This window comes from Acidovorax sp. NN32, assembly GCF_057597245.1.
The window spans coordinates 2,647,202-2,702,561 of record NZ_CP199679.1; the positions used below are offsets into that span (position 1 = coordinate 2,647,202).

55 protein-coding genes and 2 tRNA genes (2 of these 57 cut by a window edge) are annotated in these 55,360 nt (G+C 64.1%); 33 read left to right on the plus strand and 24 right to left on the minus strand.

Going from position 1 to position 55,360, the window contains the following annotated elements; all coding sequences use genetic code 11:
* Positions 1–241 carry the 3' end of a pirin family protein gene (locus ACT89O_RS12370; protein WP_487262800.1) on the plus strand. The gene continues 644 nt to the left of window position 1, outside the view, so only the last 241 of its 885 coding nucleotides appear in the window; its start codon lies off the left edge, out of view; the stop codon is at positions 239–241.
* An 81-nt stretch (positions 242–322) separates the two neighbouring features.
* Here the strand turns inward: ACT89O_RS12370 and ACT89O_RS12375 are convergent, their stop codons facing one another.
* The 4 genes from ACT89O_RS12375 to ACT89O_RS12390 all read right to left on the minus strand — a co-directional run bounded on the left by ACT89O_RS12375 (position 323) and on the right by ACT89O_RS12390 (position 4,657).
* Complete coding sequence (locus tag ACT89O_RS12375; RefSeq protein ID WP_487262855.1) at positions 323–1,090, minus strand: sulfurtransferase; 768 nt, start codon at positions 1,088–1,090, stop codon at positions 323–325.
* A gap of 119 nt (positions 1,091–1,209) precedes the next feature.
* Positions 1,210–2,064: a MinD/ParA family protein gene (locus tag ACT89O_RS12380; protein WP_121506525.1), complete on the minus strand. Its 855-nt coding sequence runs from the start codon at positions 2,062–2,064 to the stop codon at positions 1,210–1,212.
* A gap of 10 nt (positions 2,065–2,074) precedes the next feature.
* On the minus strand, positions 2,075–2,848 hold the full coding sequence (locus ACT89O_RS12385; RefSeq protein WP_055398112.1) for a GGDEF domain-containing protein: 774 nt from the start codon (positions 2,846–2,848) through the stop codon (positions 2,075–2,077).
* 117 nt (positions 2,849–2,965) lie between these two features.
* On the minus strand, positions 2,966–4,657 hold the full coding sequence (locus tag ACT89O_RS12390; protein ID WP_436130176.1) for a SulP family inorganic anion transporter: 1,692 nt from the start codon (positions 4,655–4,657) through the stop codon (positions 2,966–2,968).
* Positions 4,658–4,799: 142 nt separating this feature from the next.
* Here ACT89O_RS12390 and ACT89O_RS12395 point away from each other — a divergent pair, with 142 nt between their 5' ends.
* The 4 genes from ACT89O_RS12395 to ACT89O_RS12410 all read left to right on the plus strand — a co-directional run bounded on the left by ACT89O_RS12395 (position 4,800) and on the right by ACT89O_RS12410 (position 7,814).
* Positions 4,800–5,291, plus strand: coding sequence for a BON domain-containing protein (locus tag ACT89O_RS12395; protein ID WP_055398114.1), 492 nt, complete (start codon positions 4,800–4,802; stop codon positions 5,289–5,291).
* Between the two features lie 86 nt (positions 5,292–5,377).
* Positions 5,378–6,616, plus strand: a complete 1,239-nt coding sequence (locus tag ACT89O_RS12400; RefSeq protein ID WP_487262801.1) for a PLP-dependent transferase — start codon at positions 5,378–5,380, stop codon at positions 6,614–6,616.
* Between the two features lie 110 nt (positions 6,617–6,726).
* Complete coding sequence (locus tag ACT89O_RS12405; RefSeq protein WP_487262802.1) at positions 6,727–7,575, plus strand: DUF2189 domain-containing protein; 849 nt, start codon at positions 6,727–6,729, stop codon at positions 7,573–7,575.
* Between the two features lie 47 nt (positions 7,576–7,622).
* Positions 7,623–7,814 carry a hypothetical protein gene (locus ACT89O_RS12410; RefSeq protein ID WP_218301002.1) on the plus strand — a complete coding sequence of 64 codons (192 nt, stop codon included), beginning with the start codon at positions 7,623–7,625 and terminating at the stop codon, positions 7,812–7,814.
* A gap of 4 nt (positions 7,815–7,818) precedes the next feature.
* On the opposite strand, the gene ACT89O_RS12415 is transcribed toward ACT89O_RS12410, so the two are convergent.
* Positions 7,819–8,499 carry an arylesterase gene (locus ACT89O_RS12415; RefSeq protein WP_487262803.1) on the minus strand — a complete coding sequence of 227 codons (681 nt, stop codon included), beginning with the start codon at positions 8,497–8,499 and terminating at the stop codon, positions 7,819–7,821.
* 15 nt (positions 8,500–8,514) lie between these two features.
* Between ACT89O_RS12415 and ACT89O_RS12420 the strand changes: the two genes are divergently transcribed.
* From ACT89O_RS12420 to ACT89O_RS12435, 4 genes are all read left to right on the plus strand, one after another.
* Positions 8,515–9,228 (plus strand): ABC transporter ATP-binding protein, encoded by a 714-nt coding sequence (locus ACT89O_RS12420; RefSeq protein ID WP_055398119.1) that lies wholly within the window; start codon positions 8,515–8,517, stop codon positions 9,226–9,228.
* A gap of 142 nt (positions 9,229–9,370) precedes the next feature.
* Positions 9,371–10,117 carry a 23S rRNA (guanosine(2251)-2'-O)-methyltransferase RlmB gene (rlmB, locus tag ACT89O_RS12425; protein WP_487262804.1) on the plus strand — a complete coding sequence of 249 codons (747 nt, stop codon included), beginning with the start codon at positions 9,371–9,373 and terminating at the stop codon, positions 10,115–10,117.
* Positions 10,118–10,729: 612 nt separating this feature from the next.
* A complete protein-coding gene (locus ACT89O_RS12430) occupies positions 10,730–11,977 on the plus strand; it encodes an IPTL-CTERM sorting domain-containing protein (protein WP_487260158.1) in 1,248 nt (415 codons plus the stop codon).
* A 288-nt stretch (positions 11,978–12,265) separates the two neighbouring features.
* Positions 12,266–13,432 (plus strand): ABC transporter substrate-binding protein, encoded by a 1,167-nt coding sequence (locus tag ACT89O_RS12435; RefSeq protein WP_487260159.1) that lies wholly within the window; start codon positions 12,266–12,268, stop codon positions 13,430–13,432.
* Between the two features lie 50 nt (positions 13,433–13,482).
* Here ACT89O_RS12435 and ACT89O_RS12440 read toward each other — a convergent pair whose 3' ends face one another.
* Together ACT89O_RS12440 and ACT89O_RS12445 are read right to left on the minus strand one after the other, a co-directional pair.
* A complete protein-coding gene (locus ACT89O_RS12440; RefSeq protein ID WP_487260160.1) occupies positions 13,483–14,097 on the minus strand; it encodes a chromate transporter in 615 nt (204 codons plus the stop codon).
* Positions 14,094–14,693, minus strand: a complete 600-nt coding sequence (locus tag ACT89O_RS12445; RefSeq protein ID WP_487260161.1) for a chromate transporter — start codon at positions 14,691–14,693, stop codon at positions 14,094–14,096. The genes ACT89O_RS12440 and ACT89O_RS12445 overlap by 4 nt, the downstream gene beginning before the upstream one ends.
* 281 nt (positions 14,694–14,974) lie before the next feature.
* Here ACT89O_RS12445 and ACT89O_RS12450 point away from each other — a divergent pair, with 281 nt between their 5' ends.
* Entirely contained in the window at positions 14,975–15,820 is an 846-nt protein-coding gene (locus tag ACT89O_RS12450) for a fumarylacetoacetate hydrolase family protein (RefSeq protein ID WP_487260162.1), read from the plus strand.
* A gap of 54 nt (positions 15,821–15,874) precedes the next feature.
* Here ACT89O_RS12450 and ACT89O_RS12455 read toward each other — a convergent pair whose 3' ends face one another.
* Positions 15,875–16,162 carry a 7(1) septoil knot domain-containing protein gene (locus ACT89O_RS12455; protein ID WP_055401176.1) on the minus strand — a complete coding sequence of 96 codons (288 nt, stop codon included), beginning with the start codon at positions 16,160–16,162 and terminating at the stop codon, positions 15,875–15,877.
* Positions 16,163–16,355: 193 nt separating this feature from the next.
* Complete coding sequence (locus ACT89O_RS12460) at positions 16,356–16,982, minus strand: hypothetical protein (protein WP_487260163.1); 627 nt, start codon at positions 16,980–16,982, stop codon at positions 16,356–16,358.
* 185 nt (positions 16,983–17,167) lie between these two features.
* Between ACT89O_RS12460 and ACT89O_RS12465 the strand changes: the two genes are divergently transcribed.
* Positions 17,168–18,484, plus strand: a complete 1,317-nt coding sequence (locus ACT89O_RS12465; protein WP_055401164.1) for a cation:proton antiporter — start codon at positions 17,168–17,170, stop codon at positions 18,482–18,484.
* A gap of 272 nt (positions 18,485–18,756) precedes the next feature.
* On the opposite strand, the gene ACT89O_RS12470 is transcribed toward ACT89O_RS12465, so the two are convergent.
* The 4 genes from ACT89O_RS12470 to ACT89O_RS12485 all read right to left on the minus strand — a co-directional run bounded on the left by ACT89O_RS12470 (position 18,757) and on the right by ACT89O_RS12485 (position 22,424).
* Positions 18,757–19,818, minus strand: coding sequence for a phytanoyl-CoA dioxygenase family protein (locus tag ACT89O_RS12470; protein ID WP_487260164.1), 1,062 nt, complete (start codon positions 19,816–19,818; stop codon positions 18,757–18,759).
* Between the two features lie 94 nt (positions 19,819–19,912).
* Positions 19,913–21,244, minus strand: coding sequence for a type II toxin-antitoxin system HipA family toxin (locus tag ACT89O_RS12475; RefSeq protein ID WP_487260165.1), 1,332 nt, complete (start codon positions 21,242–21,244; stop codon positions 19,913–19,915).
* A gap of 43 nt (positions 21,245–21,287) precedes the next feature.
* On the minus strand, positions 21,288–21,590 hold the full coding sequence (locus tag ACT89O_RS12480) for a helix-turn-helix transcriptional regulator (protein WP_487260166.1): 303 nt from the start codon (positions 21,588–21,590) through the stop codon (positions 21,288–21,290).
* A 351-nt stretch (positions 21,591–21,941) separates the two neighbouring features.
* Entirely contained in the window at positions 21,942–22,424 is a 483-nt protein-coding gene (locus tag ACT89O_RS12485) for a GreA/GreB family elongation factor (RefSeq protein WP_431152920.1), read from the minus strand.
* Positions 22,425–23,205: 781 nt separating this feature from the next.
* Here ACT89O_RS12485 and kdsA point away from each other — a divergent pair.
* Positions 23,206–24,057: a 3-deoxy-8-phosphooctulonate synthase gene (gene kdsA, locus ACT89O_RS12490; protein ID WP_431150436.1), complete on the plus strand. Its 852-nt coding sequence runs from the start codon at positions 23,206–23,208 to the stop codon at positions 24,055–24,057.
* 387 nt (positions 24,058–24,444) lie between these two features.
* Here kdsA and ACT89O_RS12495 read toward each other — a convergent pair whose 3' ends face one another.
* A complete protein-coding gene (locus ACT89O_RS12495; protein WP_487260167.1) occupies positions 24,445–25,407 on the minus strand; it encodes a LysR substrate-binding domain-containing protein in 963 nt (320 codons plus the stop codon).
* Between the two features lie 96 nt (positions 25,408–25,503).
* On the opposite strand from ACT89O_RS12495, the gene dsdA reads away from it, so the two are divergent.
* The 4 genes from dsdA to ACT89O_RS12515 are packed head-to-tail and all read left to right on the plus strand — an operon-like array spanning position 25,504 to position 30,675.
* The gene (gene dsdA / locus ACT89O_RS12500) at positions 25,504–26,868 is read left to right on the plus strand and encodes a D-serine ammonia-lyase (protein WP_487260168.1); all 1,365 of its coding nucleotides are present in this window, start codon (positions 25,504–25,506) and stop codon (positions 26,866–26,868) included.
* A gap of 51 nt (positions 26,869–26,919) precedes the next feature.
* Positions 26,920–27,906, plus strand: coding sequence for a Bug family tripartite tricarboxylate transporter substrate binding protein (locus ACT89O_RS12505; RefSeq protein WP_487260169.1), 987 nt, complete (start codon positions 26,920–26,922; stop codon positions 27,904–27,906).
* A 43-nt stretch (positions 27,907–27,949) separates the two neighbouring features.
* Positions 27,950–29,509: an amidase gene (locus tag ACT89O_RS12510; RefSeq protein ID WP_487260170.1), complete on the plus strand. Its 1,560-nt coding sequence runs from the start codon at positions 27,950–27,952 to the stop codon at positions 29,507–29,509.
* A 20-nt stretch (positions 29,510–29,529) separates the two neighbouring features.
* Entirely contained in the window at positions 29,530–30,675 is a 1,146-nt protein-coding gene (locus ACT89O_RS12515; protein ID WP_487260171.1) for an NAD(P)/FAD-dependent oxidoreductase, read from the plus strand.
* A 33-nt stretch (positions 30,676–30,708) separates the two neighbouring features.
* On the opposite strand, the gene ACT89O_RS12520 is transcribed toward ACT89O_RS12515, so the two are convergent.
* The 3 genes from ACT89O_RS12520 to ACT89O_RS12530 form a co-directional block, all read right to left on the minus strand.
* The gene (locus ACT89O_RS12520; protein ID WP_121420030.1) at positions 30,709–30,924 is read right to left on the minus strand and encodes a putative motility protein; all 216 of its coding nucleotides are present in this window, start codon (positions 30,922–30,924) and stop codon (positions 30,709–30,711) included.
* A gap of 518 nt (positions 30,925–31,442) precedes the next feature.
* Positions 31,443–32,858: a dihydrolipoyl dehydrogenase gene (locus ACT89O_RS12525; RefSeq protein ID WP_487260172.1), complete on the minus strand. Its 1,416-nt coding sequence runs from the start codon at positions 32,856–32,858 to the stop codon at positions 31,443–31,445.
* 209 nt (positions 32,859–33,067) lie between these two features.
* A complete protein-coding gene (locus tag ACT89O_RS12530; RefSeq protein WP_487260173.1) occupies positions 33,068–33,661 on the minus strand; it encodes an IMPACT family protein in 594 nt (197 codons plus the stop codon).
* A gap of 216 nt (positions 33,662–33,877) precedes the next feature.
* Here ACT89O_RS12530 and ACT89O_RS12535 point away from each other — a divergent pair, with 216 nt between their 5' ends.
* Positions 33,878–34,069, plus strand: coding sequence for a hypothetical protein (locus ACT89O_RS12535; protein ID WP_218301018.1), 192 nt, complete (start codon positions 33,878–33,880; stop codon positions 34,067–34,069).
* Between the two features lie 83 nt (positions 34,070–34,152).
* Here the strand turns inward: ACT89O_RS12535 and ACT89O_RS12540 are convergent, their stop codons facing one another.
* Both ACT89O_RS12540 and ACT89O_RS12545 read right to left on the minus strand, forming a co-directional pair.
* Positions 34,153–35,112 (minus strand): proline dehydrogenase family protein, encoded by a 960-nt coding sequence (locus ACT89O_RS12540; RefSeq protein WP_487260174.1) that lies wholly within the window; start codon positions 35,110–35,112, stop codon positions 34,153–34,155.
* Positions 35,113–35,317: 205 nt separating this feature from the next.
* The gene (locus tag ACT89O_RS12545; RefSeq protein ID WP_487260175.1) at positions 35,318–36,283 is read right to left on the minus strand and encodes a bifunctional helix-turn-helix transcriptional regulator/GNAT family N-acetyltransferase; all 966 of its coding nucleotides are present in this window, start codon (positions 36,281–36,283) and stop codon (positions 35,318–35,320) included.
* 176 nt (positions 36,284–36,459) lie between these two features.
* Between ACT89O_RS12545 and ACT89O_RS12550 the strand changes: the two genes are divergently transcribed.
* Entirely contained in the window at positions 36,460–38,862 is a 2,403-nt protein-coding gene (locus ACT89O_RS12550; protein WP_487260176.1) for a YgiQ family radical SAM protein, read from the plus strand.
* A gap of 97 nt (positions 38,863–38,959) precedes the next feature.
* Entirely contained in the window at positions 38,960–39,421 is a 462-nt protein-coding gene (locus tag ACT89O_RS12555) for a hypothetical protein (RefSeq protein ID WP_487260177.1), read from the plus strand.
* On the opposite strand, the gene ACT89O_RS12560 is transcribed toward ACT89O_RS12555, so the two are convergent.
* The 3 genes from ACT89O_RS12560 to ACT89O_RS12570 form a co-directional block, all read right to left on the minus strand.
* Positions 39,342–39,803, minus strand: a complete 462-nt coding sequence (locus ACT89O_RS12560) for a hypothetical protein (RefSeq protein WP_121420036.1) — start codon at positions 39,801–39,803, stop codon at positions 39,342–39,344. The two genes, ACT89O_RS12555 and ACT89O_RS12560, sit on opposite strands and share 80 nt — an antisense overlap.
* A 196-nt stretch (positions 39,804–39,999) precedes the next feature.
* Positions 40,000–40,689, minus strand: coding sequence for a DUF1294 domain-containing protein (locus ACT89O_RS12565; protein ID WP_487260178.1), 690 nt, complete (start codon positions 40,687–40,689; stop codon positions 40,000–40,002).
* A gap of 15 nt (positions 40,690–40,704) precedes the next feature.
* Positions 40,705–41,595, minus strand: coding sequence for a CoA transferase (locus ACT89O_RS12570; protein ID WP_487260179.1), 891 nt, complete (start codon positions 41,593–41,595; stop codon positions 40,705–40,707).
* Positions 41,596–41,776: 181 nt separating this feature from the next.
* Here ACT89O_RS12570 and ygiD point away from each other — a divergent pair, with 181 nt between their 5' ends.
* Positions 41,777–42,640 (plus strand): 4,5-DOPA-extradiol-dioxygenase, encoded by an 864-nt coding sequence (gene ygiD / locus ACT89O_RS12575; protein WP_487262856.1) that lies wholly within the window; start codon positions 41,777–41,779, stop codon positions 42,638–42,640.
* 99 nt (positions 42,641–42,739) lie between these two features.
* On the opposite strand, the gene ACT89O_RS12580 is transcribed toward ygiD, so the two are convergent.
* Both ACT89O_RS12580 and ACT89O_RS12585 read right to left on the minus strand, forming a co-directional pair.
* Positions 42,740–43,333 carry a nucleotidyltransferase family protein gene (locus ACT89O_RS12580; protein WP_487260180.1) on the minus strand — a complete coding sequence of 198 codons (594 nt, stop codon included), beginning with the start codon at positions 43,331–43,333 and terminating at the stop codon, positions 42,740–42,742.
* A 162-nt stretch (positions 43,334–43,495) separates the two neighbouring features.
* Positions 43,496–44,692 carry an amino acid aminotransferase gene (locus ACT89O_RS12585; RefSeq protein WP_121506485.1) on the minus strand — a complete coding sequence of 399 codons (1,197 nt, stop codon included), beginning with the start codon at positions 44,690–44,692 and terminating at the stop codon, positions 43,496–43,498.
* Between the two features lie 105 nt (positions 44,693–44,797).
* Between ACT89O_RS12585 and uvrB the strand changes: the two genes are divergently transcribed.
* The 13 genes from uvrB to ACT89O_RS12650 all read left to right on the plus strand — a co-directional run.
* Positions 44,798–46,888 carry an excinuclease ABC subunit UvrB gene (uvrB, locus tag ACT89O_RS12590; RefSeq protein ID WP_487254920.1) on the plus strand — a complete coding sequence of 697 codons (2,091 nt, stop codon included), beginning with the start codon at positions 44,798–44,800 and terminating at the stop codon, positions 46,886–46,888.
* Between the two features lie 242 nt (positions 46,889–47,130).
* The gene (gene iscR, locus ACT89O_RS12595) at positions 47,131–47,667 is read left to right on the plus strand and encodes a Fe-S cluster assembly transcriptional regulator IscR (protein ID WP_008904778.1); all 537 of its coding nucleotides are present in this window, start codon (positions 47,131–47,133) and stop codon (positions 47,665–47,667) included.
* Positions 47,668–47,776: 109 nt separating this feature from the next.
* Positions 47,777–48,997 carry an IscS subfamily cysteine desulfurase gene (locus tag ACT89O_RS12600; protein ID WP_121420095.1) on the plus strand — a complete coding sequence of 407 codons (1,221 nt, stop codon included), beginning with the start codon at positions 47,777–47,779 and terminating at the stop codon, positions 48,995–48,997.
* Positions 48,998–49,036: 39 nt separating this feature from the next.
* Positions 49,037–49,441 carry a Fe-S cluster assembly scaffold IscU gene (gene iscU / locus ACT89O_RS12605; RefSeq protein WP_121420096.1) on the plus strand — a complete coding sequence of 135 codons (405 nt, stop codon included), beginning with the start codon at positions 49,037–49,039 and terminating at the stop codon, positions 49,439–49,441.
* A gap of 26 nt (positions 49,442–49,467) precedes the next feature.
* Positions 49,468–49,791 carry an iron-sulfur cluster assembly protein IscA gene (gene iscA, locus ACT89O_RS12610; RefSeq protein WP_008904781.1) on the plus strand — a complete coding sequence of 108 codons (324 nt, stop codon included), beginning with the start codon at positions 49,468–49,470 and terminating at the stop codon, positions 49,789–49,791.
* 87 nt (positions 49,792–49,878) lie between these two features.
* Positions 49,879–50,397 (plus strand): Fe-S protein assembly co-chaperone HscB, encoded by a 519-nt coding sequence (gene hscB / locus ACT89O_RS12615; protein WP_228895215.1) that lies wholly within the window; start codon positions 49,879–49,881, stop codon positions 50,395–50,397.
* A gap of 80 nt (positions 50,398–50,477) precedes the next feature.
* Complete coding sequence (gene hscA / locus ACT89O_RS12620; RefSeq protein ID WP_487260181.1) at positions 50,478–52,349, plus strand: Fe-S protein assembly chaperone HscA; 1,872 nt, start codon at positions 50,478–50,480, stop codon at positions 52,347–52,349.
* A 40-nt stretch (positions 52,350–52,389) separates the two neighbouring features.
* Complete coding sequence (gene fdx, locus ACT89O_RS12625) at positions 52,390–52,728, plus strand: ISC system 2Fe-2S type ferredoxin (protein WP_055395870.1); 339 nt, start codon at positions 52,390–52,392, stop codon at positions 52,726–52,728.
* A complete protein-coding gene (gene dnaQ / locus ACT89O_RS12630; RefSeq protein WP_487260182.1) occupies positions 52,728–53,441 on the plus strand; it encodes a DNA polymerase III subunit epsilon in 714 nt (237 codons plus the stop codon). The genes fdx and dnaQ overlap by 1 nt, the downstream gene beginning before the upstream one ends.
* A 37-nt stretch (positions 53,442–53,478) precedes the next feature.
* Positions 53,479–53,553 (plus strand) — tRNA-Val (locus ACT89O_RS12635).
* Between the two features lie 48 nt (positions 53,554–53,601).
* A tRNA-Val gene (locus ACT89O_RS12640) sits at positions 53,602–53,676 on the plus strand.
* A 188-nt stretch (positions 53,677–53,864) separates the two neighbouring features.
* A complete protein-coding gene (locus ACT89O_RS12645; RefSeq protein WP_487260183.1) occupies positions 53,865–54,902 on the plus strand; it encodes a histone deacetylase family protein in 1,038 nt (345 codons plus the stop codon).
* A gap of 29 nt (positions 54,903–54,931) precedes the next feature.
* Positions 54,932–55,360: the 5' portion of an NAD(P)/FAD-dependent oxidoreductase gene (locus ACT89O_RS12650; RefSeq protein ID WP_218301029.1), read on the plus strand. 669 nt of this gene lie beyond the right edge of the window; only the first 429 of its 1,098 coding nucleotides appear in the window; the start codon lies at positions 54,932–54,934; the stop codon falls past the right edge of the window.

The following is a 55,360-nucleotide window of genomic DNA, read 5'->3' on the forward strand; positions in this document are numbered from 1 at the left end:
GATTCTGGCAGTGGCGGAGCCCGGGCAGGCCACACACCTTGCTGCAGGTGATACCCCGGTGCGGTTGATGGTGATCGGTGGCGACGCGCTGGATGCGCCGCGCCACATGTGGTGGAACTTTGTCTCCAGCCGCAAGGACCGCATCGTGCAGGCTGCCGCTGACTGGGATGCCCAGGCCATGGGGCAGGTGCCGGGGGAGGTGGAGTGGATTCCGCTGCCAGAGCGCCGCTTCAAGGCCTGACTTGGCCAAATTGTTGGCTTTGAATGCCTGAAATTTCAAGCAAAATTGGCATCTAGCGCTTGATGGATGAGCGCTATAAGCTCACTTATTGATAGCGTTTTCGCTGTCGGTGGGTAAGGGGTCGGTAGACAGGTCTGCCGCCAGCACCCTGCGTTCATCGAACACAAAACAGCCGCCGTGGTAGTGCGCGCCATCGGTCAGTTCAAAGTATTTGAGGATGCCGCCTTCGAGCTGGTAGACATGCGAGAGGCCTTCTTCGCGCATCAGGATCGCGGCCTTCTCGCACCGGATGCCTCCGGTGCAGAAGCTCACCACGGTCTTGTCCTGCAGCTCGGTCTTGTGCGCGCGCAGGGCTGGCGGGAATTCGGTGAACTTGTCGATGCGCCAGTCGATGGCGTTGTCGAAGGTGCCAGCGTCCACCTCGAAGGCGTTGCGGGTGTCCAGCGTGACCACTTCGCGCCCCTCATCGTCATGGCCCTGCGCCAGCCAGCGTCGCAGGGTGGCCGGGTCCACCGAGGGCGCGCGGCCCTGGGCGGGGCGGATGGTGGGGTGGTCCATACGGATGATCTCGCGCTTGACCTTGACCAGCATCTTGCGAAACGGCACAGTGGCCGACCAGCTTTCCTTGGGCTCCAGATCGGCAAAACGGGCATCGGTGCGCAGCGCATCGACAAACCCGCGCACGGCCTCGGCCGCGCCCGCCAGAAAGAAGTTGATGCCTTCCTCGGCCAGAAGGATGGTGCCCTTGAGTCCCGCCGCCGTGGCGCGCGTATGCAGCAGCTCGCGAAGGGCCGCCGCATCGGGCAAAGGCACGAACTTGTAGCAGGAGATGTTCAGGACGGTGTCGATGGGGTTCACGGCAAATCAAATGAGCGCAGCGAGGGGCGCGCTTTCACTTCGGTCAAGGCAACTCGCTGAGGCCAGCGGGGGCACCGCGCTGCTGCCGGGCTGTGGCGCCTGCGAGCGTCTCAGGCGGCCGGGGTCAGCAGCGTGGTTTCGATCTTGTTGGCCAACTGGGCAATCGCCAGGGCCGCAGGGCAGCCCGGGGTTTGCAGCAGCAGCAACTGGCGGCGCATGACGGCGTCGCGTACCGAGGGATCGGCCGGGATGTCGCCCATGTGGATCAAGCGCATCGGGCGACCGGATTCAGTGGTGACAAAGCGGTCCAGCACCTGCTGCAGCTGGCTGGTGATTGCGCGGCCGTCGCCTGGACGCGCGGCCTGGTTGATGACCATGCGCACATGCTGGCGCTTTTGCTGCATGGCCAGCACCTTGATGGCGGCGTAGGCATCGGTCAGCGAGGTGGGTTCGGGCGTGGCCACGATGAGCACCTCGGAGGCCAGCGAAATGGAAAACAGCACCACGTCGGAAATGCCGGCGCCGGTGTCCAGCAGCACCACGTCGTACTGGGGCGTGAGCGCCTGGATCACGCTCAGGAATTGATTGCGCACCTCGGGCGTGAGGCGCGAATACTCGACCATGCCCGAGCCTGCCAGCAGCACGTTGAAGCCACCCGGGGCCTGGATCACGGCCTCTTCGAGCGTGGCCTTGCCGGTGAAGACGTCGTGCAGGGTGATCTTGGGGTGCAGGTTCAGCACCACGTCCAGGTTGGCCAGGCCCAGGTCGGCGTCGAGCACCAGCACGCGCTGGCCACGGCGGGTGAGGGCCGCAGCCAGGTTGGCCGACACAAAGGTCTTGCCAACCCCGCCTTTGCCGCTGGTGATGGCAATGATGCGGGCACCCGTTGCAGAGTGCGAGGGTGAGGCGGCGCCAGCAGGAGCCGCTGGCGATGTGGGTGGGGGAGGGGACAGCGCGTCGCTCATCTTCTAACTTTCAGTAGGCGCTGCCTGTTGGGTTGGGGTCCACCGGAGGCAGGTCGCCCCAACCCGAGGGGGTGTAGAGCGGGCCAAACAACAGGCTTTTCTCTTCGGCACTGACAGTGCTGTCGGGTTGCTCCTCAATGCTGACGCGGTTGCGGCCTGCCGCCTTGGCCTGGTAGAGCTGGTGGTCGGCACGGTCGGTCCAAAGCAAGGTGGTGGAGCGGATCCACTGCAGGGCAAAGGCGCCGCCAATGCTCACCGTGACATGGAGCTCCACCGAGCCCGAGACCTTGATGGGCGTGTTGGCAACGGCCCGCCGGATACGTTCGGCCACCACGCTGCCAAAGCCGGCTTGGCATGCGGGGAGCACCACGGCGAACTCCTCGCCACCGTAGCGCGCCAGCGTGTCCATGGGGCGCACGCAGGCACTGAGCGTGCGCGCCACCGACTGCAGCACGATGTCGCCAGCCAGATGGCCATGCGTGTCGTTGACCTTCTTGAAATGGTCAATGTCGAGCATCAGCAGCAATGCTGCCTCTCCCGAGCGGGTGACGCGGTCGATTTCGCGTTCCAGCACAGCGCGGAAGTGCCGACGGTTGGCCAGACCGGTGAGCGGGTCTTTGAGGGAGAGTTCACACAGTCCGTCGATCAGGCCCTGCAGGTAGCGCGAGGGCACCTCGCGGTGCAACGCTGCTTCGCTGCCGCCAGCCTGAGCCACCAGCGCGTGGGCAGTATCCAGGCGAAGGTCGCGCAGATCTACCAGATGAGAGGCCGCAGAGTCAGACACAAATGGAGCAAAAAGAGTTTGTGCAGTGTACCAGTGCGCCAGCGGGAAGGGCCCCCGCCCCAGGTCTAGGTGAAACCCGCAGCGGTACTGGGAAAAGGGGGGTGGAAGGCTCCTGCATCACACCCGTTCCACCGGCTGCGGAAGCTGCTGCAGCGCTACCAGTGCTTCGGCGTCGGTGCGGTACATCGCAAGGCCCGTTCCGGGCTCCAGCAAACCGGCCTGGCGCAGAACCTGCTCTACGGGAAGCTTGAGGCCGCTGAGGTGCAATGTGCCCCCCCGTGATTGCAGCAGGGCCAGCAGCTGCGCGAAGGTTTCTACGCCCGTCACGTCGATCCGGTTGATGGGCTGGGCCATCAGGCACAGGTGCACCACGTCGGGGTGGGTGGCCAGGTGCTCGGTAACGCGCCGCTCCAGGGCGCTGGCCGAGGCAAAGTCCAGCTCGGCATCCATGCGCAGCGCCAGCAGCCGGGGAGCCAGAGCGGGCAGGTGCCACAGGTGCCGGTCGCGCAGGCTGCCATCCGGGTGCAGGCCCACTTCAATGATGCGGGGGTGCAGCCGCTGGTACAGAAAGTGGCTCAGGTTCATCAGCAAGCCCACCAGCACGCCCCAGTACATGCGCGGGGCTGTGGCCAGCGTCAGCGCGAAGGTGATGCCGCCGATCACGGCCTCTACCCTTGACACCCGCCACAGGCGCAGCAGCATGCCGGGCTTGATGAGGCTGGTCACGGCGGTTACCACCACGGCAGCCAGCACCGACTGCGGCACGTGGTAAAGCGCCGGAGTGAGCCACAGCAGCACCACGAGTACCAGGGCAATGGCAAACAGCGTGGCCCAGCCGCTTTTGGCGCCCGCATACAGGTTGATGGCCGAGCGCGAGAACGAGGCGCTGGTTGCAAAGCTGCCAAACAGCCCACTGCTGATTTTGGCCAGGCCCTGGCCGATGAGGTCCTGGTTCTCATTCCAGCGCTCGCCGGACCGCTGGCTTTCTACCTTGGCGCTGGATGCCGTCTCCAAAAAACTCACCAGCGTGACGACCAGCACCGGCATCACCAGCGCAGAAAAGCTGGACCATGGCAGCGCTCCGGGCCAGTACGGGGCCGGCAGACCCGAGGGCAACGCGCCCACCACGGCTCCGCCAGCGTCGGCATAGTGCAGGGCCCAGCTCAGGGCGCCGGCCGCGCCCACCACCACAATGGCTGCAGGAAAATTCGGCCGCCAGCGGCGGGCCAGTATCAGCAGCGCCAGACTGCCCAGGCCAAACGCCGCCGCCGTGAGGTCAAACAGCCCGGTCGAAGGCGTTGACAGCAGGGCACCCCAGTCTGACCGCAACCCGGTGAGTGCGGCCAGCTGCGAGCCCAAAATCAGTAGCGCCGCTGCCTGGGTAAACCCGCTCAATACGGGGGACGTCACAAGATTGAGCAGCCAGCCAAACCGCGCCATCCCCATGACCAGCTGCAGCAGGCCCGACAGCAAAGCGATCCACGCTGCCATGGCCACCCATTGCGCGCTGCCCGGCTCGGCCAGGCCTGTGAGTGACGCGCCGATCAGCAGGCTGGTAAGCGCTGTCGGCCCCACGCCGAGCCGCGTCGATGCGCTGAACAACACCGCCACCAGTGCAGGAATCAGCGAGGCATAGATACCCGTCACCAGCGGCATGCCCGCCAGCGCTGCATAGGCGACCCCCTGCGGCACCAGCATCAGGCCCACCGTCATGCCCGCCCAGAACTCTCCTTTGATCAGGGCGCGGTCTGGCCGGGGCCAGGACAAAAAGGGGAACCAACGGGTGAGTGACGCAGCGGAAAAAGCCATGGGTACATTGTCGCGCCTCGGCATCGGGCCACGTTTGCGCAATTTGCGGCATCGTCCTACAGGTGCCTAGGCTGCATCCGACCTAGTGCGCAGCTGCCTGCGTTTACAGTCTCGCCATGTTTCAACCGCAAGGAGTTTCCGCATGAACAATCTGAAGATTTCCCAGCGTCCTGCACACCGTATTGCAACCATCCTGGCCGTGAGCGCCCTGGCCTTGGGTCTGTCTGCCTGCGGCAAGAAGGAAGAGCCGACTGTGGGCCAGCGCCTGGATTCCGCCGTCGAAAAGACCGAGCAGGCCGCCGCCGAAGCCCGCGCCAAGGCCGAAAGTGCCATGGAGAACGCTCAGACGAAGGTGGAGCAGGGTGCTGCAAATGCAGAATCTTCGGCCAAGGATGCCGCCAACAAGGGCATGGTTTTTCTGAGTGACGCAGAAATCACCGCACAGATCAGCGCCAGCCTTGCCAAGGACCCCGACCTGAGCGCAGTGAAGATTGATGTCGATACAGCCAATGGCCGTGTGACGCTGAAAGGCCCCGCACCCTCCGCCGTGGCCCGTGAGCGCGCCGAAGGCATTGCCAAGGCCGTGAATGGCGTTAGTTCTGTGAACAATCAGCTGGTGGTCAGCGCGAGCTAAGCGCGCGGGCTGGCATCAGCCCCGGCGCCGCAAACAGCGCTTCACACCACGCGCCGCCCGGGTTCACGCCCTGGCGGCGCGCTACCATGGTTGGCATGAAAGAGCACGACACCGACCTCGCCACCCGCATCGTCCACCATGACTACGTTCCTCCTGCTGGTTTCGTAGCGCCCCAGCCGGGGGTGTACAAGGCCTCCACCGTCATCTTTCCCAACGTCGCGGCCATGCGCTCGCGCGAATGGAAGGACAAAAGCGGCTACACCTATGGGCTGCACGGCACGCCCACCACGTTCATCCTGGAAGAGCGCCTGTGTGCGCTGGAGGGCGGCCTGCAGTGCGTGCTGGTTCCCAGCGGCCTTGCCGCCATTGCCAACGTGGCCTTGGCCCTGCTTCAGCCCGGCGACGAAGTGCTGATCCCGGACAACGCCTACGGCCCTGGCAAAGACCTTGCCAATGGTGAACTGGCGCGTTTTGGCATCACCCATGGGTTTTACGATCCGCTCGACCCAGCCGATCTGGCCGCCCGCATCACCCCTGCAACCCGGCTGGTGTGGCTGGAGGCTCCGGGCTCGGTCAGCATGGAGTTTCCCGACCTGTGCGAGCAGGTGCGCATCTGCCGCGCACACGGCGTGACCACGGCGCTGGACAACACCTGGGGCGCGGGTCTCGCGTTTGCGCCGTTTGACCTCACAGGTGATGGCAGCCTGGGGGTCGATATTTCGGCCCACGCGCTCACCAAGTACCCCAGTGGCGGTGGCGATGTGCTGATGGGCAGCGTCATGACGCGGGACCCGGGCCTGCACATGAAGATCAAGCTCACCCACATGCGGCTGGGCTTGGGGGTGGGGGCCAACGATGCAGAGGCTGTGCTGCGCGCACTGCCCAGCATCGGCCTGCGCTACCGCGCCCATGACGAAGCGGCCCGCACTCTGGCGCGGTGGCTGCAGCTACAGCCCGCCATCGCGCAGGTGTTGCACCCAGCGCTGGAAGGCGCGCCCGGCCACGCACACTGGAAGGCACTGTGTGGCGCAGGGCAGGGCGGGGCGGGGCTGGCGGCGGGCCTGTTCAGCGTGATGATTGATGCCCGCTACACCCAGCAGCAAGTGGATGCGTTCTGCGACGGCCTGCGGCTGTTCAAGCTGGGCTACAGCTGGGGCGGCCCCATGAGCCTGGTGGTGCCCTACAACATCGCCAGCATGCGCAGCCGCCCGCCCGCGCACTTGAAGCCGGGCACGCTGGTGCGGTTTTCGATCGGGCTGGAGGCGGTGGAAGACCTGCGGCGCGATCTGCAGCAGGCCCTGGAGCACGCCTTCCCGGCAGGCTGAGGCCTGTCTTTTTTGCGCGGGGTGGTAGTTTCCTCAGTGGCGCACCGCCGAGGGCTGGCTTAGTGTGAGTGTTCGCGGGTGTCCCGCTGCCACTTCCACGAACTGCCCGAATGACCGCCACCCGATCGGATTCCTCCAACCCCCTCCCTGCGTCTGCCGATCCGGCCCAGCAACCGGCGCCAGACACCTCGGTGGCCCAGCCCGTGACCCTGCAGCGCCTGGGGTTGGCGGACCCGTTCCGTTGGCTGGCCAGGGGCTTGCAGGATGTGCGCGCGGCTCCCGGCATTGCCCTGCTTTATGGCGTTTGCTTCTGGTGCATGGCGCTGGTGCTGGGCTGGGTGTTCCGCACCCGGCCTGAATACACCATGTCCCTGGCGAGTGGCTGCCTGCTGGTAGGCCCCTTCTTGGCGATGGGACTGTACGACACCAGCCGTCGGCGCGAGGCGGGGCTCAAGCCCGAGCTGAGCGAATCGCTCACCTGCTGGGACAGCCACATGGGCAGCATGGGCATGCTGGTGCTGGTGCTTGTGGTGCTGGAGCTGCTGTGGGGGCGTGCATCGCTGGTGGTGTTTGCCGTGTTCTTCAACACCGGCATGCCGTCCACCACGGGCGTGCTGCAGGCGGTCTTCAGCCCGCAGAACTGGAGCTTTGTGGCGGTGTACCTCGTGGTGGGCGGCGTATTTGCAGCGCTGGTGTTCTCCACCTCCGTGGTGTCCATTCCCATGATTCTGGACCGAGACACCGATGCGCTTACGGCCGGTATCACCAGCATGCGCGTGGTGCTGGAGAATCCCCTGGTCATGCTGCTCTGGGGCGCACTTATCACCACCATCGTGGTGTTTTCCCTCTGGTTCTGGGGCATCGGGCTGCTGGTGGCCGGGCCGGTTCTGGGCTTTGCAAGCTGGCATGCGTACCGCGCATCGGTCATCCCGCTCCAACGCCCCCCAGCGGGGGCTTGAAAAACCCATGCTGTTACAGTGAGTCTCAACTTCAGGAAGCAATTACCTTGGCAACACCCAACTACGGATACGAAAAACGCCAGCGCGAACTCGCCAAAAAGAAAAAAAAGGAAGAGAAGCTGAGGTCCAAAACACAGCGCAGGCCGGACGATCCGCAAGGCGACGACCAGCCCGCTGACGGCCAGCCCAGCGGCGATGCTGCGGCCCCGGACCAGCCCACAGGCGCTCCCGGCGCCTGAGCCCTCAGCGCAAGAGTTTTTTCAGTTCCGGCCACACATTGGCCAGCATCTGCGGATGCGCCTCGGCGCGAGGGTGGATGCGGTCAGGCTGGAACAGGCGGGTCGGATCGGGCCCGTCGGCCACCCCCTTCAGGAAGAAGGGCACCACGGCCACCTTCTGGGCCTTGGCCACTGTGGTGAACAGGCCCGCGAACTTGTTGGCGTAGTCGGTGCCATAGTTGGGTGGCACCTGCATGCCCACCAGCAGCACCTTGGCTCCGGCCTTTTGCGCCGCCTGCGTCATAACCGTCAGATTCTCTTCCGTGTTCTTGAGCGGCAATCCCCGCAGGGCATCGTTGCCGCCCAGTTCAATCACCACGTGGCTGGGCTTGTGCTGCGCCAGCAGCGCCGTCAGGCGCGAACGGCCGCCCGAAGTAGTCTCCCCACTCACGCTGGCGTTGACCACCGTAGCGGCCAGCTTTTCCTGGGTCAGCTGTTTTTCGAGCAGAGCCACCCAGCCCGTGCCGCGTGCCAGGCCATATTCGGCGCTCAGAGAGTCTCCCAGCACCAGGATCACGGGCTGGCGAATCGGCGCGGCCGCTGTCTTGGACGTTGCCTGGGCCATGGCGCAGGGCGCCGAAAGCCCCACCAGAAGCCCGATAGAGGCGCGCAGGATAAAGTGGCGCCGTTGCTGATATCGAATCAAAGTAAAGAGCCTTTCATGTCCGAATCCTCTCCATTGCCCAAGACAGCTGCTGCCACACCCATCATTGCCGTGGAGCATGTCTTCAAATCGGTCACGGATTCCACCGGAACCCTCGACATTCTGCGGGATATCGATTTCCGCCTGGCCGCCAGGGAAACCGCCGCCATCGTGGGCGCGTCGGGCTCGGGCAAGAGCACCTTGCTGTCCATCATCGCGGGGCTGGACACCCCCAGCCGTGGCACGGTGCGGCTCGATGGCCACGACCTCTTTGCCATCGACGAGGATGAGCGCGCTGCGCTGCGGGCCCAGAAGGTGGGTTTTGTGTTCCAGAGCTTTCAGCTCATGGGCAACCTCACCGCGCTGGAGAACGTGATGCTGCCGCTGGAGCTGGCCAACCGCCCTGAAGTTCGCAAAAATGCCCGCAAGGTCGCCGCCGACATGCTGGCCCGCGTTGGGCTGGGCCAGCGCCTCTCTCACTACCCCAAGGTGCTCTCGGGTGGCGAACAGCAGCGCGTGGCGCTGGCGCGGGCGTTTGTGGTGCAACCTGCCGTGCTGCTGGCCGATGAGCCTACGGGCAGCCTCGACTTTGCCACCGGCGAAACCATCATGAAGCTCATGTTCGACCTGAACCGCGAGCAGGGCACCACGCTGGTGTTGGTCACGCATGACCGCGCCATCGCCGAGCAGTGCGAGCGGCGTATCACCATCGAAGCCGGGCGGGTCGTGTAAGCGCTATTTGCCGCGCTGAGAGGGAGGCGGAAACCAGGTTTTTGCGTGTTTTTGGCCTCTGGCGCTTGTTCATAAAGCGCTAGCAGCTATCAAATTGATAGTTTTCCAAAGCCGGTGCCCTGCGCCAGCGGATAATCCCCCCATGCCCAGCCCCAAAGTTCTCTTCGGCTTTCACGCCGTGGGCGTGCGTCTGAAGACCGCGCCGAAATCCATCATCGAGATTTACTACGAGGCCACGCGGCGCGATGCCCGCATGCGCCAGTTTCTCGACCGCGCCCGCGAGGCCGGTGCCCGCCTGATCGAAGCCGACAGCGTGCGCATCGCCAAGCTGGCCGGCAGCCATGGCCACCAGGGCGTGGCTGCGCGGGTTGAGCCCGTGAAGGTTGCCACCTCGTTGGATGAACTGCTGGAAGACCTGGAAGCCGCCGGCATTGAGCAGCCCCTGCTGCTCGTGCTGGACGGCGTGACCGACCCGCACAACCTGGGCGCCTGCCTGCGTGTGGCCGATGGAGCGGGCGCGCATGCCGTCATCGCCCCCAAGGACCACGCCGTGGGCATCAACGCCACCGTGGCCAAGGTGGCCAGCGGCGCGGCCGAAACCATGCCGTACTTCATGGTGACCAACCTCGCGCGCACCTTGAACGAACTTAAGGAGCGCAACATCTGGTGCATCGGTACCAGCGACGACGCCCCCAAGACCATTTACCAGGTCGACCTGAAAGGCCCCGTGGCCCTGGTGCTGGGCGCCGAAGGCGACGGTATGCGCCAGCTCACGCGCAAGACCTGCGACGAGCTGGTCAGCATCCCGATGAAGGGCGCTGTGGAGAGCTTGAACGTATCGGTGGCCAGCGGCGTGTGCCTGTACGAGGCGCTGCGCCAGAGATCTTGACCCCCTGAGTCGCTTCGCGCCTTCCTCCGGGGGTACGCCCCCAGCGTGGCGGGACGGCCCTTGCGCTGGGCACTGGTATGAGGGAGCGTGCCAGTTTCGTGTGCTGAAGGCAGGATGGCGCACAGCGAGTCATTGAGGTGCATCCTTTGGACCGACAGGCCCCCGGCGAATCGAACGTCCTGTGCTTCGGCAAAACCCCACGCCCACGGCTCTGCTGGATCTTCACAAGCTGACTGAGCAGATCCTTCCCATCGTCAATGCCCTGTTGCAGAACAAAGGGAGGCAACTGAAGGCGGCGACCTTGGTCGATGCCATTGGCATTGCAGCTCTCTGCAGCCACACCCAGCGGGCGCCGCCCCATCTCCAAGGCCCCAAGGCCCCAAGGCCGCGATAGCGCAATCCATAGGAATTTTTGCAGAGGGGCCCTCCAGGTGGCGCCCATTTGTAACGCGACGGGGTCATGGGTGTAGGCCAACTGCCCGACTAATGGCCGCCGTGGACATAAGTCGCGCAAATCGCACCGCTGGGCAGACAAGCGCAGTACTGTGGGTCACACAAGATTAGTTTTTGTTTGATTAATGACTTTTAAGTCACCACAGAAGGTTTAACACCATGCCACCCGACAGCACAACCACCCTCACCAAATCAGGGTGCGCCACACGCGATGCTGCCCCGCTGCTGTCCAAGTTCGGTCGAAAAAATCCCGCCTTGCTGCTGAGCCTGGGGCTTGTTTCCCTGCTGTCCCTGACATACAGCTGTGGCGCATTGGCGGCGACGGCACCGCCGCTGGGTAGTGCCAGCAACTTCGCCATCGTTTCCGACACCTTTACCAACAGTGGAAATCCGACCACGATCAACGGCTCGGTTTGCTACACCACCCCCCCGTCCACTGCGCCCACCACAGTGACCGGGATCATCAAAACGCCGTGTGATACCGAGATTGCCGACCAAGGCATTGCGTTGGCGGATCTGGATTCCCAACTGGGCACCTGCATTCCCCTCGGCTCCGCTGTTGATCTCAGTGCCGTCGTTGTGAGCGGCGGCACGCCTGGAGTGATCCCGCCTGGCTGCTATTCCAGCACGGGAGCCATGAGTGTTGGCTCGACGGTAACCCTGAACGGTTCTGGAATCTACGTCTTTCGCCCCGGCGCCGGGGCGACGACTGCGGCGCTCAACACCGCCGCCGACTCCATCGTCTCCCTCAATGGTGGCGCTTGCGCCGGCAACGTGTTTTGGGCGCCCACTGCCGCGACCACACTGGGTGCCAACTCCACTTTCATCGGAACGGTCATTGGAAACGCCGGTATGTCCATGGGCGCCGGTGCCACCTTGTCCGGCCGAGCCTTGACGTCGGGGGGAACCGTCACGACGAGTGCCAATGCGATTTCGCTCCCTGGCGCGTGTGCAGCCCCCACCGTGCCTTCGATCACGGTATCCAAAATCTCCAATGGTGGCGTGGGTACGTTTGGCTTCAGCGGCAGCAACGGGTTTGCCAACCAGTCCATCACGACCCTGGCATCCGGCTCGGCCGTGGCTGGGGCGACGCAGACGCTGACCGCAGCGGGGGTCAGCACTTCCATCACTGAAGCAGCGCCACCCTTGGGTTACACCCTGGCTTCCATCAGTTGCACCGGCCTGGGTTCAGGTGGAACGCAAACAAACGACCTCTTGACGCGCACCGTCACGCTGGATGCAGCGGCCGCCGCAGCAGGGGCGGCCATCGCGTGTACCTTCACCAACAACTTGGATGGATTCGTGCCGCCCTCGACCATCCCCTCCCTTTCCGAGTGGGCGATGCTGTTCCTCGCCGGACTTCTGGCCATTGCGGGATTTGCTGCAATTCGGCGCAAGGGCCTGTAGGTCGGGAAACCATGGGCGCAGCGACGCAGACGGACGCCGCCGTTGTGCGGTGATCTACTGATCCACAACGTGCCCCGGTGAGCTTCACGGAGTGCGGCGTTGGCTCGCACGATGTCGGGGTGCCGTGCGGTTCGGCACCCTGTGCACTGCAGGCTGCCGTCGCCAAGTACTGCATCCCCTGGAGAGAGCCGGTCCTTTCTGGGTATGTTCTGTCGCGAAACTGACAGCAAGTTTCCCCAGCTCCCGCTAGGCTGCCCCACCTTTGCTTTCTTCGGGATCTCCCACACCATGAGCCGTCGTCAATTTCTCTTGCGCGCCACCCAGGCCGTTGCTGCCACCGGCCTGCCCGCATGGGCCCACACGGCCCAGGCCGCCGAAGACGCACTGACCGCCCGCACCATCAACCTGGGTTGCTCCATCGCACTGACCGGCCCCTTGGGCCAGGCTGGCATCGAGCAGGTGGCAGGCATGAAGGCCGCGTTTGCGGAAGTGAATGCCGCTGGCGGCGTGCATGGCCGCGAGATCCGCATGGACCCCAAGGACGATGGCTATGTGGCTGCACGCACCCTCAAGAACGTGACCGAGATGGTCGAGACCCAGTCGGTGTTCGCGCTGATCTCGCCGCTGGGCACGGCCAACACGGCATCCATCCTGCCGTTGATCGAATCCAAGGGCATTCCCACCGTGGGCCCGGTGACGGGCGCGACCTCGCTGCGTGCGCCTGAGAACCGCCATGTATTCTTCCTGCGCCCCACCTACCGCGAAGAGACGCAGCGCCTGGTCAAGCAGATCGTGGACATGGGCCTCAAACGCATTGCCGTGGTGTACCTGGACAACCCGTTTGGCAAGGAAGTGCTCAAGGACATGTCCCGCGCGCTGGACGAGATCAAGGTCGAACGCGGTGGCGAGTTTGCACTGGCCGTGGACGGCAAGAACGGCGCTGAGCTGGCCGACAAGGTGGCTGCAGAGCGCCCGGGTGCCGTCCTGCTGGCCACCACGGGCACAGCCAACACCGCGTTTGTGCAGGCCTTCCGTGCCAAGGCACAGGGCGTGCCGCTGGCGGGGCTGTCGGTCACGGTGATCTCGTCCGAGCTGCCCAAGCTGGCTGCGTCCACACGGGGCCTCGCGCTGGTGCAGGTGTTTCCGGACGCGAATTCGCAAAAATCGGTAGTGGTTCGCAAGTTTCAGAGCACCATGAAGGCCACCGGGGCCGACCCGGCCTTCTTGAACAGCGGCAGCGCGCTTGAAGGCTGGCTCAACGGCCAGATCATGATCGAGGGGCTCAAAAACGCGGGCAAGGACCTCACACGCGACCGCCTGCGCGCGGGCCTGGCCAGCATCCGCGCGCTGTCGTTTGGTGACTTCAACGTTGGCTTTGGCAATAAAGCGCCCTACATCGGCTCCGACGCGATCTACCTGGCCGTGTACGCGGAAAACGGGCGCCGGATCAGCTGACCCAGCCCCGTGTCACGCAGGGGTGCCAAGCGCGGCACCTCTGCCATCGGCTACACCCAGCCGATAGCCCCTAGCACCGCCCCGGCGCCCAGCATCCACAGCAGGTGCAGCCTGGTGCGCCACACCAGCACCACGGTCACGGCGCTGAGCAGCCACAGGGGCCAAGCGGTGTCGAAGTTGCCGTGTGCGCGTGTCAGCACCCACGAGGTGGCCAGCAGCAGGCCAATGACCACCGGCGCCATGCCTTGTTTGAAGGCGCGCACGCCGCGCCGCTCGCGGTTGCGGTGGCCCCAGCGGGTGGCCGTCCAGGTCAGCAGGCTGCTGGGCAGCATCACGCCCAGCATGCACACCGCCATGCCCAGGGCGCCGAGCAGCCAGCCTGCAAGGCCCGGGCCGCCTGCGTTGATGCCCACGTTCCAGCCCAGCAGGGCGATAAACAGCACGTTGGGGCCGGGTGCTGCCTGGGCAATGGCGATGGATGCGTTGAACTGCGGGTCGGTGAGCCAGGCGTTGCGCTCCACCAGGTAGCGGTGCATGTCGGGCGCGGTGGCAATGGCGCCGCCCACGGCCAGCAGCGACAGCGACAGGTAGTACAGGAACAGGTTGAACCAGTCGCCCGCGCTCAGGGCCGTCAAGGGTGTGGTGAGGGTGGTGGCTGCATTCATGGCGCGAGCTTTCTCCACGTCAGCACGCAGGCCGCGCCACCGATCACCGGCAAAATCCAGAAGAGCGGCCAGCGCAGCCACGCCATGGCCACGATGGTCAGCCCTGCAAACGCCACACACAGCGGGCGGCCGAGGGGGTGGTTTTTGATCGACACAAACAGCTTGATGCCCACCCCCGCAATCAGCCCCGCCGCCACGGCGCCCATGCCGCGCAGCGCACCGGCCACGGCCGGGTGGCTGGCAAACTGCGCATAGACCACGGCCAGGGCCAGCACCAGGATCAGCGGAAAGGTCAGCATGCCCGCCAGCGCCGCCAACGCGCCGCGCAGGCCGAAGTAGCGGTCGCCGATCATGATGCTGAGGTTGACCACGTTGGGGCCCGGCATGATCTGTGCCACGGCCCAGTCCTCGACAAACTCTTCGTTCGTCATCCAGCGCTTTTTCTCCACCAGCTCGCGCTGCACCACGGCCAGCACGCCGCCAAACCCTTGCAGGGCCAACCAGGTGAAAGACCAGAACAGATCGGCCGGGTTGCGGGGTTGGGGCCGGGGCGGGGATTCCGGGGGCGGGGAGGGGAAATCGGTGGCAGTGGCCATGGAGAAATTGAGTAAAAATGGCTGCTGGCGCTTATCTGGTAAGCGTTAGAAGCTATTAAATCAGGAGTATTTTGGGTGCGCGGCTGGCGCTGCGGTGCACCCCGCGCCATGTTACGCGCGCCACACGGGCTGCGCAGGGGATGTGGCCCTCGTCTTGCGGCAAGGCAGGGCCGGTGATTGGCGTACACGCTGGGGGTTGCGTGCCGCTATGCTGCGTGTCGGCGCAGCGCGGCTCTGGCTGCGACTGCCACCTTTCGCCGACCCCACCAGGATTTCCCGCCATGAAACTCATCCGTTACGGCCAGCCCGGCGCAGAACGCCCCGGCCTGATCGACGCCACCGGCACGCTGCGCGACCTGTCCATGCTGCTGCCCGACATGGGCCCGGCCCAGCTCAACCCGCGCACGCTTTCTGCCCTGGCTGCCATCGACGCAAGCCGCCTGCCGCCCGTCTATGGCACACCGCGCCTGGGCAGCCCGGTGGCTGGGGTGGGCAAGATCGTGTGCGTGGGGCTCAACTATGCCGACCACGCGCGCGAGGCGGGCCTGCAGCCGCCCGCCGAGCCTGTGTTGTTCATGAAAGCCGTGACGGCGCTCAGCGGCCCCAACGACGATGTGCGCATTCCGCCCGGCGCCGTCAAGACCGACTGGGAGGTCGAGCTGGGCATCGTCATCGGCACCCGTGCGCGCCAGGTGGCCGAGGCCGATGCGCTGCAGCATGTGGCGGGCTATGTGCTGGCCAACGATGTGTCTGAACGCGCCTGGCAGATGGAGCGCGGCGGCCAGTGGGACAAGGGCAAGAGCTACGACACCTTTGCCCCGATCGGTCCGTGGCTGGCCACGGTTGACGAGGTGCCCGACCCGCACGCCATCGACCTGTGGCTGGAGGTCAACGGCCAGCGCGTGCAAAACGGCAGCACCCGCAACTTCATCTTTGGCGTGCCCACCGTGGTGTCGTACATCAGCCAGTTCATGACGCTGGAGCCCGGCGACGTGGTGCTGACCGGCACACCCGCAGGTGTGGGGCTGGGGCAAAAGCCCGACCCCTGGTTCCTCAAGCCCGGTGATGTGATGCGCCTGGGCGCCACGGGCCTGGGTGAGCAGGTGCAAAAGTGCGTGGGGGGATGAGTCGGTCGGTGGGCCTGGTGCGGTTCACACGGCGTAGCGCTCTTGGGGCCGGACCTATTTGCCCAGTTTGCCGATCAGCAGATGGTCCTTGGTTCGCCAGCCAGCCTGCTCCGGGGTGCTGACCCTGAAGATTTTCAGGTCCGCCTGGCTGGCGTGCTTGACGCGGTAGACCTTGAAGCTGGCCTGGTTGGCATAGGCGACAAAGAACCAGATCGCATCGCCGCTGGCCTGGGTGGCGTAGTGCACCTCGTGCCAGCACAGGTCGGCCTGGCTTTCATGCGCCACCTCGCAAATGTGGGCGTCGGCCTGGTTTTCGTATTTCACTTCCAGGATCTTGGCCATGGGCATCCTTTCGGGCGGTGGTTCGGGCGGGGGCTTGTCCTTCCAAGGGTATCCAGACTTTGGGCGCGCCAGCCCCCGGGTTGCCCTGTAGAGATGTAAGATTTTGAGTAAAAACAGGGCCTGGCGCTTGATGGGAAAGCGCAAGCAGCTATCAAATTGGGAGTGCGAGGAGCAACCAGGGCCCGGTGGCGGGTCAGTTCTCCACCTGCACCGACTCTACAAATACCAGCTCGCAGGAATTGGCCCCGGAATCCGACCGTGTGAGCGAACTCGTCCAGCGCCAGCCGCTGTGGTGCGTCACCTCCACCAGCCTGCCGGTGATGCGGATGTAGGCTCCCGCACGGGCCTTTTTGAGCGCCCGCTCCACCACGGGCGTGGCTGCAATCATGTGCATGTTGGCTGACGACTCGATGATCTCCTGCAGCGGGATGGGCGGTTGGTCGCGCCAGGTGTAGCGGTACCAGCGGCCGCCCTGGGTGATGTTCAAGGCTTCGTACACCGCAGGGTCGGCCATGCGCTTCCAGCCCAGGGCCAGGTCCAGCGGGGACAGCTCGGCCTCCTTGCCCACGTAATAGTCTTCGCGCGACAACACCCGTGCGCGCACGGCAAACGTGGCCAGTGGCTTGACCTGATAGCCCCGGAACTCGAAAGCCGCCTGGCTGGTGGCCTCCTGCGCGGGGCTGTCGGCCGGTGGCTGAGAGACAGCGGCCAGCCCGTGGTTTTGCAGCCGCTGGTCGGCGTAGTGCACCCGCAGCTTCTCGACGGCAAAAAACGCCACCAGCAGGGCCATGGCGAGCTTGAGGAGGGTGGAGACGTTCATGGGCATACACGAGAGTCACGGAATTGTGCACAGATGCAACCTCAGGTAACGCCGAAAGGCGCTCCACCGATTGGCGACATCCGCTGACAGCCCGGGGGGCCGCACCCCCGCAGCGGTGGGCCCGGGTGGCGTGCACAGTGGCCGGATGCGCGTGCAACCTTTTCCCCCTCCAGTCTGTGTGTTCCATGACCGCTGAGCTGCTTCCCGCCCTGGGCTTTGTGCTGGTCGGCCTGCTGCTGGTGGTGATGACGCTGACCAGCTCCTTCATCGCGCGCGTGCCGCTCAGCTCGGCCATCCTGTACCTCGCCGTGGGCGTCGGCATTGGGCCCTGGGGGCTGGGCCTGCTGGTATTGGACCCGGTGGGTGATGCCCCGCTGCTGGAGCGGCTGACCGAGATTGCCGTGCTCATCTCGCTGTTTACCGTGGGCCTGAAGCTGGATCTGCCCCTGCGCGACCGGCGCTGGCGCATTCCGGTGCAGCTGGCCACCGTGTCGATGCTGATCACCGTGGGCGCCATCGCCGCCGTGGGCGTGTGGCTGCTGCACCTGCCGCTGGGCGCTGCCGTGCTGCTGGGGGCCATCCTGGCGCCCACCGATCCGGTGCTTGCGTCCGATGTGCAGGTGTCCGACCCGCAAGACCGTGATCGCTTGCGTTTTGGCCTGACGGGCGAGGGCGGGCTGAACGATGGGGCGGCGTTTCCGCTGGTGATGCTGGGTCTGGGCCTGATGTCGCTGCACGACCTGGGCGAGAGTGGCTGGCGCTGGTGGGCGGTGGACGTGCTCTGGGCCGTGGTGGGTGGCCTGTTGATTGGCTACCTGCTGGGCGTGGTTGTGGGCCGGGCCATTTTGTACCTGCGCATCCGCCACCGCGAGGCGCTGGGCCCGGACGAGTTCATGGTGCTGGGGCTCATCGCGCTGGCTTATGGCGTGGCCTTGTTGTGCCATACCTACGGCTTTCTGGCGGTGTTTGCTGCCGGGCTAGCGCTGCGGCGTGCGGCGGCGGAACCAGCGGCGTCCGTGGCATCACCTGTTCAAGGCGACAACAACGATGGTGAAGCCCCCCTGGCCGCACAGGCGCCGGGCCACATGATCGAGTCGGTCGAGCGCTTCAACGCCCAGCTGGAGCGCCTGGCCGAAGTGACCGTGGTGCTGGTGGTGGGTGCGCTGCTTTCGGTGGTGGACTTTGGCACCGAGGTGTTGTGGTTTGTGCCCGTGCTGCTGCTGGTGATCCGCCCGCTGGCGGTGTATGCAGGGCTGGTGGGCGCCAAGGTAGAGCGCTCGCAGCGCCGCCTGATCGCATGGTTTGGCATCCGGGGCATTGGCTCCATCTACTACCTCATGTACGCCATCACACACGACCTGCATCCGGTGATTGCGCAGCGCCTGCTGGCGATCACGCTGGCGGTGGTGGTGGCGTCGGTGCTGCTGCACGGTGTGTCGGTAACGCCGCTGATGCGGCGCTACGAGGCGCGCCGCAAGACGAAGGCACAGCGGCCACGGTGAGTTAGCAAGACCGGTTCAATCGAAAATGACCGCTAGCGCTTTATCTGTATGGTTTTGTTGCTATGAGTTTTGCGGTTTTTGGGGGAGGTGCGCCCCCCGCTCGCCGCACCTCAGAGGCTGAGAGTTTTTTAGCCGAGCCCGAAAGGCGCGCGAAAACGCCTCGGATCTAGGCGCAAAGCACAGCCATAGCTCGGGCTATGGCGAGCATTTGCAACGACGAGCCGGGGCGTTTTCGCGTGCAAGGCGGGCATGGATAAAAGACTCTCAGCCTCTCAGACCCAGGTGTCGTGGCAGGGCACATGGGCGGGGGCCAGGTTGATGTACTGCACCAGCCGGGGCTGCGTGCCCCGATTGGGGCTGGGGCCATGGGGCAGGGCCTGGTGCCAGATCACCAGATCGCCCGCGCCCGCGCCGATGGGGGTGGCGCCCAGCGCATGCAGGTCTTGCTGGCGGGGCTCGACCCCAGCGGGCAGCTGGGCCAGCCAGTCGCCCACCCGGCGGTGAAAACCTGGCACCAGGGTGAGGGCACCTTGTTCGGTGGGCGTGTCGGTCAGGTACAGGATGCCCTGGGTGGCAAAGGGAATAGGCTGGTGCAGGCTCACATCCCAGTGCATGCCCTGGCCGCCGTAGGGGTAGCCGGGGCGTTCTGGAGGGTTGAAGCCACAGCGGTCGGTGCTGCGCCACAGGTCTGCCGTGCCCCACAGCTGCGCAAATGCCTTGTGGATGCGCAGGGAACGTCGGTTGACGTCGAATGCCGGGTGCTGAAACATCTGCACCATGGTGTTGCGCGGGGCGTGGGCGTACCACGACTCCACATCTGCGGGGTCGGCGCGCACGGCTTCCCACACCGCCTGTGCGGCGGCGGCGCTGTGCTCTGGCGTGGTGGCCTGGCGTACCACCACATAGCCATGCTCGTCCCAATGCGCCAGGTCGTCCGCATCCAGCACGGGCTCCATCGCATCGATCCGGGCCTGCAGCTGCAAGGCCGCTTCGGGCGCCGGGCCGCCATCCACAAGGGCTTGAATCCGCGCCACGGTGGCAGCATCGGGCGCGCCCGCCGTGCGCACGATCCAGTCCTCAAAGGCAGCGAACTCCGGGGCCTCGCGCAGCACGTATTGCATGGTCTGCTCCAGCCCCACACCCAGCGCGGCCAGCACGATCTGTGTGCGGTGGGCCTCCGCTTCGGCGCCCTTCAAACCCTGGCCCTGGCGTGCGGCCATCCAGCGTGACCAACAGCGTTTGAGGTGTGGGACCTGCAGGGCGCCCCTGTCCGCATCGGGCGGCAAGGAGCCAGACGCTGTTGGGGGCGTGGTGGTTGCGATCGGGGAGTGCATGGATGGAGCAAATCAAAAACGGTTCGGGGTCACAAGGCAGCGCCCGCGCCGAACCCTGCGCGCAGGCCTGCCGATTTTGCCGCGTGGCCCGCCATCACCGGGCCAGGGCCACATCGCCTGCAAGCCGCTGCGCCACCACATTGCGCACAGACGCCGGGGCGCTCTCCAGCAGGCTGGGCCATTCCGTTTTGGCCCGCGCCACCGTGTCGCGCAACAAGGCCAGGTGCCGGGGTACGCGCAGCAGCCCGGCCGATTTCATCAGGCCTTCCATGTCGTCCCAGGTCAGCGCCCGCAGGGTGTTGTCGATGGCGCGGTTCACGGCATATTGCTGGTCGGGCACGCCCTCAAAAAACGCGGCCACACACACCGGGTCGTACACCGGGGCCAGTTGCGGCACGCGGCCGTCGGGGTAGACCAGGGCCCAGTTTTTCAGGTGTGCATCGGTGTTGCCCATCAGGATGAAGGCCACCATGCGCGCCAGAAACTCGCGCGTGTCCAACGCCGGCTGGCGGCTCAGGTGGTTGAGCACGCGCAGCATGGTGGCCCAATCCTGCAGCGCGCCCTTGCCATGGGTTTTGCCGTATTTCTGGCGCGGCGTGTAGCCCAGAACCTGGTTGAACTCTTCCATGTGCACCCGCGCGCCGCCGGGCAGGTGGTCAAAACGCTGCACGGCCAAAATTTCGTTGAAGGGCACGGCATCGGGCAGGTCGGCCTCGGCCCGGGTGATGACGCGCACATCGGCGCAATGCAGGCCCAGCGCCTTGCACAGCAGGTAGCCGGTGAACTCGTTGGCCACGAGGTCGGGGTGGGCGGTGGTGGGCAGCTTCAAGATCACGCTGCCCGCCGCGCCCTTGCGATGCACCGTGTAGCGGCGGCCGTCCTGCACCGCGCTGAACTTGGTCACCACGCCGGGCAGCGAGGCCGCGTCTTCCACCGGGTATTCCACAAACCCCGGCTCCAGCACATCGAGCCCCTGCGTGGTGTGCCAGTGCCGCACCACGTCCGGGATGCCGTCTTGAGCAGGCACGGGCTCCACCTCCAGCGCGCCCATCAGGTCGTGGCCTGCAGCGGCCAGCAGCTCAAACTCGTCATCGGGGCTGCAGCCACGCTCGCGCGCCAGCCGCTCGCGGTTGTGGCCCTCGGGCAGCAGGTTCTGAAAGTACACCGGCCAGCGCCCATCGGTGCGCACCAGCCGCGCATCCCGCGCCGACGCGAGGATCTGCTGCGTCGCGGCCTCGTCGGCACCCTGAAAGCTCAGCGACAGGGTGGGGCGCTGCGGGTTGCGGATGTAGCTCTCGTCAAACGACACGCGCAGGATGTCGCCGTATTGCGAGAGGTAGCCAATCGGCTCGCGACCGCCTGCCGCCCCGTCCGCCTTTGCCGGGCGGTGCAGGTACAGGCGCAGGTAGCGGATGGAGGTGCTCATGGAGTGTTGGCGGAATGGGTGCGCACGTGGTGACCGCTATTGGTCAGCGTCGCATGCCGTCCACCACGGATGGCGGCGCATCCACGCCCTCGGGCTGCCCCAGAAACTTGCCCCCCGACTGGATGAACGCCTCCAGGCTGGGCCGCAGGCTGCTGGGCACGGCAATGATGTCCATGCCCAGCACGCGGGCCATTTCAGCCAGGGTGGAATAGCGCGGGTCCAGGTCGCCGCCTTCGGTGCGCTGCACCGTCATGCGGCTAAGGCCTGCACGCTCGGCAAGCTGGGCCTGGGTCATCTGGTGGGCCTTGCGGGCGGCGGCAAGGGTAGGTATGAGGTCAGTAGGCATGATGCTATTTATACTCTTAATATTTAAAAAGAGTATAAATCTTATCTTTTCGCAAAGTTTTTTGACCCAACGGGAGCGAGAAGTGGCGGGTATGCCGCTACAGGTCAGGCACAGTCTGCGCCACTGTTCCGGCAGGACTGCCCGGAACGGGCGCAATGCAGCGGTTGCTGTCGGTGATGTCGGCCCTCTGAGTTCACGGTCTGGGCCACTCAGCGCTCATTAACGCGCATGCGACACCTCGGACCCAGTGGCCTGGTTCAAAGTTCGGCTGACCTTGCCAGCCAGCCGGTACGTTCTCCACGCCCGAACCTCTATTGACATCGGCCCATTCGGCGTGGACTTACATGCAGCTTAATGAACCCGCAGCACCTCAAACTGCTGTCGGATTGAAGCGACCTGTATCGACACCTCATCACCCTCGCATTTACCCAGCATGGCCCCGCCCAAAGGGGCCTCGCTGCTGATGACCTGAACGAGCTGTGCGCCGCTGACCAACTTCATGCTGCCCCCATCCGGGCCGAGAAAGAGCTGCTGCTGCTTGTCGTCAGAATCAACCAAGCAGACCAGCGCGCCGAGCTGGATACCTTTGCTGGCGTCGTAGGGGCGCGGGCGGAATTGGCGCCAATTGGCTATCGCCTGGCGGATGGCTTCGGCGCGCCGAGCTTGGCCGGTGGCCAGGTAGGCGGCTTCGAGTCCTAATGTGTCGTATTTGTTTTCGGCGATGTTTTCTTCGTGAGTGGCCGTTTCATGGGCCGCCCGCATTGCCTGTTCTGCTTGCAGCAGGTCTTCGGCGAGCCGTTCCAGCACCTGCTTCTGCAGCAAAAATTTATCCATGATGAAGGGTCGGCATCTCGAACAAGCGTGGGTAAGTCTTGATTGTGAAGGGCTCCACCAGCCCTCGACGCTCTTGTTGGCTGCCGTGACCTTCAGCTAAGTGCACGCTGCTACCGATGAGATCATTGATGGAGCCCATTGCCAGGTACGAAGGGATAGACTGAGCTATGCAAAAATTTCCCCTCAGCGTTGTTGCAGCCGTTCGTTGGTTGGCTTTGGCAATTTTTTGCTTCGGCATTGTCACTGTCGGCCAAATGCTGGTTTTTTATCAGGTCACGCGTTGGGGGAGGTTTGTCTGTCCAGAAGGGTGGTGGCGTTCGTCGCCCGGACTATGTGCTTTTCCACCCGTATCAATTTCGATCTGGTCGATTAGCTACGCTGCAGTTTCGATACTTCTTGTTTGCACTGGCGTGTTGCTCGCGCCCTCACATAAGCTGAAAGCTTGCGCGACCATGCTGATCGCGTTGATGAGTTGGCAAGCCTACATCCTCATCGCCAAATCGTTTTCTTGGGTGGCTCTCGGGTCGCTGTGTGCAGTGGTTGGCATAGCAACATGCTTTGGCCTTGGCGCACTGGCTTCGCGTAGCCCATCATTGCGGCGAACGTACGCAAATATTCCCGCTCCTCAGTAGATCAAGCCTCCGTTGCCGCTAGCCCTGGATGGTTCCTATTGGTCAATAGCCACAGTCGTTGCAACGGCCGCAACGGGCCCCAAGCGGCCTCTTGCGTTAGGTCAGCTGACCGGAGCGAGAATGCGAGCAAAACTACCTGGGAGCTTTTCTTGACCACCGTTGCCATCACCCCTGCAATCAACGTCAGCAACAACGATGGCTTTGTGCTGTTTGGCGGCGTGAACGTACTCGAGTCCAAGGACATGGCGCTGCGCGCTGCGGAGGAATACGTCCGAGTCACCCGAAAGCTTGGCATCCCCTATGTCTTCAAGGCGAGCTTTGACAAGGCGAATCGCTCCTCTATCCACTCGTTCAGAGGCCCGGGCTTGGAAGAGGGTCTGAGAATGTTCGAGGCGGTCAAGGCAGAGTTTGGTGTTCCCGTCATCACCGACGTGCACGAACCATGGCAGGCGAATCCCGTCGCTGAAGTCGTGGATGTTTTACAGCTGCCTGCGTTTCTCGCTCGCCAGACTGATTTGGTCGTGGCTCTTGCCAGGACGGGCAAGGTCATCAACGTCAAGAAGCCTCAGTTCCTGAGCCCACCGCAAGTGCTCAACATCGTCGAAAAAATCAGAGAAGCCGGTAGTTCTCCCGTCATTCTGTGCGACCGAGGAACCTGCTTCGGCTATGACAACCTGGTAGTGGACATGCTTGGCTTCGGAGTGATGAAGAAGGTCACCGGAAACTTACCTGTCATCTTCGACGTTACCCATGCCCTACAGCAACGCGAGGCGAACGCTGCCGTCTCTGGCGGTCGCCGTGACCAAGTGGTTGAACTGGCCCGCGCCGGTCTAGCAACAGGGTTGGCAGGACTCTTTCTTGAAGCACATCCCGACCCGCAACAGGCCAAATGCGATGGTCCCAGCGCTCTGCCGTTGGACCAGTTAGAGCCTTTCCTCGCACAGTTGAAAGCTCTGGACGACTTGGTGAAGTCATTCGCGCCTTTGCATATCCGCGCCTGAATGTGACATCGCGAATCAACAAATTCGATCTCGGCCGCTTGGGCTGCGGGCTGTGTTGAAGGGCGGCTCTTGGCCGGAACCAGTCGTCCTCGTTATCTCAGACATTGCCGTCGCGACTGCTCGCGAGTGACCTGCTGGGGCCTCCTGTCTGAGACTTTCGCTGTGAATGAGCGGGCCGCGTCACAGGGCCGGTTGTCTCAGGATTCATTGGCCGTGAACAGCCAAGAATCTGTCAAAAACAATAGCTGCTAGCGCTTGCTCAATAAGCGCTAGGTGCCAAAAATATCGAATATGTAGCCGCAGTATTCGCCTCGACTCACTGGGTACAACCTGACACCTAGTTGCTGGGTAGTGCGCCAGTTGGGCGTCGTTACCTGACCTACCCAGCTACCTGGCATCCTGCGGCGCTGGCAGCACCTGCGCCCGCTCCCCATAAAACCGCAGCGCCTCATCCCCCAACCAATCCCGCACCAGTTGCATCGCCGGGCTGGGGTGGGCGGTGGTCACAAACGAATACGCCGCCCGTGACAACACGCTACGCCCCAGCAGCGGTACCAAACGCCCGGCCTTCACGTCCTGCAGCATCAGCGCCGCGCGGCCCATGGCGATGCCTTGGCCAGCCAGGGCGGCGCCCAGGGCCAGTTGCGACAGGTTGAACTGCTGGCCGCCTGCCCAGGGCGGGGGGGTGGTGCCCACCTGCGCAAACCAGTGTTGCCACTCTTCATAGGTGTCGGCGCCGTCCCACGCGCTGCCGTCGTGCAGCAGCCAGTCGCCGTGCAGGTCTTGCGGCTGGGTGATGGGCGGGTGGCGGGCCAGGAACTCGGGGCTGGCCACGGGGATGAGCCACTCGTCCAGAAACACGGTGGCGTTCAGGTCGCGGTAGCCGCCTAAATCGAACCGCACGGCGGCCTCGATGCCGTCGCGCACCATGCGGGTGCGGTCCAGCGTGTGGAATTCGCCAAACACGCGCAGGCCGGTGTGCGGGTGCTGGCGAAAGAAGTCGCCCAGGCGGGGCGTGAGCCAGCTCATGGCAAACGAGGGTGAGCAACTCAAGGTGGCGGTGGCGGACTCGGGCGGCTGGCGCATTTGGGCCAGGGTGCTTTCGATGGCGTCAAAGCTCTCGCGCAGCACCACGGCCAGCCATTTGCCCTCGGGCGTGGGCACCAGCGCGCGCGGGGTCCGCAAGAAAAGCGGGCGGCGCAGCCAGTCTTCGAGTTGCTTGACCTGCTGGCTGACGGCACCCTGGGTAATGCACAGCTCGGCCGCCGCCTTGGTAAAGCTGCCATGGCGGGCTGCTGCATCAAAACTGCGCAGCCAGGCCAGCAGGGAGGGGGAGAGGCGAATATCCATTATTAATACTAATGCTGCGCTCACTATAAATGGCTTGTGACAGCGGCGTGACCGGCGAAGAATGCAGGCAAGACTTCAACGACTGAATGAATCTGTATGACGCCTGCTGAACGAACGCCTGCTGTGGACGCGCTGCTCGCCACCCGCCTGCGCAATGCCCAGCCCGCGCTGTGGTCCAACCCGGCCCGGCAGGCGCAACCACCGGCTGCTTTGCAGGCGCTGGGGCGCAGCATTAGTCTGGATGATACGCAGGCCGCCGCCGACCGGTTGGCCCGTTTTGCGGGCCTGCTGGCGCAGGTGTTCCCGGAGCTGGCTGCCACCGGGGGCGTAGTGGAGTCGCCTCTGCTGCCCGCCGCCGCGTTGCAACCTGCGCTCGGTTTGGCCGAGGGGCAGGGGCGCCTGTTCATCAAGGCCGATCACAGCCTGCCGGTGGCGGGGTCCATCAAGGCCCGGGGCGGCATGCACGAGGTGCTGGAGTTTGCCGAGCGGCTGGCGCTGGAGCATGGGCTGGTACAGCCCGGCGGTGATTACCGTGCGCTGGCCACTCCGGCAGCGCGCGAGGTGCTGGGCCGCTACCAGGTGGCGGTGGGCTCCACCGGCAACCTGGGGATGAGCATTGGCGTGGTGGCGTCGGCCCTGGGTTTCCAGGCCACGGTGCACATGTCGGCCGATGCGAAGGAGTGGAAGAAAGACCGCCTGCGCCAGCGCGGTGTGCAGGTGGTGGAGCACACAGGCGACTACGAACGCGCCGTAGCCGCAGGCCGCGCCGAGGCGGCAAGCAACCCGCTGTGCCACTTTGTGGATGACGAGCAATCGTTCTCGCTGCTGCTGGGCTACAGCGCGGCAGCGCTGCGCCTGCAAAAACAGTTGGCAGAACAGGGCGTGGCGGTGGATGCCGAGCACCCGCTCATCGTGTACCTGCCCTGTGGCGTGGGCGGTGCGCCTGCGGGCATCACCTTTGGCCTGCGGCAGTTGCTGGGGCCGCATGTGTTTTGTTTTTTTGCCGAGCCGGTGCAGTCGCCATGCTTCATGGTGCAAATGCTGGCCGACACCACACCAGGGATGGACGACCACCCCTCGGTGTACGACTGGGGTCTGACCAACCGCACCGAGGCAGATGGCCTGGCCGTGCCGCGTGCGTCGCTGCTGGCCGCCGAGCTGATGCAGCCGCTGCTGTCGGGCGTGTTTACTGTGGCCGATGACACCTTGTTTGCGCAGCTGGTGCTGGTGCTCGATGCCCTGGGCGAGCGCATCGAGCCCTCGGCTGCGGCAGGCTTCAGCGGCCCGGCCATGCTGACGGGCACTACCGCCGGGCAGGCCTGGCTGCGCAGCACGGGCATCGACGCGGTGCTGCACAACGCCACACACCTGGTGTGGACCACGGGCGGCCTGCTGGTGCCCGATGCGCAGTACCAGGGCTTTGTGCAGCGCGGGCGGGCTGTGCTCGCTGCGCAAGGCTGATTTTTCTTATCCCCCGATTCCCAACCTTTTGTGACTTTTGGAGAGAACCCCATGAACCGCAAGCAACTGCTTTTGTCCTCTGCCATCCTCTGTGTTTTGGGGGGCGCTGCGTGGGGCCCGGCCATGGCGCAAGAGGCGACTTTTCCCAGCAAGCCCATCACGCTGGTGATTCCGTTCCCGCCCGGTGGCGCCACCGACGTGCTGGGCCGCCTCATTGGCAAGAAGCTGGGCGACAAGCTGGGCCAGAGCGTGGTGATCGACAACCGCGCGGGGGCGGGCACCACCATTGGTGCCGCCTATGTGGCCAAGGCCGCGCCGGACGGCTACACGCTGCTGATGAGCTCGGGCACCACCTTCACCGTGAACCCCGCCGTGCGCGCCAAGCTGCCGTACGACCCGGTCAAGAGTTTTGAGCCCATTGGCATCGCAGGGCGCACCAGCCTGATCCTGCTGGCCAACAAGGACGTGCCGGTCAGCGACGTGAAGCAGTTTGTGGCCATGGTGAAGGCCGCGCCCGAAAAGTATTCGTACGGCTCGTATGGTGCCGGCACCACGTCGCAGTTTGCGGGCGAGATGTTCTTCCACGCGGCGGGCCTCAAGATCCAGCATGTGCCCTACAAGGGCAGCTCCCCCGCCATGGTGGACCTGATGGGCGGACAGATTCCGTTCACCGTCGATACCGTGTCGGCCGCGCTGCCCCAGCTTAAAGACGGCAAGATCAAGGCCATTGCCGTGACGGCGGGCAAGCGCTCGGCCCTGCTGCCCAAGGTGCCCACGCTGGCCGAAAGTGGCTACCCCGGCGTGGAGATGGACACCTGGCTGGCCATGGTGGCCCCACGCGGCTTGCCGCCCGCCGTCAAGGCTCGTCTGGAGCTGACGCTGGCGCAGGTGGTGGCAGACCCCGAAACCCGCGACAAACTGATCGCCGTGGGGTTTGAACCCACCTATGCTTCTGCCAAGGCGGTGAGCGAGTTGATCGACAAGGAATTGCCTCTGATGCGTGCCGTTGCGCAGCGTGCGGCCATCACGGCAGACTGATCGGGCCCCACCAGGCAAGCAAGAAAAAGGAGACACATTCGACATGACGACTTCACACAGCACCCTGGTCGAGCTGACCGCCAACGAACTGCGCCATCACATCGGCACGCGGGAAGTCTCGCCCGTCGAGCTGCTCGATGCTTGCATTGAGCGCATCGAGGCCGTCAACCCGCATGTCAACGCCATCACCGCCACCTGCTACGACCGCGCCCGCACCGAGGCCAAGGCCGCCGAGCAGGCGGTGCTGCGTGGCGAACCGCTGGGCCTGCTGCACGGGCTACCACTGGGCGTGAAGGACCTCGAAGCCACGGCTGGGCTGCTGACTACCTACGGCTCGGAGATCTACCGCAGCAATATCCCGGCGGAGGACAACGTGCTGGTGGCGCGGCTGCGTTCGGCGGGCGCCATCGTGGCGGGCAAGACCAACATCCCCGAGATGGGCGCGGGCGCGAATTCGCGCAACACGGTGTGGGGCGCCACCGGCAACCCGTTCAACCCGAACCTGAATGCCGGGGGCTCGTCGGGCGGATCGGCCGCTGCGCTGGCGTGCGACATGCTGCCGGTGTGCACGGGGTCGGACACGGGCGGGTCGCTGCGCATCCCGGCGTCCATTTGTGGCGTGGTGGGCTTTAGGCCATCGCCGGGGGTGGTGCCCAGCTCGCGCAAGCTGCTGGGCTGGACTCCTATTTCGGTGGTGGGCCCCATGGGCCGCACGGTAGAAGAGGCCTGCCTGCAACTGGCTGCCACGGCGGGCATGTCGGCAGGCGACCCGCTGAGCTACCCGCTCGACCCGATGAGCTTCTTGTTGCCCGAAACGGTGGACCTGAGCCACCTGCGCGTGGCTTATACCGAAGACTTTGGCGCCTGCGCGGTGGACAACAGCATCCGCGCCGTGTTCCGCCAGAAGGTGCAGGCCATGAAGCACCTGTTTGCCCGCTGCGATGCCATCGACATCGACCTGGGCGACGTGCACCGCTGTTTTGACGTGCTGCGCGCCGAAGCCTTTGTGGCCAGCACGCGCGAGGCCTACGAGCGCGACCCCGCCAGCCTGGGGCCCAACACCCGCGCCAACTACGAAATGGGCGCTGCGATGACCCTGCTGGACAGCGCCTGGGCGCAGGCCGAGCAGACGCGAATCCTGGCGCGGTTCCAGAAGTTGTATGAGCAGTACGACGTGATCCTGGCGCCCACCACGCCCGTGTCGCCTTTTGCGTGGACCCAGCTGTTTGCCAGCCACATCAACGGCGAGCCTCAGGCCAATTACTACCGCTGGCTGGCGCTGACCTATGTGACCACGTTGACCACGCACCCAGCGCTCAGTTTGCCGTGCGGGCTGGATGACGTGGGGATGCCGTTTGGTTTGCAGATCGTGGGGCGCTTTCGCGCCGACCGCCACACGCTGGGCGTGGGCCATGCGCTGGAGCAGGCATTCAAGGGCATCGCCGGGCTGGCCCGCCCACGGCCTGACATCGCCAAGCTGATGCAAACAAACGCCGAGCCCGCGCTGACCTCCATCGTGACCGGCGCGCCCGATCCGCGTGATGCGCGCAGCCTGCCGCGTGATGACCGTGCCACCTCGGCGGCGCAAGTGTCTGCGGTCTGAACGAACCAGGAGACACAACCATGCAAACAGTGGACACCATCGTCATTGGCGCGGGCATTGCGGGGGCCTCGGTGGCTTGGCAGTTGGTACAGGACAAAGCCGGTGGGGAGGGCGCCAGCGTGCTGCTGCTGGAGCGCGAATCGCAGCCCGGCTACCACACCACCGGCCGTTCGGCAGCGCTGTACATGGCTACCTACGGCACACCCAACATCCAGGCGCTGACGCGGGCGAGCCGCGCTTTTTACGACGCGCCGCCGCCGGAGTTCGGGTCAGACCCCATCCTCTCGCCCCGTGGCGTGGTCTACGTGGCCGGGCCGGACCAGCTCGATATGCTGAAACAGGCCTATGCAGAAGCCCATGCGATCTCGCCCAATGTGGAATGGGTGGAGCAGGCCGCACTGCTGGCCCAGCTGCCGTGCCTGAAGCCCGAAGCCGTGGCCGCAGGCATGAGCGAGCCCGAGGCGGCCGACATCGATGTGCACGCGCTGCACCAGGGCTACCTGCGTGGCCTGCGCCAGCGCGGCGGCCAGGTGCTGACGAATGCCGAGGTCACGGCCCTGCAGCGCGTTGGCGATAGCTGGCAGGCGACCCTGGTCGATGGCCGGGTGCTGCAAGCCACAACCATCGTGAACGCCGCAGGCGCCTGGGCTGACGTGGTGGCGGGCCTGGCAGGCGTGCCGCCCATCGGCCTGGAGCCGCGCCGCCGCACCGCCTTCACCTTTGCCGTGCCCGAGGGCATGGACGCCACGCACTGGCCTGCGGTGATCGGCATCGACGAGAGTTTTTACTTCAAGCCCGATGCGGGCCAGCTGCTGGGCTCGCCCGCCAACGCGGACCCTACGCACCCGCACGACGTGGTGCCCGAAGAGCTGGACGTGGCCACGGGGATTTATCACATCGAGGAAAAAACCACCTTCCAGATCCGCCGCCCCTCCCACACTTGGGCGGGCCTGCGCTCGTTCGTGCCCGATGGCGACATGGTGATTGGCTGGGACAACCATGTACCCGGCTTCTTCTGGCTGGCCGGGCAGGGCGGGTATGGCATCCAGAGCGCGGCGGGTGCCTCGTTGTTGGCCCGGCAGTTGTTGCGCGGCGAGCCGCTGGCCGAGGAGCTGGTGCGCGAGAAGGTGGATGTGGCAGGGCTGTCGCCTGCGCGGCTGAGGTAGTTGCGCGCCCCTTGCTCTGGGTTGTCGAGGGGCTCAGGCGAACGTGTTGACCTGGGTGCCCAGCGTGCCAGACGTTGCCAGCGCCGGCTGGGGCATGGACTGCTGCATGGCGTCCAGCATCGTGGCGGCCGACACGGCCTGCATGTCCAGCGCCTTCTTCAAGACCACCATGTTCAGCGCGTCCGACGTCTTGGCACTGGCCAGCGCGGTGGCGGTGTTGACGATGCTGTTGGTGAGGGCGACGTCCATGGTGGTTCCTTGGGGTAATGGGTGGATATCGGCAATTTGGGAAGTGGGCTTGAGGGGTGTTACATCTCTGCCCTGTTAAGGATGACCTGCATAACCTTCGCGAGGCGGTGGTAGTGCGGATCGGGATGGGGCACAAGGCGTCTTTTTGCAGCGAATAGCCGCTATAGGCAAGAAAAGCAACGCAGTGGACCGCCCGAGACCGCGCTATCACAGACCGCAGGGAGTTGTGCAGGTCATCCCTAAGAGCCTGTTTACGATCTCCCAGGGGTCGCGTTGGAGCGCAATCGGGATGAGTGGATGCTTCGGGTGCGCCGCGTGGGCTCATGCCCATGCAAGCAGCCGAGGCGTTCAATCGCCCGATTTCGCTCCAACCCTTCGGGCAGCGGTCTTTGCGGGCGGTCTGCGGCGTTGCGGCGCTTGCCAATAGCCGAGCTATTGGCTGCGCACCGCGCCTTGCATACCATCCCGCAAAGACCGCTGCGCGACTCCTGGGAGATCGTAAACAGGCTCTAAGGCTCCTACTCCAACGCCTCCACCCCAATGGCCGTGCACGTCGCCAAATCAGACTCGCGCCCCTGGGGCAATTGCCGTGCTGTATCCCGCAGCGCAGTGCGCAAGCCTTCTTCCAGCGTAGGGTGGTAGAACGGCATACCCAGCAGATCGTGCACGGTGAGTTTTTGCTGAATGGCCAGCGCGAGCAGGTGGGCCATATGTTCGCCTTGTGGGGCGCACATTTCAGCGCCCAGCAGGCGGCCGGTGGCCTGGTCGGCGTGGATGCAGATGCGCCCGTGGTTTTGCTGCGCGGTGCGGGCGCGGCCCTGGTTGTCAAAGCTGGCTGTGCCGGTGACGGTGTGGGCGGGGTCCATGTCGGCAAAGCGCTGGCCCACGGTGGCGATGTTGGGGTCGCAGAACACGATGCCCAGCGGGGTGCGGCGCTGAAAGCGTGTGGGGGTGTCAGCCAGCGCGTTCATGCCCGCAATGTGGCCTTCGTCGGCGGCCTCGTGCAACAGGGGGGCATGGGTGTTGGCGTCTCCGGCCAGAAACACGGGCAAATCGCCTATTTGCTGGGTTTGTGGATTGACGGTGGGCATGCCGCGCTGGTCCAGGGGCACCCCCAGCGTCTCCAGGCCCAGGTACTGGATGTTGGACACCCGGCCCATGGCCGCGATGACCTGGTCCACCACCACGCGGTTGTTGCCACTGGTGACTTCAATGCCGCCGGGTACTTCACGCAGCTGCGCTTCGGCCCCCATGTGCAGCACCATTTCCTGCTTGAGCAGCGCTGTCAGTTCGGCGTTGAGCACGGGATCGATCAGGCCCGCCAGCGTATCGCCCGTGGTGAATGCGGCCACCTGCAAGCCCAGCCGCGCAAGGGCTTGCGAAATCTCCACCCCAATGGGGCCCATGCCAATCACGGCAATGCGAGGGCCGAGGGTGCTTTGCTCGAACAGGGTGTCGGTGGTGAGCATGCGGTCGCCAAACGCGAGCCATTCTTCCGGCACGCTGGGGCGTGACCCGGTGGCGATGATGATGCTGCGGGTGGCGTAGGCGGTGCCGTCAATGTCCACCGAGTGGGGGCCCAGCAGGGTGGCGCGCCCCGACATCTGTGCGCTGCCCAGTTCGCTGGTGGCTTTGAGGGCACCGGCCACAAAGTCGTCGCGCAGATCGCGCACGCGCTGCAGCACGGCGGGCAGGTCGGCGGTCAGCGCGCCGGCGCCCCGCAGGCCGAATTCTTCAAACGTATGGCGGCCGTGGAAGGCGTTGGCCGCCTCGATCAGTGCCTTGGAGGGCATGCAACCCACGCGGGCGCAGGTGGTGCCCCAGGGGCCTTCGTTGACGATGAGGTAGCGTTCCGTGCGCTTGCGCACTTCGCGCAGGGCGGCCAGACCGGCGGTGCCTGCGCCGATGATGATGGTGTCGAGCGGTTGGCTCATAGCGTCTCCTTAGCAGCCCGGTAAAGCTCTGAGTGTGGCGGCCTGCCGCTACAGCGCTTGTAGGCGTAAAGGCATTTGTTCCGAATCGGCGCCAGGTCCGGCTGGGCTGCCCCCAGGAGGGTGGGCGGCAGAAGGCATCGAAGCGAAACGCGCGAGACCGGTTTATCGCGGGTTGCAGCGATGCTCCCTATGCAGCCCAAACTCCCAGCTCAGGCGTCGGGCTCGGTCCAGCCCACGCGGCCTTGGCCGCTGTTGTTGATGCGCAGCACAAAGGCGGCGGCCTGGGCCTCGGGCAAGCGCAACTGCAGGGTGACGAGCGTGCCGTGCTGCACGTTGATCAGCTCCGCACCTGCGGCCTCGATCTCGCGGCGCAGCAGCCCCTCCAGCGCATAGGGCACATGGCACTGCAGGGTTTTCATGCGTTGCAGCGTGACCTTGGGCGCAGTCAGCAGGGCCTGGGCAATGGTGTCGGTGTAGGCTCGCACCAGTCCGCCTGCGCCCAGCTTGACGCCACCAAAGTAGCGCACCACGGTGGCCAGCACGCCTTCCAGGTCCTGGTGGCGCAGCACGTCGAGCATGGGGCGGCCTGCCGTGCCACCAGGCTCGCCGTCGTCCACCGCCGCCGACTGTCCGCCCGCCAGCAGCGCCCAGCAGATGTGGGCGGCGCCGGGGTGCTGCTTCCACAGGGTATCCACCGCCGCCTGCGCACTGGCACGGTCGGCCATGGGTTGCACACAGCCGATGAAGCGGCTTTTCTTGATGATGATTTCGCTGTGCGCGGGCGCAGCCAGGGTCTGTGACATGGGGCGAAGAGTTTACGGCGTGGCGGATTCGGCCGATTTGTGGCGTGCACCGTGCCGTTTGTCGCGATAAGCGCGCCCTTCGTGACAAAACCGTGTTGTTTGTGCGTTCTGTCACACCTGCAAAAGGCGCTCGTTCCTACACTTGAGGCTTGTTGCTGTGGCCTAACCTGCTGCTACCGATTTAAAAGCACTCAGGCCATCAGAAAAGGAACTGCCATGTTTGCCGCACCATTTACCGCACCCCTGCATGAAACCCTCGCCAGCCACGTTTTTGGTCGGTTGATGCCCCAGCGCGCGCAGCCAAGTGTGGCGGAGGCGGTCATGGCCCCAGTGCAGGCAGCACCCGTTGTGGAGGACGATGCGATCCCGGACTTGGCCCAGCGGGTGCGCGAAGTGGGGGAGTGGTAGCTGTCTCGCCTGCTGCCGGTGGTGGTATTGCCACCGCGTCACAAAAAAATGGTCCTGAGGGACCATTTTTTTATGGGGTGTTTTCAGAGCCCGATCAGCGCTTTGGCGATATGCCCTGCGATTCGGGGAGACTCCTTCAGCCTCCGTGTGCTGTAGCCATACCAGTCCTTGCCAAAGGGCACATAGATGCGCACGTTGAAGCCCATGTCCCGCAGTTTGTCGCGCAGGGGTTCGCACACGCCCAGCAGCATCTGAAATTCAAATTGGCTTCGATCGATGTCATCGCGGCGCGCCCGTTCGACGATGCGCGCGATCAATGCAGCATCGTGCGTGGCAATGCCGACGAAGCTACCTGCTTCGAAACAACGCTCAACATGCTTCAGGAAGTGTTCGTTGATGGCACTGCGGTCGTTCCAGGCCTCGTGCACGAGGTGCGAGCGATCCTCCACGTATATGCCTTTGCAGATGCGCAAGGTGCTGGCTTCGCGCAAGAGCGGCTCAATGTCCTGGTAGGTGCGCAGTAGATACGCCTGTAGTGCCAGGCCGACGTTGTCAAAGCCTTCCCGCAAGCGTCCGAACAATTCGATTTCCTTTTGGGTACAGCGGGTGTCCTCCATATCCAGGCAAACGGAGTTCCGGTGGTGCTCTGCGGTGTCGAGAATGCTCAGGATGAGTTGTTCGCACTGCTGCGCATCCAGCAGCAGTCCGAGTGCGGAAGGCTTGATCGAAATGTTGGCCTGCAATCCCTGGGCGTGGACGGCGTGGAGCACTTCGATGTAGATGTTGGCAGTGGCCTGCGCCTGCTGCAGGGTCGAGATGGTTTCGCCCAGTACGTCGAGCGTCACGGAGAAGCCTTGCGCGTTGAGCTGTTGCACGCGCACGAGGGCTTCGGCGAGGGTGTCGCCTGCGATGTAGCGGCGAGAAATTTTGCGGATCAGTGCGCGGGGCACCCAAGGGATGGCGCGCGCCACCAGTGTGTCGAGAAGTTGCATGTCGGTATCCAGGATGAGAACTGACGCCTTTCGTCTTCCGAGCTCCGTCATGGCAACGGAGCACTTGAAAAAGACGAAAAAAGCAAAGCGCTGGCCCGGGCATGGGGCCAGCAAGGGCAGCGGTTGCCACCGTCTGTGCCAAAGGCGCAGTGGAGGCTCCCGCTGCGGGCGTTCAGTACATCAATGGAGGCCAGGCGGCGCGTTGCATGCGTTCTTCTCTGGGTAGTTGTCGACGTGAGGTGCCAAGCCGGCGATGTTACAGCTTGAGCTCCCACGTCTCCCCCACCAGCTGCCGGCCAAAACCTTCATACGGCTCTGACTTGACCAGCTTGAATCCGCGTTTGGCATAAATGCCCCGTGCAGCAGCCAGGCAGCTGTTGGTCCACAGCACCATCTTCTTGTAGCCCTTGGCCCGCGCAAAGGCGATGCACTCGTCAGTCAGGCGCGCACCCAGACCCAGCCCGCGCGCCTTGGGCGACAGGATCAGCATGCGCAGCTGGGCCGTGGTGGCCGATTTGCGCACCATAAACACGGCGCCTACACGTTCGCCGTCCAGCTCGGCCACCCAGCACCGCTCCCACGCGGGCTGGAACTTGCGCAAAAATTGCGCGGCGATGTCGGCCACCAGGGCTTCAAAGCGGCTGTCCCAGCCGTATTCGCGCCAGTAGATCTCGCCGTGCTGTTGCACCACCCAGCCGATATCGCCGGGAACCGGGTCGCGCAGCACGGCCATGCGCGTGGCCTTAGGCGCCGCGTTGGCGGGGTCCAGCAAGGCTTCGATGCGTTCCATGGCGTCCACCAGCTCCTGCTGGCGCGCGGGGGGCAGGGGGGTCAGCAGGGCTGCGGCCTCGTCGCGTGAGCGTTGCTGCAGCGGCTCGAACACCTCGCGCCCCGTGGGGGTGAGGGTGAGCATGCTCTGGCGGGCATCCTTGGTGCTGGCGCTGCGGGTGATCCAGCCGGATGCTTCAAAACGGCGCAGGATGCGGCTCAGGTAGCCGCCGTCCAGGCCCAGGTCGCGCGCCAGTTCGCTGGCAACGGGCGCCTCGCGGTGCGCCAGTTCGTACAGCACGCGTACATCGGTGAGCGACAGGTCGCTGCCCAGATACGGGTCGAGCACGCCCACCCGCCGGGTAAAAAAGCGGTTGAAACGCCGCACTGCCTTCACGGCTGTGGAGGTGGGCTGGGATAGAGTGCTGGTTGTGGTTATGAATGCCATAGTCATGCAATTGATTGACTTTGGCAAGTATATGCCTGATGTTCATCAAGACCTCCAACGCACAAGGGCAACGCGCAAGCAGCGACAAAAAGGGCTTGCCGCCGTAAAATCGCGGGTTAACCACCACAGCCGCGCCCCACGACGCCCTTGACGCACAAGGGCCGGCCGCGAAACTCCTCTGCATGAACGCCCCCGTTGACGTCTCCTTTTTTGCGCGCGCCGCAAAGCCATTGACCAGCTACCGTCCGTACTGGGCCAAGCGCTTTGGCACGGCCCCGTTCCTGCCGATGAGCCGCGCCGAGATGGAAAAACTGGGCTGGGACAGCTGCGACATCATCCTGGTGACGGGCGATGCCTATGTGGACCACCCGAGCTTCGGCATGGCCGTGATCGGCCGCACGCTCGAAGCCCAGGGCTTTCGCGTAGGCATCATCGCCCAGCCCGACTGGCAAAGCGCCGAGCCCTTCAAGGTGCTGGGCAAGCCCAACCTGTTCTGGGGCGTGACGGCGGGCAACATGGATTCGATGATCAACCGGTACACCGCCGACCGGAAGATTCGCAGCGACGACGCCTACACCCCCGGGGACATCGGCGGCAAGCGCCCTGACCGCGCCGCCATCGTCTACAGCCAGCGCTGCCGCGAGGCCTACAAAGACGTGCCCATCATCCTGGGTGGCATCGAAGGCAGCCTGCGCCGCATCGCGCACTACGACTACTGGAGCGACAAGGTGCGCCGTTCCATCGTGGTGGATGCCAAGTGCGACCTGCTGCTGTACGGCAACGCCGAGCGCGCGCTGGTTGAGGTGGCCCACCGCATCGCCGCGCGCGAGCCGGTCGAGCAGATCACCGACGTGCGTGGGACGGCGTTTGTGCGCAGGCCCGACGATGAGACCGGCAAAGGCTGGTTCGAGATCGACTCCACCAGCGTGGACGAGCCTGGCCGCGTGGAGGCCCACGTCAACCCCTACATGACGACCAGCGAGCAGGCGGCTGCGCAAGGCAGCACCTGTAGTAAGGATGATGCTCCTGATTCTGTAGCTGCCAGTGTAGTTGGAACAAGCGCTGGTGGCCAAAAAGACCCAAAATCTGCCGAGCCCAACCCCGCCATCCAGCCCATGCTGTTCGTGGCGAACCCGGCGCTCAAGGCCAAGCTCAAGGTGCCACCACGCGACAAAAGCGTGATCCGGCTGCCCAGCTACGAGCAGGTCAAAAGCGACCCCGTGCTGTATGCCCATGCCAACCGCGTGCTGCACCTGGAGACCAACCCCGGCAACGCCCGCGCGCTGGTGCAGGCGCATGGCGAGGGCGTGACCGCGCGCGACGTGTGGATCAACCCGCCGCCCATCCCGCTCACCACGGCGGAGATGGACTACGTGTTCGACCTGCCTTACGCCCGTGGCCCGCACCCGAGCTACGCCGACGAGAACGGCAGCCACGACGGCGCGACCAAGATCCCCGCGTGGGAGATGATCCGCTTCTCGATCAACATCATGCGCGGCTGCTTTGGTGGCTGCACCTTCTGCTCGATCACCGAGCACGAGGGCCGCATCATCCAGAGTCGAAGTGAAGATTCGATCATTCAGGAGATCGAGGACATCCGCGACAAGGTCAAGGGCTTCACCGGCACCATCAGCGACCTGGGCGGCCCCACGGCCAACATGTACCGCCTGGGCTGCAAGAGCCCCGAGATCGAAGCCGCCTGCCGCAAACCGAGTTGCGTGTACCCAGGCATCTGCTCCAACCTGGGCACCAACCACGATCCGCTGATCAAGATCTACCGCCGTGGCCGCGCGCTCAAAGGCATCAAGAAGATCCTCATCGGATCGGGCCTGCGCTACGACCTGGCTGTGAAAAGCCCTGAATACGTGAAGGAGCTGGTGCAGCACCACGTGGGCGGGTATCTGAAGATCGCGCCCGAGCACACCGAGCAGGGGCCGCTGACCAAGATGATGAAGCCGGGCATCGGCAGCTATGACAAGTTCAAGCAGATGTTCGAGAAGTTCAGCGAAGAAGCGGGCAAGAAGCAGTTCCTGATACCGTACTTCATTGCCGCGCACCCGGGCACCAGCGACGAGGACATGATGAACCTCGCCATTTGGCTGAAAAAGAATGGCTTCCGTGCCGACCAGGTGCAGACCTTCTACCCCAGCCCCATGGCCACGGCCACGGCCATGTACCACAGCAACAAGAACCCGCTGCGCAAGATCACGCGCGACAGCGAGGCTGTGGACATCGTGCGCGGCGACAAGCGCCGCCGCCTGCACAAGGCCTTCCTGCGCTACCACGACCCCAACAATTGGCCTCTGCTGCGCGAGGCGCTCAAGGCCATGGGCCGCGCGGATCTGATCGGCAACGGCAAGCACCACCTGATCCCGACCTTCCAGCCGCTGACCGACGGCGGATACCAGAGTGCGCGGCGCAAGAACTCGACGCCCGTGGGACAGAAGGCAGAAGCCGCCAAAGTGCTGCCATCCCGGCCTGCCAAGCCAGGGCAGCCCCAAAAGGGCCGCATGCTGACCCAGCACACCGGCTTGCCGCCGCGTGTGACCGGGGCGGCCAAACCATCGGCACGCAAGCCCCGCTGACCATGCCTACGCCCTGACGCATCTGTCTGGCCCGTTGGGTTTGCGGGATGTATCGCGGGAGGCGGATCCACAAGGTGCCTCCACCGGCGAATTTGGCGTGCAGATGCGCACCCGCGACATGGCGCGCCTGGCGCTGCTCTACCTGCGTGGCGGCGAGTGGAATGGCCGCCAGCTGGTATCGCGCGATTGGGTCGCCAGGATGTTTGCGCCCACGGTGTCTATGGGCATGGGGGCTGCGCACTACGCCGACCAGTTGTGGAGCATGCTGGAGCGCGGGGTGTTCATGGCCGTGGGGTTCCACCGGCAAATCCTGCTGGTGATGCCCCGGTACGGCATTGCGGCAGCGTTTCCCGGGCGCAAGCACTGGGCCTTTGCGCCCTGGATGGATTTGCTGGAACTCGCGGCCAAAACTCCTTCTGCCGTTTTCAACCAGCGTCGCCAGCCCGGCCGGTACCGCTGCTGCGCGATGAACGCAAGCTTCAGCCTTCTGCTGCGTGGGTGCCCACCACCACCGATTGCGGGCCGTCACCGGCGGGCTGTGAGATCAGGTCTTCGATGATGAAGGTGCGGTAGTAGAAGGCGGTGACTGCACCTTGGGGGGCAATGGCTTCCACCAGGGTGTCGGTATTGTCTTTGTCGGCCATGGCGATCAGCATGCCGTGGTGGCCAGTGCCCGCCAGGTCGGCAATGCGGCGCACCATGTCGCCCTCGGCGCCCACCGAGGGCATCGGGGCATCTGCCGTGCCCAGGGTGCGGACGATCTCTTGCAGAATGACCTCGGGGCTGGCGTAGGCGGTGTCGCCCTGGTGGCCGGCGGCCTGCAACGCGGTGGCGGCCTGGCGCACGCAGTCTTCGTCGGGGAAGAGTGCGAACACATGGCCGGTGGGGTAGAAAACGCCGCCCATGTTGGTCATGGTGGAATCAAGAATGAGGGGTTTCATGGGCTTCTCCCGAGGTGTTTCAGACCTTTGGGATTGAAACCCGTGGCTGTGGCGCACGGTGTAGGCCAGCGGGCAATCTGCGCGTCAGCCCCCTGTGTTGCGGGCGATGGGCTCCAAATTTTGAATCAAAATTGCCTCTGGTGCTTATGTATCAAGCGCTAGCAGCTATCAAATTGATACTGCATTGGTGGCGCCGCTATGGCAGCCACCCGCCCACCCAGGCCCCGAGCGCCCCGCAATGCAGCACCACGGTGACCCAGTAGACGGCGCGAAACTCCACCTTGCGGGATTTGTGCCGCAGCCATTGCTGCGCAAACCAAGCACCCGGCCAGCCGCCTGCCAGGCTCAGCAGGTGCAGATGGCTCTCTTTGGTGCGCCACTGACCGTTTTGTGCGGCGCTTTTGTCGATGGCATAGACCAGAAACGTCAGGAGGTTGACGGCCAGGGCCGCCCCCAACACCCACCATGGGAGTCGGCCCGCCCAGAAGCCCCATGCCAGCAGCGCCACCCAGCCCAGCATCAACACCATCGCCGGACCGGCGGGGGTGGGGGGGCCACTGGACTCTGCAGGGCGTCGGTGGCGTTGAGCCTGGGGTTGGGGCGTCCGCTGCGACGGTTCGTGTCGTCTCCGCTGAGGGGTTGATGTAGCCACCGGGCGGGACGGGGATGCGCCCCCTTGCTGGGCCGCAGGCAGCACTGCCATGGCCCGTGGTCCTTTTCCTCCGACATGAATTTCCTCGTACACCACGGCGAGCCCTTCGCGCGGCGGGGTGGTGCCCCGGTAGTCCCGCACATGAAAGAACACATCGGCGGACGTGTCCGGGCTGCGGATGAAGCCGAAGGCGCGGGTGGCGTCCCAGCGGATGACGGTGCCTTGTTTCTGCATCGGTCAGCGGGATTCTCAAACCAGGGTGTGCAACGGAATGTCCTGCGCCACCGCGAGCGCATCGAGTTGCGCGCGGGTTTGCGTGCACAGGAAGGCTGCCACGGCCGCGTGCGTGGCAGGGGTGCGCAGCACCTGCGGGTCGCCCGTGGCGGGCAGGCCTGCAGCGGCGCACAGACTGGCGGCAAAGTGGGGTTCCAGCGCGGCCACCGCCACACGGCCGTCGGCGCAGGGGTAGATGCGGTAGCCCGCGTGGTTGCCGCCCACGTCGCCCTCGGGGGTGGTCAGGCCCCAGTCGCGCGGCTGGGCCAGCCAGGCAGCGGCATCGGCCAGCGCCACTTCAATGCACGCGCCGCTGCCGGTGTGCGCGCGTTCCAGCAGGGCCTGCAGCACGGCCTCGCTGGCCATCAGGGCGCCGCCCATGTCGGCATACAGCGTGGGGGGCATCTCGGTGCCGGTCACCAGCCCGGCGTCGGCTAGGTAGGTGAGGTCATGGCCGGGTTCTTCGGCACGCTCGGCCGCAGCGCCTACGATGCGCACCAGCGACAGGCGCGGGTATTTCGATTGCAGCGCCTCCCAGGAGAGGCCCAGCTTGGTGAGCGCCGAGGGGCGAAACGAGGTGATCAGTACATCGGTGCGGGTCAGTTCTTCGTGCAGCGCGGCCTGGCCTTCTGCCGTCTTGAGGTGGGCATGCACCACGCGCACTCCGCTGTGCAGCGTGGCATAGGCCGCTGGGCTGTAGATGCCCATGGGGTCGGCGCTGGGGTGGCCCGGGGCGGGCGGGGGTTCAAGCTTGGTGCAGTCGGCCCCCATGCGCGCGCAGCGCATCAGGGCGGCGGGGCCGGGCAGGTTGAGCGCGAGGCTCAGTACGCGAACGTTGCGCAGGGGCTGGGGCAGGGCAGTTGTCATGGGTGTGGGGTTGTCTCGGTGTTGTGGTTTTGAACGGAAGGAGAAGGCGCGGCGCTGGAACTTCAAGGGGCGCGCGGGCTCACTCCCCGCGTTATACATAATTTGTTACGCTCCCCGACCCATGCAACGCAGAACCTCTTTGGCCGCCCTCACGGGTCTGGCCGCCTTTCCGGGAGCTTTCATGACCTCGTCTTTGAGCAGCGCCGCCACGGCGACCGCGCTGCAGGCGCTCAAGCCCTCGCCCCGCATGCCCGTGCTGTTTGTGGGCCATGGCAGCCCCATGAACGCCATCGAGGACAACGCCTGGCGCCGCAGCTGGCAGGCCATGGGCGCGGAGCTGATGGCACGCGCGGTGCAGCCACAGCTCATCCTGTGTGTGTCGGCCCACTGGCTCACACGCGGCGGCTGGCAGCTGACGGGCATGGCCAACCCCAAGACGATCCACGACTTCGGCGGCTTTCCGCAGGCACTGTTCGACCAGCGCTACCCCGCGCCCGGTGCGCCGCAGGTGGCGCGCAGCCTGGCCAGCGAACTCAAGTCGCCCGCTACCGGCGGGGCACTGGGCGTGGACGATGGCGAATGGGGTCTGGACCACGGCACCTGGTCGGTGCTCAAGCCCATGTTTCCCAAGGCAGAGATTCCCGTGATGCAGCTCAGCATGGACTACAGCCGTGCCCCGGCGGAGCACTATGCGCTGGGCCAGCAACTCAAGGGCCTGCGCGAGCGGGGTGTGCTGATCGTGGGCAGCGGCAACATCGTGCACAACCTGCGCGCATCCCGCCGTGGCTCGGCCGCCAACGAAGCCTACGACTGGGCGGCCGAGTTCGACACCGTGGTTCAGGAGCAGATCAAGAAGGGCCAGTTGGGCGCCCTGCAGGACTTCCAGAAACTGGGTGCGGTGGCCCAGCAGGCGCACCCCACGCACGAGCACTATCTGCCGCTGCTGTACGCAGCAGGAGCTGTTTTGCCCAGCGAGATGCCGCGATTCTTCAATACGGGTTACCAGTCGGCGTCGATCTCGATGCGGTCGGTGCTGTGGGGGTGATGCAGGATAGCGCCGGATGCTTCTATTTTGATAGCTTCCAGCGCTTTTGCATCAAGCGCTAGGGATCAAAAAGACGTAAAAAATTGGCGGCTTTGCCGATCAGGCGGTGGCACGGATCGTCAGCCACGGCCAGCGTTCTCGATAGCTTTCAGCCTTGGCCTGGAACAGCGGTAGATGCGGGCATGCGGGGTTGGGTTTGAGCAGTCCTGCGTACAGTTCTTCCAGCCCGTAGGGCGCGTACAGGGTGGACTCGTTGACGCTCAGGTTGTCAGCAGGTTGCAGCCCGACGCAGGTGCAGGGAACCAGAAAACGCTCGATCCCGTTGCGGGCTGATTGCAGTGGCGCATACGGGTAGCCAAACCAGCGTTCGTACCAGAGGTGCACGCGGGCCTGGTTCTTGGCTTCCACGGTGATGGGCAGGTCGGCGAAGAGGGCGGCGACTTGGGCTTGCACCTGCTGCTCTGCCGATTCGGACAAGTCGTTGCCGTCGAAGTAGAACAGGTCGTAGTCCTTGATGTTCGCCGTGGGCGCCACGCCGGAGTGCAGATTCCACACCGTCTGGAACAGGCAACCCGCCACCAACCAGGCGTCGGGCAAGCCCAGAAAAGGCAAACGCTCCAGAAGGGCCGCGTTGTGCGGGTTCTGGAGCGCTTCGCTCACAAAGCGGCGCTGAAGATCAGAGTGAGGGTTCAAGGGGGCATTCAATGGATTGCGTATCGCCACTGCCCCCCGAACAAGCGCAGCCCATGCGAGGTAGCCGCGCAAGGGCCGCCCCGCCGCGCTGGCTGCGTCCCCCTTCCCGAATTGCGCAGCAATTCGAGAGAAAGGGGGAAGGCGCGCAAGCGCCTCAGGGGGTTAAACCACCTTGGCAATCGCCTGGCAGACGTAGTCGATGTTCTTGCTGTTCAGGGCTGCCACACACATGCGGCCGGTGTCGGTACCGTACACGCCGAACTCATTGCGCAGGCGCACCATCTGGTCCTTGGACAGGCCGGAGTAGCTGAACATGCCGATCTGGGTGGTGATGAAGCTCATGTCTTGCTTCACACCCGCAGCCTTGAGACCGTCCACCAGCTTCTGGCGCATGGCCTTGATGCGCACGCGCATCTCGCCCAGTTCCTTCTCCCACATCGCGCGCAGCTCAGGGTTGTTCAGCACGGCAGCCACCACTGCGCCACCGTGGATGGGTGGGTTGGAGTAGTTGGTGCGGATCACGATCTTGAGCTGGCTCAGCACGCGCGAAGCTTCTTCCTTGTCGGCGCACAGCACGGACAGGCCGCCCACGCGCTCACCGTAGAGGCTGAAGCTCTTGCTGAACGAGGTAGAGACAAAGAAGTTGAGGCCTGCAGCCACGAACTTGCCGATCACGGCACCGTCTTCCGCGATGCCGTGGCCAAAGCCCTGGTAGGCCATGTCAAGGAAGGGCGTCAGGCCCTTGGCCTTGACGACGGCGATGACCTGGTCCCACTGCTCGGGGGTGATGTCGTAGCCCGTGGGGTTGTGACAGCAGGCGTGCAGCACAACGATGGTGCCGGGAGCTGCAGCGTTCAGGCTGGCGAGCATGCCTTCAAAGTTCACGCCACGCTTTTCCGCATCGTAGTACGCGTAGGTATCGACTTCAAAACCGGCGTTGGTGAACAGTGCGCGGTGGTTTTCCCAGCTGGGGTCGGAGATCAGCACCTTGGCGTTGGGGCTGAGTTTCTTGAGGAAGTCAGCGCCGATCTTCAGGCCGCCCGTGCCGCCCACCGCTTGCACGGTAGCCACGCGGCCCGAGGTGACGGGTTCGCTGTCCGCGCCGAACACCAAAGCCTTCACGGCGTTGTCGTAAGCCACGATGCCGTCGATGGGCAGGTAGCCACGGGCCGTGGGGGTGGACATCATGGTCTTTTCTGCGGCCTGCACGCATTGCAGCAGGGGCAGCTTGCCGTTGTCGTCGAAATAAACGCCGACGCCCAGGTTGACCTTGTTGGGGTTGGTGTCGGCGTTGAATTGCTCGTTGAGGCCCAGGATGGGGTCGCGGGGGGCCATTTCGACGGCGGTGAACAGAGACATGAAAATCCTTGAAAGGTTGTCAGTAGCGAAGAATCCGGGCGTGGTGTACTGTGCCGGGTTCGGCCGATTTTAACGGCCTGCCTCTACCAATCGTTGACCGCACCTATGCCGGATCTCACAGAAGTCATAACGGAAAAGCAAGACGGCGAGTTCGTCCATTTCCCCAACTCCCCCTTCGAACTGTTCCAGCCGTACCCACCGGCCGGCGACCAGCCCGAGGCCATCAACAAGCTGGTGGAAGGTTTGAACGATGGGGAAACCTTCCAGACGCTGCTGGGGGTGACAGGCTCTGGCAAGACCTTCACCATGGCCAATGTGATCGCCCGCATGGGGCGCCCGGCGATCATCTTCGCGCCCAACAAGACGCTGGCCGCGCAGCTGTACAGCGAGTTCCGCGAGTTCTTCCCCAAGAACGCCGTGGAGTATTTCGTGAGCTACTACGACTACTACCAGCCCGAGGCGTATGTGCCGCAGCGCGACCTGTTCATCGAGAAGGACAGCGCCATCAACGAGCACATCGAGCAGATGCGGCTTTCGTGCACCAAGAGCCTCATGGAGCGTACGGATGTGGTCATCGTGGCCACGGTGTCGGCCATCTACGGCATCGGCGAGCCCGAGAGTTACCACCGCATGGTGATGACGCTGCGCACCGGTGACAAGCTGGGCCAGCGCGACGTAATCGCACAGCTGATACGCATGCAATACCAGCGCAATGAGGCTGATTTTTCGCGCGGCAAGTTCCGCGTGCGGGGCGACACCATTGATGTGTTTCCGGCCGAGCATTCCGAGCTGGCAGTGCGCATCGAGCTGTTTGACGACGAGATCGAGAGCCTGCAGCTGTTTGACCCGCTCACGGGCCGGGTTAAGCAGAAGATCCCGCGTTTCACGGTGTACCCGAGCAGCCACTACGTCACGCCACGCGACAAGGTGCTGGCAGCGGTGGAGACCATCAAGGTCGAACTGGCCGAGCGCCTCAAACAGTTGCTGGCCGACGGCAAGCTGGTGGAGGCGCAGCGGCTGGAGCAGCGCACGCGCTTTGACCTGGAGATGCTCAGCGAAGTAGGGCACTGCAAGGGCATCGAGAACTACACGCGCCACCTGTCGGGCGCCGCGCCCGGCGACCCGCCCAGCACGCTGACCGACTACATGCCCAAGAACGCTCTGATGTTCCTGGACGAAAGCCATCAGATGATCGGCCAGCTCAATGCCATGTACAGCGGCGACCGCTCGCGCAAGACCACGCTGGTCGAGTATGGCTTTCGCCTGCCCTCGGCGCTGGACAACAGGCCGCTCAAATTCGAGGAGTTCGAACAGCGTATGCGGCAGGTGATCTTTGTCACCGCCACGCCGGCGGACTACGAGCGCACACACTCCGGCCAGATCGTCGACCAGGTGGTGCGCCCCACCGGACTGGTGGACCCCGAGGTGGAAGTACGTCCCGCCACCCATCAGGTGGATGATGTGCTGCAAGAAATACGCATTCGTGTCGAAAAGCATGAGCGCGTACTCATTACTACACTGACCAAGCGCATGGCTGAACAGTTGACCGACTACCTGACGGACAACGGCGTGAAGGTGCGCTACCTGCACAGCGACGTGGACACGGTGGAGCGGGTGGAGATCATCCGCGACCTGCGCCTGGGCGCCTTTGACGTGCTGGTGGGCATCAACCTGCTGCGCGAAGGCCTGGATATTCCCGAAGTGTCCCTGGTGGCGATCCTGGATGCGGACAAGGAAGGCTTCCTGCGGGCCGAGCGCAGCCTGATCCAGACCATCGGCCGTGCGGCGCGGAACCTCAATGGCCGGGCCATCCTCTATGCGGACCGCATCACCGACTCCATGAAAAAAGCCATGGGCGAGACGGAACGCCGGCGCATCAAGCAGATCGCACACAACGAGGCCCACGGAATCACACCGCGCAGCATTGTCAAGCGGGTAAGAGACCTGATTGACGGGGTTTACAGCGAAAAGGCCGGTAAGGACGCAGAACGGCTGGAGCAGGAAGCCCTGCAGCGCGCCAAGGTGGAGGACATGTCAGAAAAAGACGTGGCGCGCGAGATCAAGCGGCTGGAAAAACTCATGCTGGAACACGCTCGCAATCTGGAGTTCGAGCAGGCCGCCCGGGTGCGCGACCAGCTCACGCGGCTCAAGGACCAGGCATTTGGTGCACATGGCAATGATTCGGTGGCCTTGTAATGGGCGAAAGAACAATCGGAAATAACTATCGGGTCAATTAAAAACTAGTTGGTTTTTTAACCCGACAGATTCGATAGGGATTTGTGTTATACTCGCACAAAATACTCAAGAAAACAGCCCAGCGATGAAGGGCTCCGTGGCAGGCGACTGTTCGGAGTAAGGGGCGGAGACGGTGCCTTGCTGACCAACAGTCAGTGCAGGCGGTTTCTACAACGAACAAGCCTTAGTACAAGGAGCTTGCGATGCGTCTCACAACCAAAGGCCGTTTTGCGGTCACCGCCATGATTGATCTGGCCCTGCGCCAGAACAATGGCCCAGTCACCCTCGCGGCCATCAGCCAGCGCCAGCAGATATCGCTGTCGTACCTGGAGCAGCTTTTCGGCAAGCTTCGCCGCCATGAACTGGTCGAATCGACCCGTGGCCCCGGTGGCGGTTATACCCTGGCCCGCAAGGCGGGCGACATCACCGTGGCCGACATCATTGTCTCTGTGGATGAGCCCATTGACGCCACGCAGTGCGGTGGCAAGGAAAACTGCCTGGGCGAAGCTGGCCGCTGCATGACGCATGAGCTGTGGGCATCGCTCAACCAACGCATGGTCGAGTTTCTGGATTCCGTCACTCTACAAAAGCTGGTGGACGAACAGATTGCCAAGGGCGTGCAGATCGAAGACAAGCCGGTGGTACGCCGTGCCATTTCGACGACCCCGGTGGTCAAGCCGATCCGCGTGAATGCTCCGAACTCCGTGTTCGCGCTGGGCAACGTTTTCGCCAAATCCTGATAGCCCAAGGCTTGTGTCGACCCTGGGGTCGGCACCGCCCTGAACAGTTTTTGAACCCGTTTTTGTTTCTTATTGCGTTTGCCAGCCAGCAACCACTACTGAGCCAGCCATGGACATGACCCCGCACTTCCCCATCTATCTCGACTACGGCGCCACCACCCCCGTGGACCCCCGTGTGGTCGATGCCATGATTCCCTGGTTGCGTGAACACTTCGGCAACCCGGCGTCGCGCAGTCATGCCTGGGGCTGGGAGGCTGAGGAAGCGGTTGAAAAGGCGCGGGTGCAGGTGGCAGACTTGATCGGTGCGGACCCGCGTGAAATCGTGTGGACCAGCGGCGCTACCGAATCCATCAATCTGGCCTTGAAGGGTGCAGCGCACTTCTACAAAGGCAAGGGCAAGCACCTCATTACGCTCAAGACCGAGCACAAGGCCGTGCTGGACACCATGCGTGAGCTGGAGCGCCAGGGTTTTGAAGCCACTTATCTGGATGTGCAGGAAGACGGTCTGGTCAACATGGATGCCCTGAAGGCCGCCATCCGCCCCGATACGGTACTGATCAGCATCCTGTTCGTGAACAACGAAATCGGCGTGATCCAGGACATCCCTGCTATCGGCGCGCTGTGCCGTGAAAAGGGCATCCTGCTGCACGTGGATGCCGCCCAGGCCACAGGCCGGGTCGAGATCGACATGAACGTGCTGCCCATCGACCTGATGAGCATGACCGCGCACAAGACCTACGGACCCAAGGGCGTTGGCGCGCTGTATGTGCGCCGCAAGCCCCGTGTTCGGCTGGAAGCGCAGATGCACGGCGGTGGTCACGAGCGTGGCATGCGTTCGGGCACCTTGCCCACGCACCAGATCGTGGGCATGGGTGAAGCCTTTCGCATCGCCAAAGAAGAAATGGCCGAGAGCAATGCCAAGGCCCATGCCTTGCAGCAGCGCTTGCTCGATGGCTTGAAGGACATTGAACAGGTGTTCATCAACGGCAGCATGGAGCGCCGCGTGCCGCAGAACCTGAACATGAGCTTCAACTTCGTCGAAGGCGAATCGCTCATCATGGGCATCAAGGGCCTGGCGGTGTCGTCGGGTTCTGCCTGCACGTCCGCCAGTCTGGAGCCCAGCTACGTGTTGCGCGCCCTGGGCCGCAGCGACGAGCTGGCACACAGTAGCCTGCGCATGACCATCGGCCGTTTCACGACCGAAGAAGAGATCGACTACGCCATCTCCACCATCCGCGAGAACGTGGCCCGCCTGCGCGAATTGAGCCCACTGTGGGAGATGTACAAGGACGGCATCGACATCAGCACCATCCAGTGGGCTGCGCACTGATTTCCTGAAGATTTTGGAAGAATTGAAGAGGTACACATCATGGCTTACTCAGAAAAAGTGGTTGACCATTACGAAAACCCCCGCAATGTGGGTTCGTTCGACAAGGGCGACGATTCGGTGGGCACCGGTATGGTGGGCGCGCCCGCCTGCGGCGACGTGATGAAGCTGCAGATCAAGGTGAACCCCGAGACCGGCGTGATTGAAGACGCGCGCTTCAAGACCTACGGCTGTGGCTCGGCGATCGCCTCGTCTTCGCTGGTGACTGAATGGGTCAAGGGCAAGACGCTGGACGAAGCGGCAGCCCTCAAGAACAGCGAGATCGCTGAAGAGCTGGCCCTGCCGCCCGTCAAGATCCATTGCTCCATCCTGGCTGAAGATGCCATCAAGGCTGCTGTGCTCGACTACAAGACCAAGCACGCAGCCACTGCAACTGCCGCTGCCTGATTTGACAGATAAATAGATCGAGAGACATGGCCATTACGCTGACAGAAGCCGCTGCACGGCACGTCAACCGCTACTTGTCCCGTCGAGGCAAGGGCCTGGGAGTGCGCCTGGGAGTCAAGACGACCGGCTGCTCCGGGCTTGCCTACAAGCTCGAATATGTGGACGACAGCGAGCCTGAGGACATCGTGTTCGAGAACCACGGTGTCAAAGTGCTGATTGATCCCAAGAGCCTGGCCTACATCGACGGAACCGAGCTGGACTTTGTGCGCGAGGGTCTCAATGAAGGCTTCAAGTTCAACAACCCCAACGAGCGTGACCGCTGCGGTTGTGGGGAGAGTTTCCGCGTTTGATCACCAGCTGCTTTCGCGCCGTCGAACCGCCATCGCGTCGCGTGCTGGCGGTTTTTTCTTGGATTTCCGCATTCAGCCTACTAGCGCATGAACCTGCAATCTGACGACTTTGAATTGTTTGGCCTTGCGCGCCGCTTTGCCCAGGAGCGCAGCGCCATCGATGCGCGCTGGAAGGAACTGCAGCGCGAAGCACACCCCGACAAATTCGCGGCGCAGGGTGCGGCGGCGCAACGCGTGGCCATGCAGTGGTCCGTGCGCATCAACGAGGCTTACCAACGCCTGAAAGATCCAATGCGCCGTGCGGCCTACCTGTGCGAACTGCATGCAGCCCCCATCAATGCCGAGGACAACACGGCCATGCCCACTGCGTTTTTGATGCAGCAGATGGAGTGGCGCGAGGCTTTGGAAGATGCCCGCGCAGAGAGCGAACTCGACACCTTGGATGACGCTGTCGCGCAGGCCCGCAGCGCCGCGCTGGCGCAGTGCGAGCAACTCATTGACCAGCAGCAGGACTACGCGGGCGCGGCCCGCCAGGTCAGAGCCCTCATGTTCATTGCGCGATTTGCCGACGACATTGAACGACGCCGAGAGCAACTGGGACAATAGAGCGGTTTTGCCTTCCCCTTGGGGCCTCTATCGTTTGCTGACGTGACGGTAGGCTCCACCACGTTGAGACCCGAAATTTCATGGCGCTTTTGCAGATTTCCGAACCCGGCCAATCTCCCGACCCACACCAGCGGCGCATTGCCGTAGGTATTGACCTGGGCACGACCCATTCGTTGGTTGCCGCTGTGCGCAATGGCGTGGCAGAGTGCCTGCCCGACGCGCAGGGTAGGGTGCTGCTGCCCTCCGTTGTGCGCTACCTCGAAAACGGTGGTCGCCAGATCGGATATGACGCCGTGGCGGCGCAGGCTCAGGATGCGCGCAACACCATCGCCTCGGCCAAGCGCTTCATGGGGCGTGGCCTGAAAGACGTGGCGGAAGCGGGCAAGTTGCCCTACGACTTCGTGGTTGCTGCCGATAGTGACGAGGGCGGTATGGTCAGTCTCGCTACGGTGGATGGCAACAAGTCGCCCGTTGAGGTCAGCGCTGAGATTCTGGCCACGCTGCGCTACCGGGCCGAAGACACCTTCAACGACGATCTCTATGGCGCCGTCATCACCGTGCCGGCCTACTTTGACGACGCGCAGCGCCAGGCCACCAAGGATGCGGCCAAGCTTGCCGGTATTAACCTGCTGCGCCTTATCAACGAGCCCACCGCTGCCGCGATTGCCTATGGCCTGGACAACGCCAGCGAGGGGGTCTATGCCGTATACGACCTGGGCGGAGGCACCTTTGACATCTCGATCTTGCGCCTGACGCAGGGCGTGTTTGAAGTCATTTCCACGGGGGGTGACTCGGCTTTGGGGGGGGATGACTACGATGCCGCGCTGGCTGACTGGGTCCTGCAACAGCTAGGGCTGCGGGCGACCACTGCAGCCGACAAATCCGCCGTGCGCATGGCTGCACGCGCCTGCAAGGAGGCCTTGACTGCTACTGATTTGGCAGCATTCAGCGCTTTACTATCAAGCGCTGAGGCCCGATTTGACGTCAAACGGTCGGACTTTGAAGCGATCACAGCCGACTTGACGGCACGCTCCATGGCCGCAGTGCGCCGTGCGCTGCGTGATGCCCATCTGGCACGGGACGAGGTGCAAGGCGTGGTGATGGTGGGTGGCTCCACCCGCATGCCGCAAGTGCAGCGCGCCGTGGAGGAGTTCTTCGGCAAGCCGCCGCTGACCAACCTCAATCCCGATGAAGTCGTAGCCTTGGGCGCCGCCATCCAGGCCAACCAGCTGGCGGGCAACAACACCTCAGGTGATCTGCTGCTGCTTGATGTGATTCCGCTGTCGCTGGGCATCGAAACCATGGGCGGGCTGGTGGAACGCATCGTGGCGCGCAACGAGACCATTCCCACCGCCAAGGCGCAGGACTTCACCACGTACAAGGATGGTCAGACCGCCTTGGCGATCCATGTGGTGCAGGGCGAACGCGACCTGGTGCAAGACTGCCGCAGCCTCGCGCGTTTTGAGCTGCGTGGCATCCCGCCCATGGCCGCAGGGGCTGCTCGCATCCGTGTGACCTTTACCGTCGACGCCGATGGACTTTTGAGTGTGAGTGCGAAGGAGCAGGGCAGCGGTGTGGAAGCGCGCATTGATGTGAAGCCGTCGTATGGTCTCTCCGATGACCAGATTGCGCGCATGCTGCAGGACGGGTTTGCCACTGCCGCGCAGGACATGAAGGCTCGCGCCTTGGTCGAGGCGCGCGTGGATGCCGACCGTATGCTGATCGCCACCCAGAGTGCGTTGGATGCGGATGGCGATGTGCTCAGCCCCAAGGAGCGCGCCGCCATCGATGCCTTGATGGTGGCCCTGCGCCACCAGCGCGATGCCGATGATGCCGCTGTCATCGAAGCCGCGACCGATGCACTGGCCAAAGGCACCGAAGGTTTTGCGGCCCAGCGCATGAATCGCGGCATCCAGCAGGCATTGGCTGGCAAGAACGTCGCGAGCCTCTGAGCGTCCCGGCGCATCCCTCTGAACAAGAAAAAGACACCCCATGCCCGTCATCAAAATCCTCCCCCATCCCGAATACTGCCCCGCAGGCACTGAAATCACGGCGCCTGCTGGCACCTCGATCTGCGAAGCGCTGCTGGACAACCACATCAATATCGAGCACGCCTGTGACATGAGCTGCGCCTGCACCACCTGCCACGTCATCGTGCGCCAGGGGCTGAGTTCGCTCAACCAGGCCGAGGAAGAGGAAGAAGACCTGCTGGACCGCGCCTGGGGCCTGGAGCCACAATCGCGCCTGTCGTGCCAGGCCATCCTTGCGCAAACCGATGTGACCGTGGAAATTCCCAAGTACACGATCAACCACGCGAAGGAAAACCACTGATGTCCCGGCAAATTGTTTTGGACACTGAGACGACCGGCCTTTCGGCCGAAGGTGGTGACCGCATCATTGAACTGGGTTGTGTGGAGCTGCTCAATCGCAAGCTCACCGGTAACAACCTGCACCTGTACTTCAATCCCGGCCGCGACAGCCACGAAGACGCGCTGAAGGTGCACGGCATCAGCAACGAGTTCCTGAAGGACAAGCCCAAGTTCGCCGAGGTGGTGGATGACATCCTGCAGTACCTGCAAGGTGCCGAGATCATCATCCACAATGCCGCGTTCGATGTGGGCTTTCTGAACAAGGAGCTGGAACTGGTGGGGCGTCCCGCGTTTCGCACCTATGTGGAGAGCGTGACCGACACGCTGGCCATGGCCAAGGAGATGTACCCGGGCAAGCGCAATTCGCTCGACGCTCTGTGCGACCGCCTGGGTGTGGACAACTCGGGCCGCACGCTGCATGGCGCCTTGCTGGATGCCGAGCTGCTGGCCGATGTATACATCAATCTCACGCGCGGCCAGGATGCCCTGCTGATTTCCGACGATGCGCAGGACAGTGGCGATGGCCTGAAGATCGCAGCCATCGACCTGCGCGGATTGAACTTGCCCGTCCTGCGTGCCAGTGAGCAGGAACAGGCGGCCCACGCGGAGCTACTGGTGCAGATCGACAAGGCCAGTGGTGGCAAAACAATTTGGAGAACTGTTCAGGCGGCCTGAAAAGCTGTGCCATAATAGAAGGCTGTCACAGAGACACGGGTGATTAGCTCAGCGGTAGAGCACTGCCTTCACACGGCAGGGGTCACATGTTCGATCCATGTATCACCCACCACGCTTTTTGACTTCTTGCGAATGCACTCTGTTTCAGGGTGCCTACGTCGGGTGATTAGCTCAGCGGTAGAGCACTGCCTTCACACGGCAGGGGTCACATGTTCGATCCATGTATCACCCACCAATTTGAAAACCCCTGCAGATTCTGGTCTGTAGGGGTTTTTTCATGGGCGTCTGCATAGGCGGCTGTTTCGCCTGCTGCACGCCGCAGAGAGGCTAAAGTGTCGGACCGTGATTCCACGGCAGTTGCATTTCCTGGAACCGCACTCGCTGCCCTCTGGCCTCTTTGCCGCTATCGATACGCCCTGACCCATGATCACCTTCCACAATCCGTTTCACCAGGGTCACGCCCCCGTCCATGAATTTTTTCGCGGCGAACGCGTGCCGTGTTTTGAGAAGCCTGCACGCGTGGACTATGTCGAAGGGGCGCTGCGGGCGCGCGGCCATGGCCTGATGGCCCCGGATGTGGATAGCGCCCCCGTGTTGTCTCAGGTGCACGCGCCACGCTATTTGGCCTTTTTGCAGACCGCTTGGCAGCATTGGCTGGCCCTCGATCCTGCCAACGCTGGAGTGCAGCCATTCCCGTCGGTCTGGCCCGTGCGTACCTTGCGCAGTGATCTGGAGCCTGAGAATTTTGTGGCACGCCTGGGCCTGTACTCCATGGACAACGGCACGCCCATGGCGTCGGGTACCTGGGCTGCAGCCAAGGCGGGAGCCGATGCTGCCGCCAGCGCTGCGACCCTTGTGGCGCAAGGGGCCCGCGCGGCGTTTTGCTGCACACGGCCGCCCGGCCACCATGCCGGCCCCGACTTCATGGGCGGCTATTGTTTTCTGAACAATGCTGCCGTGGCCGCACAGGTGCTGCGCAACCAGGGTGCACAGCGTGTGGCGTTGCTTGATGTGGACTACCACCACGGCAACGGCACGCAAAGCATCTTCTACGACCGGGCCGATGTGCTGTTCATCAGCATCCATGGCGATCCCCGCACCGAGTACCCGTTTTATCTGGGCCATGCGGACGAAACCGGGGTGGGCGAGGGCGCTGGATTCAATCTGAACCTGCCGCTGCCTGCAGGCACCAGTGCGACGACCTGGTTCGATGCGCTGGAAAGCGCCTGTGCGCGTATTGCCAGCCAGGGGGCCGACGCCCTGGTGGTCTCCCTCGGGCTCGATACCTTTGAGGGCGATCCCATCTCCAAGTTTGCGCTGGCGTCCGCCGATTTCACCCGGGTGGGTGAGCGCCTTGCACGGGCGGGCCTGCCCACCGTCTTTGTGCTGGAAGGTGGCTATGCGGCTGCAGAACTGGGCACCAACGCCGTCAATGTGCTCGACGGGTTCGAGCAGGTTTGAGGATGCGGTGCCTATTGGAGGGCTGAGTGATGGCGGATGCTGTTGATTGTGTGGTGGTTGGTGCGGGTGTCGTGGGCCTTGCCGTCGCGCGGGCGCTGGCCCTGCAGGGCCGCGAAGTGATGGTGCTGGAGTCTGCCGATGCCATCGGAACGGGTATCAGCTCGCGCAACAGCGAGGTGATCCATGCCGGGATCTACTACCCTACCGATTCGTTGAAGGCCAAGCTGTGCGTGCGAGGCCGAGACATGCTGTATGCCTACTGCATTGAGCGCAATGTGCCTCACCGCCGCTGCGGCAAACTCCTGGTGGCAACCTCGACGGGCCAGTTGTCAAGTCTTGAGTCCATCCAGGCGCGGGCGCAAGCCAACGGCGTGCTGGATCTGCGCTGGCTAGGTCGCCATGAAGCCCAGGCCATGGAACCTGCGCTGGAATGTGTTGCCGCTTTGTTTTCGCCCAGT

Coding starts and splice junctions, on each gene's coding strand:
- ACT89O_RS12380 (WP_121506525.1), bottom strand. CDS start 2,064: ATGAGCGACGCGCTGTCCCCTCCCCCACCCACATCGCCAGCGGCTCCT.
- ACT89O_RS12390 (WP_436130176.1), bottom strand. CDS start 4,657: ATGGCTTTTTCCGCTGCGTCACTCACCCGTTGGTTCCCCTTTTTGTCC.
- ACT89O_RS12395 (WP_055398114.1), top strand. CDS start 4,800: ATGAACAATCTGAAGATTTCCCAGCGTCCTGCACACCGTATTGCAACC.
- ACT89O_RS12400 (WP_487262801.1), top strand. CDS start 5,378: ATGGTTGGCATGAAAGAGCACGACACCGACCTCGCCACCCGCATCGTC.
- ACT89O_RS12405 (WP_487262802.1), top strand. CDS start 6,727: ATGACCGCCACCCGATCGGATTCCTCCAACCCCCTCCCTGCGTCTGCC.
- ACT89O_RS12420 (WP_055398119.1), top strand. CDS start 8,515: ATGTCCGAATCCTCTCCATTGCCCAAGACAGCTGCTGCCACACCCATC.
- rlmB (WP_487262804.1), top strand. CDS start 9,371: ATGCCCAGCCCCAAAGTTCTCTTCGGCTTTCACGCCGTGGGCGTGCGT.
- ACT89O_RS12430 (WP_487260158.1), top strand. CDS start 10,730: ATGCCACCCGACAGCACAACCACCCTCACCAAATCAGGGTGCGCCACA.
- ACT89O_RS12435 (WP_487260159.1), top strand. CDS start 12,266: ATGAGCCGTCGTCAATTTCTCTTGCGCGCCACCCAGGCCGTTGCTGCC.
- ACT89O_RS12440 (WP_487260160.1), bottom strand. CDS start 14,097: ATGAATGCAGCCACCACCCTCACCACACCCTTGACGGCCCTGAGCGCG.
- ACT89O_RS12445 (WP_487260161.1), bottom strand. CDS start 14,693: ATGGCCACTGCCACCGATTTCCCCTCCCCGCCCCCGGAATCCCCGCCC.
- ACT89O_RS12450 (WP_487260162.1), top strand. CDS start 14,975: ATGAAACTCATCCGTTACGGCCAGCCCGGCGCAGAACGCCCCGGCCTG.
- ACT89O_RS12455 (WP_055401176.1), bottom strand. CDS start 16,162: ATGGCCAAGATCCTGGAAGTGAAATACGAAAACCAGGCCGACGCCCAC.
- ACT89O_RS12460 (WP_487260163.1), bottom strand. CDS start 16,982: ATGAACGTCTCCACCCTCCTCAAGCTCGCCATGGCCCTGCTGGTGGCG.
- ACT89O_RS12465 (WP_055401164.1), top strand. CDS start 17,168: ATGACCGCTGAGCTGCTTCCCGCCCTGGGCTTTGTGCTGGTCGGCCTG.
- ACT89O_RS12470 (WP_487260164.1), bottom strand. CDS start 19,818: ATGCACTCCCCGATCGCAACCACCACGCCCCCAACAGCGTCTGGCTCC.
- ACT89O_RS12475 (WP_487260165.1), bottom strand. CDS start 21,244: ATGAGCACCTCCATCCGCTACCTGCGCCTGTACCTGCACCGCCCGGCA.
- ACT89O_RS12480 (WP_487260166.1), bottom strand. CDS start 21,590: ATGCCTACTGACCTCATACCTACCCTTGCCGCCGCCCGCAAGGCCCAC.
- ACT89O_RS12485 (WP_431152920.1), bottom strand. CDS start 22,424: ATGGATAAATTTTTGCTGCAGAAGCAGGTGCTGGAACGGCTCGCCGAA.
- ACT89O_RS12495 (WP_487260167.1), bottom strand. CDS start 25,407: ATGGATATTCGCCTCTCCCCCTCCCTGCTGGCCTGGCTGCGCAGTTTT.
- dsdA (WP_487260168.1), top strand. CDS start 25,504: ATGACGCCTGCTGAACGAACGCCTGCTGTGGACGCGCTGCTCGCCACC.
- ACT89O_RS12505 (WP_487260169.1), top strand. CDS start 26,920: ATGAACCGCAAGCAACTGCTTTTGTCCTCTGCCATCCTCTGTGTTTTG.
- ACT89O_RS12510 (WP_487260170.1), top strand. CDS start 27,950: ATGACGACTTCACACAGCACCCTGGTCGAGCTGACCGCCAACGAACTG.
- ACT89O_RS12515 (WP_487260171.1), top strand. CDS start 29,530: ATGCAAACAGTGGACACCATCGTCATTGGCGCGGGCATTGCGGGGGCC.
- ACT89O_RS12520 (WP_121420030.1), bottom strand. CDS start 30,924: ATGGACGTCGCCCTCACCAACAGCATCGTCAACACCGCCACCGCGCTG.
- ACT89O_RS12525 (WP_487260172.1), bottom strand. CDS start 32,858: ATGAGCCAACCGCTCGACACCATCATCATCGGCGCAGGCACCGCCGGT.
- ACT89O_RS12530 (WP_487260173.1), bottom strand. CDS start 33,661: ATGTCACAGACCCTGGCTGCGCCCGCGCACAGCGAAATCATCATCAAG.
- ACT89O_RS12535 (WP_218301018.1), top strand. CDS start 33,878: ATGTTTGCCGCACCATTTACCGCACCCCTGCATGAAACCCTCGCCAGC.
- ACT89O_RS12540 (WP_487260174.1), bottom strand. CDS start 35,112: ATGACGGAGCTCGGAAGACGAAAGGCGTCAGTTCTCATCCTGGATACC.
- ACT89O_RS12545 (WP_487260175.1), bottom strand. CDS start 36,283: ATGACTATGGCATTCATAACCACAACCAGCACTCTATCCCAGCCCACC.
- ACT89O_RS12550 (WP_487260176.1), top strand. CDS start 36,460: ATGAACGCCCCCGTTGACGTCTCCTTTTTTGCGCGCGCCGCAAAGCCA.
- ACT89O_RS12560 (WP_121420036.1), bottom strand. CDS start 39,803: ATGAAACCCCTCATTCTTGATTCCACCATGACCAACATGGGCGGCGTT.
- ACT89O_RS12565 (WP_487260178.1), bottom strand. CDS start 40,689: ATGCAGAAACAAGGCACCGTCATCCGCTGGGACGCCACCCGCGCCTTC.
- ACT89O_RS12570 (WP_487260179.1), bottom strand. CDS start 41,595: ATGACAACTGCCCTGCCCCAGCCCCTGCGCAACGTTCGCGTACTGAGC.
- ygiD (WP_487262856.1), top strand. CDS start 41,777: ATGACCTCGTCTTTGAGCAGCGCCGCCACGGCGACCGCGCTGCAGGCG.
- ACT89O_RS12585 (WP_121506485.1), bottom strand. CDS start 44,692: ATGTCTCTGTTCACCGCCGTCGAAATGGCCCCCCGCGACCCCATCCTG.
- uvrB (WP_487254920.1), top strand. CDS start 44,798: ATGCCGGATCTCACAGAAGTCATAACGGAAAAGCAAGACGGCGAGTTC.
- iscR (WP_008904778.1), top strand. CDS start 47,131: ATGCGTCTCACAACCAAAGGCCGTTTTGCGGTCACCGCCATGATTGAT.
- ACT89O_RS12600 (WP_121420095.1), top strand. CDS start 47,777: ATGGACATGACCCCGCACTTCCCCATCTATCTCGACTACGGCGCCACC.
- iscU (WP_121420096.1), top strand. CDS start 49,037: ATGGCTTACTCAGAAAAAGTGGTTGACCATTACGAAAACCCCCGCAAT.
- iscA (WP_008904781.1), top strand. CDS start 49,468: ATGGCCATTACGCTGACAGAAGCCGCTGCACGGCACGTCAACCGCTAC.
- hscB (WP_228895215.1), top strand. CDS start 49,879: ATGAACCTGCAATCTGACGACTTTGAATTGTTTGGCCTTGCGCGCCGC.
- hscA (WP_487260181.1), top strand. CDS start 50,478: ATGGCGCTTTTGCAGATTTCCGAACCCGGCCAATCTCCCGACCCACAC.
- fdx (WP_055395870.1), top strand. CDS start 52,390: ATGCCCGTCATCAAAATCCTCCCCCATCCCGAATACTGCCCCGCAGGC.
- dnaQ (WP_487260182.1), top strand. CDS start 52,728: ATGTCCCGGCAAATTGTTTTGGACACTGAGACGACCGGCCTTTCGGCC.
- ACT89O_RS12645 (WP_487260183.1), top strand. CDS start 53,865: ATGATCACCTTCCACAATCCGTTTCACCAGGGTCACGCCCCCGTCCAT.